The following is a 57,671-nucleotide window of genomic DNA, read 5'->3' as shown; positions in this document are numbered from 1 at the left end:
TGACAAAGGCCTTTATTTTTGGTAGAATTTGAACTTGGTTGTTTCGATCATTAATAATGAATGAAGTACCAAATTTGCACTTCTAAATCCTCATTAAATTTTGATAGATTTGGAAATTCCCATACATCAAGCTTTTAGAACGAGTTACATTTTTTGCTAAAAGAATTTAAGCTAAACAACTTGACTCAGGACTATAAACCCTATATATTGTGTTCATAAGATAAATCACAACTACATGTGGCATATTTAGGGGGATAATAATGGTAACTGTATATACAAAACCAAATTGCATGCAATGCAATTTCACAAAAAAATATTTAACTGAAAAAGAAATCGAATTTCAAACAATCGATATTACAGAATCAGAAGAAGCATTAGCTGAAGTTAAAGGCATGGGCTTCCAATCTGTACCTGTAATCGTTGCTGAAAACGAAGAAGCTTTCTACGGTTTCCAACCAGACCGTTTAGCAAAATTAGTTTAATCAAATTAAATGAAACGACTGAAGGATAAGCTTCAGTCATTTTTATAAAAAAAAGCGTCACGCCCTTTTCCTCATCATCATGATTAAGGATTTGGACTGTGACGCTTTTATTTGGTTAAATAGAACTTTCTTGTTCTTGATAGTCTGATTCAGCCAAGTCAGCCATGATTTGGTATAAATCACCTGCTGTTAACTGGTCTTTTTCTTCTTTACTAAAATCTTTAATGATTTTACCGTGGTGTAAAAGAATCATCCGGTTACCATATAGTAAGGCATCTTGTAGGTTATGAGTAATCATTAAGGCTGTTAGGTTATGGTCTTTTACTTGGTCAGATGAAATTTCTAGAATACGTTTAGATGTCTTTGCGTCTAAAGCTGCTGTATGTTCATCTAATAGTAAAATTTCTGGTTTAGTGATAGTTGCCATCAATAAGGCAATCGCTTGTCTTTGCCCTCCGGATAATAAGCCGATTTCAGCATCCAATCGATTTTCTAAGCCTAAATGCAATTGGCTTAATGCCTCTTGGAATTGTTTGCGGTTGTCCTCTTTAATAGCTAAACCTAGACCTCGTTTTTGACCGCGTTTCAAAGCTAATGATAAGTTTTCTTCAACGGTCATACGTGGTGCTGTCCCCATTGACGGGTTTTGGAATACACGGGAAACAAATTTAGCCCGGTCCTCTTCAGCAAGACGACTAATATCTTTATCGTTTAAAGTGATGGCACCGGAGTCTAACAGGAAGGTGCCGGCAATGGCGTTCAATAGGGTTGATTTCCCTGCCCCGTTACCCCCAACAATGGTAATGAAGTCGCCCTTCTCTACTGTTAATGATAAGTCATCTAGGGCTGCAAAGGCATCCGGTGTTCGTTTGTTAAATACTTTTCTCGCTTGGTTAATTTCTAATAAGGTCGTCATTATTTAGCCACCTTTCTGTATTCACGGTAGTCAGCCACTTTATTTTGAATGGTTGGAACTGCCAGACATAAAGCAACGATAATTGCTGAGAATAGACGGAAGTCATTCGCTTCAAAGTTCATCATTAAGACAATCGTTAATAGTAAACGGTAAATAATTGAACCAACTAGGATTGTGATAAAACGAACCCCTAATTTCACATTGCGGAATAGGACTTCCCCGATAATAATAGAAGCTAAACCGATAACAACAGTACCAACACCCATTTGAATATCAGCATAGCCGTTATCACTAGAGACAATATAACCTGACACAGCAATCAATCCATTGGCTAGCATGTAACCAAGCATAGTCATTTCTGACGTTTCAATCCCTAGTGATTTAGCCATTTGCATGTTATCACCTGTTGCAATCAAAGCTTGCCCCATTTCTGTTTTAAAGAAGTAAGTTAACAGGAAAATAATAGCTGCCACAACGATTAAACCAATCACAATGGTATCTACATTACGTGGCAAGGATGAACCAGCAATCGCGTTTTTTAAAGTCGTCACCGTTGATAATGACATGTTGGCCTTACCCATGATTTTCAAGTTGATTGAGTAAATCCCTGTCATGGTAATAATCCCTGCTAATAACGGATTAATTTTCAAGCGGGTTACTAAAAACCCTGTAATAGCACCTGCAGCCATACCTGCTAAAAATGAAATCAACAATGTCGTAAAAGGATCAATATTAAAGTAAAGCATTTGGGCACCAATGGCACCACCCAATACAAACGACCCTTCAGTTGTCATATCCGGTGCATTTAAAATTCTAAAAGTAATATAGATTCCAAGACCCATTACAGCCCAGATTGTCCCTTGAGAAAAAGCACTAATTATCATGTCCATATGGTCCCCTCCTTATTCGCCAACTAATTCAGCGTATTCGTCACTGTTAACATCAATTGCCGCATCAATCAATTCTTCTGGTAGTTCAAAGCCCAATTCTTCAGCTTTAGGTGTATTGATGTAGGTATCTGTTTTGTCATTATAGATAATTGGATAAGTTGCTGTATCTGCGCCTTCAATGACATCTGCTACTACTGTCGCTGTATCTAAACCGAATTGATATTGGTTGATACCAACTGTCGCTAACCCACCGTCAGCAACCATAGCGTCTACTACTGGAATAACTGGAATGCCGTTTGCATCTGTTACTTGAATTAAGGTATCCATAGCACTAGCAATTGTATTGTCATTTGGTACCCAGATAACATCCACTTGGCCAGCCAATTGTTCAGCAACTGATGCTAGGTCATTTGTTGAAGTAATGGTAGATTCTACTACGTTCAATCCTCTTGATTCAGCTTCAGCCTTGGCTTCACTAACCGTTTTGGTTACATTCGATTCTGAAGAATTGTAAATAATGCCGACATTTTCCATATCTGGTAAAATTTCTTGCATTAAATCAAATTGTTCTGCAACTGGTGCCATATCTGTAACCCCTGTTACATTAGCCCCTGGTTTTTCATCAGAAGCGATAAAACCGTTGTTAGCTGGGTCTGATACCGCAGATAAGATTACCGGACGATCGCCGTTAGCAGCATTGGCTAAAGCTTGAGCAGCTGGCGTTGCGATGCCGACTAAAATATCTGCATTTTCAGCAAGAAAAGCATTCGCAATCATGGCTAAATCAGATTGGTTTCCTTGGCCATTTTGGTAGTCAATTGTGATGTTTTCACCATCTACATAGCCACGCTCAGCCATGCCATCATAGAAACCATCTTTAATTTGGTCTAATGAAGGATGTTGGATAAATTGTAATAAACCGATAGTGATGTCTTCTTCTGTTTCCACTAATTGAGATTTATCCACCTCTTGACCTGTAGCTTCTAGCCCTTCTCGTTTTGCAATAAGGGTTGGCATTGCTAGATATAATGCAAAAAGGGCAAGCACTAATACCGCACCCATACTTGAAATTTTCTTCATGTCTTTCCTCCTAATTTTGACAATAAAAAACGCCCCACTCTAAACTGTAGGACGCTGGGTCCCACATAGTTGATTGATAAATCATTACTATCATGTCTATGTGGGGGTTATTTTGAAAGGCTCAAATTTTGTCTCCACATAAATACAGTCCAGAAAACTGAAGTTGTATCTATGCGCACTCGTGCAGATACAACTAATTCATGTGGCTTTGCCAGTATTTCATTGTTTGCACAGCAGTTAACATTTGAGTGGCTCCCTTCGTCTTTGATATCTCATTAAACAAATATTAACAAATCATGAGAAAAATGACAAGCATAATATCTGGAATATGAGCATTTTTGCCTAGAAAAAATCTTGTCAGCGAAAAATCGCAACTTTTGCTAAAATCGCCAATATCCCTTATAATGAAACGCTAGGAAGGTGGTGCTTACATGTCATTTGACGGTATGTTTACCCATGCACTGATTAAAGAATTAAACACAACATTTGCGGGCGGACGCATTCATAAAATCCAACAGCCATACGATATGGAGTTGGTCTTAACAATTCGCGCAAATCGCAAAAACCACAAATTATTGATTTCAGCCCATCCAAGTTTTGGGCGTATCCAAGTCACAGAACAAGCTTATAATAACCCAGAAACCCCACCAAACTTTACTATGGTATTGCGTAAGTATGTTGAAGGGAACATTATTGATAGCATTGAACAGTACGACAATGATCGGATTATCCTCTTCAATTTAACTAGACGAGATGAATTAGGCGACGCTAGCCAGCAACAATTGATTGTTGAAATTATGGGTCGTCATTCAAATATCTTTTTATTAGATAAGGATAAAAAGATTATCGATGCCATCAAACATGTGCCCATGTACCAAAATACTTTTAGAACGATCCTACCTGGGGCGACTTACCAACTGCCCCCAATCCAAAACCAGGTTAATCCCTTTAAGGTTGGCGAAAACTTTGAATCCGACAAGTCCTTAATGACAGCTAAATTCTTACAGAGTCAACTTATGGGATTAGGTCGTGATTCAGCAATTGAATTGGCAAGCTTAATTGAAAAAGATAGTCGTAAACCTTATCAAGTGATTCAAGACTTCTGTGCGGACTTTGAAAATCCAAATCCAACCTTAGTGGTCCAAGATGATAAGCAACATTTCTTAGTCTTCCCTTACACAACAATTTCAGGGGAAGAAAGTCATTATGACGATTTGAGCGCCCTATTAACGGCTTATTATGCAGAGAAGAGTAAGCATGATTATGTCCGTCAAGTCGGTAATGCCATTATTCAAGTCGTTGAGAAGAATCTGACTCATCAACACAAACGGTTGGCTAATTTAAACCAGGATATGGAGAAATCATCTAAGGCCGACATTTTCCAGTTAAAAGGTGAATTATTGACAACCTTCCTTTACCAAATTGAAAAAGGCCAAACTGAAGTAACTTTAGCCAACTACTACGACAATGATCAACCCATTACGATTAGCTTAGACCCTGCCTTAACACCGTCACAAAATGCGCAGAAATACTACCATAAGTATAATAAACTACGGAATGCCATCAATCATATCGAAAAACAAAAAGTCGTTGCTGAAGCTGAGATCCAGTATTTAGAATCCATCCAAACCCAATTGAACTTCGCCGAACCAAATGAATTGGCGGATATACGGGATGAATTAATTGACCAGGGTTATCTTAAAAAACAAAAACAAGATAAGAAAAAACGGTCAAATAATGGCTCAGCTAAACCGCGTGAATATAAAACAGTGGAAGGTAACCGGATTTTAGTTGGTCGAAACAACAAACAAAACGACCAATTAACCATGCGCCAGGCCAATAAAAACCACTTTTGGTTCCATACCAAGGATATTCCTGGTTCACATGTTATTTTAGAAACCGATGAACCTAGTGAAGCTGAAATCATCCAAGCAGCTGAATTAGCCGCAGCCTTTTCAAAATATAGCCAATCCAATAATGTGCCCGTTGATTACACGCAAGTAAAACACGTGAAAAAACCAAACGGAAGTAAACCTGGATTCGTGAATTACTTTGAACAAAAAACGATCTTTGTCACACCAACAAAAATCGTTTAAGTGTCGATATTAAAAACTCATCACTGAATATACAAAAAGACCGATTGGCAGATTGCTCCCCCTAGCTCGCTCGCAAGGGTAGTCATCAAACCAGTCGGTCTTTTTACTACATATATTTTCTAAATAATCCGTTTATAAGCGTGTTTCTTCACCTGACAGGTAAATATTGGTAATTGATAAATTTCCCCATCACAGTTCAGGACCATCGGGCTGCCATCCTTACTGGCATAAACTACTTCATCACATATTACATTATCTAGCTCTGCCAAATCTTCGTGCTTTCCAGCGAAAAACTTGTATAAGACAGCCAATATTTTATGCTTAGGCATAGTTTGTACATAAACCAATTCTAGAAGGCCGTCATTCACTTGACCATCAGGGTTGATCTGAAAACCTCCACCATACATAACCCCATTGCACAATGCGGCAAGAATATATGGCCCATCCATCAGCATCAACTCTGCCCCTTCTTTTCTGGCTGTTAGGCGAATATCGAATGCCGTACCTGCTTGTAAGGCCTTTGGAATTGAAGCCATGTAGGCGTATTTTTGCAAGAATTTATGCTTTTCTTTAAAGTCATTGGCTTGAAAAACAACATTCGCATCGGCGCCAACACTCAAAATATTCATAGCATATAAGTCTAATTCAGGAATATAAATGGCATCCGTTTCGCTCGTTTTACCCTTAAAAATATGGTCAATCTGGTCTTTAACCGAACGGTTGCCATATAAGCCCGTATATAAGTCATTCCCAGTACCTAAGGGCAAGATAGCAAAAGTAAGCGCAGTATTTATCATCAAATTCCCGATTGAATGGACAGTTCCATCGCCACCACAGGCAACAACTACCCCATCTCGATATTTTTCTGAAAAACGGTCAATCAAAAATTGGCTAGACGCCTTTGATGTCGAATACACTAAAAAGATATCGTCTTTATTCAATCCTGCTTTTGAAGCCCGGTCTAATACCAATGCATTTATATCGGCCTTCTTCTTTTTCCCAGCAGCTTGGTTAAAAATAAATAAGAAACCCTTATTTCCCATGTTTGACACCTCTTTTATCTTATTACGTGTATGATTATGCCCTCTATTATACCAAACACTAGGCTATCAGAGGAATATTGGTCAGTATTTTCACATTCATCGAATGTACGTTTGTATTGACCGAACGTATGTGCTATACTGATTATAAATAAAACGTGAATAGTTAGAACTCATAACCCACAAAAAAGGAGTACAGCTAATGAAAGAACGTCATCTACAAATTCTAAAATGTATCTATTCAAACATTCAAAGTCAAGGGTTCCCCCCAACAGTAAGGGAAATCTGTGAAGCCGTGAACCTATCTTCAACTTCTACAGTCCATGGCCACCTTTCTCAATTAGAAAAGCAAGGTTATCTACTTCGGAATGCGACTAAACCGCGTGCTATGGAAATCACAGAAAAAGGCTTGGAATTACTAGGTGTATCTAGTCAAGGTATCCCAATGATTGGTACGGTAACTGCCGGTCAACCAATTACTGCCGTTGAAGATATTGAAGATTATTTCCCTATTCCGCCTACTTTGAAAAACCAATCAGAATCCCTATTTATGCTGAAAATCCGTGGTGATTCAATGATTGAAGCAGGTATTTTAGACGGAGACTTCGTTATCGTTCGTCAAGAATTGTCTGCCCAAAATGGTGATATTGTAATCGCCATGACAGACGAAGGTGAAGCTACTTGTAAACGATTCTTTAAAGAGGATGGGTATATTCGCCTACAACCAGAAAACCATAGCTTAGAGCCTATTATTTTACCAGACGTACAAATTTTAGGACGCGTAATCAGTTTATTTAGAGAACATACTTATTAATTCCTTATACCATGGTGGCATCCATTATCCGATGATCATCATGGTTTTTTTTCACTCAAATTAACCATGTCGATGCCTATACGACAATCACCTATTTACATTTTTGAAATATCCACTAAATTAATCGCAAGAGATATTCCATATTGCAGGCGTAAAGTATATGAAGCAATATATCGTCGATGCATTTGTAGAACAATTACTTGAAGCTAATCCTGCTTCTGTATTTTAGAAAAGTGGTTACCAGAAAACTTGATAATTAACATCACAAAGGAAAATATCCTGTCAGAAACAGCCTTCGCGGTTAAAGAAGCTGGCAACTACCATTTACGTTGGTTTACCCTCGACGGTAAATTGACCTTCGTGGACCTGCGACAGCTTTCGTCATCATGAACTATATCGATTCAAGTATCTTTTGATACACTTAGTGGTCAATTAACAGTAACTTGTGATGGTGATCAATATGTCATGGCCTTCCCGTCTTATGAGCTGTACCTGAATTGAATATTACCGCCTAATAATGATTGCTCGACCAATATGCTATTATTTATGCAAAAAAACATGACCAAATTTCGCCCTATAGGGATTTGGTCATGTTTTCTGTTATTTTACTACTTCATACTAGTAGTGCATCAATGAGAATACGTCAGTACCAGCGATTTTTTCTCTGGCTTTGAATTCATCTAATTCTACTAAGAAGGCTGCACCGACAACTTCGCCACCTAATTTTTCAATTAATGATACACAAGCTTCGATGGTACCACCAGTTGCCAATAAGTCATCTGCAATTAAGACTTTATCGCCTGGTTTAATCGCATCTTTATGGATTTGTAGGGTTGATTGACCGTACTCCAAACCGTAATCGATTGACTCGATTTCACGAGGCAATTTACCTTTTTTACGTGCGGGAACGAAGCCAATATTTAATGCATAAGCAACTGGACAACCAACGATAAATCCGCGGGCTTCTGGTCCAACAACCACATCTACATCTTTCTCACGTGCAAATTCCACGATTTCATTAATTGCTTCGTGGAAGGCTGGACCATTCCCCATCAAAGGCGTGATATCTCTAAATAAAATATCTTTCTCTGGGAAGTCCTGTACGTCTGCAACATATTGTTTAAAATCCATTATTTTCCTCCTGAATAGAAATAATCTTTAATCATCGTAACATCATTATACCGTAAGAGTCGTTCATTATTGATTTGGGTTTCCCAATCGGCCATGGTTTGAGTAGCCAATAAGTCTACCTTTTCATTTACCGGTAAGGTCACTAAATCAGTATTATGCCATTTAACCAATTCCGCTTCTTCTAAGACTTTCACCATTAAATCAAGTTTCACTTTAGAAATTTTGAAGAAGTCTGCCAATGCCTGTTCCTTACCCGCCAGTGGAACTGTTCCGTGGCCTTGTAAGTATTTATATAATTGGCCGAATTCTTGCCGGGTTGGCTTTCCAACCATGTAGGCATTGACCGCAGAATAAGCATAGATATAAATATTATCAATTGCCGCCTGGTTTATCAGGTTTTTAATTGCTGATAAGTCCTTTGGAATATCAAAAATAACTAAGCTATTCTTACTAGCAAATGCTGATCCTTTTTCAAGTATTTGATCAATCTCACTGGTCATGATGGCTTCACTTGTGAAAGGGATTTCGTCTTTATAAGCCTTGAAAAACGGCGCATTTTCAAAGACATAAGTGGCATTTTCAATTGACATGATTTGATCACGCTCACGCATATTTCGCAAGTCAAAAATACTTTTACTAGACTGGCGAATATCCTTGATTTGAGCTTGCGGTGATTGGTTTCCGTTCCATGCGTTGATGGACAAGGTAACCACCACATCGATTGGTTCGTTCGCTACTAATTGTTTGGCTAAGGCACCAGATTTAAAAGCAATCATACTTGTTTTGACATCTGCATCTGCTACTGTCAGTTTTAAAGTATTTTTGTCCTTCCCAATCAATTGGATTTGTGATAATTGGACGTCCTTTATTAAAAACAAGGGCTGTTGATTATCGGTACCAAAGGGTTTAATTGGGTCAAGGGCTTTGATATTTTCAAGAGTGATATCTGTAATCCCGATGATCCCATCAATTTTCAGCGGTGTTTGCTGAGTATATACCGCTGAAAATTCAGCCATACGATCTAATAAGGCTGTTTTCCAAGCTTCAAACTGGTCAATAGCTACAGTCATCCCGGCGGCCATTTCATGACCACCAAATTTGTCCGCATAGTCTTTACCGGCTTGTAATACTTGGAAAAGGTCAATCCCTTCTATCGAACGGCCAGAGCCTTTATAGCTGCCATTTTCAGTATTCTTACTTAGTAGAATGGTTGGTCGGTGGTATTTTTCAACCAAACGGCTGGCTACAATTCCAAGGACTCCTTCATGCCAACCTTCTTGGCCCAAGATAATCATTTGCGGTAATTGACTTTCACCGTCAACTAAAGCTTCCGCTTCAGTCACCATCTCATCAACGATGGCTTTACGGGCGTTATTTTCTGAGTCCAGTAACTCAACCAGTTCACCAACTTCTTGGTCATCAAAAGAGGTTAAGAACCGCACACCAGGGTTTGGATCGCCTAAACGACCTAAAGCATTTAATCTTGGTCCCAGAATAAAACCAATCGTTTGCTCATCGATTTGGTCTGGCTGGATGCTTTCTTTTTCAAGGAACATCTGTAAGCCTAACCGCTCGGTATGCTTCATTTGGTCTAAACCAGATGCCACAATAACTCGGTTTTCGTCAGTTAATGATACCAAGTCAGCAACAGTGCCAATAGCGGCAACATCCAGTAAATCACTTGGCGTTTCACCAAGTAAGGCTGTAGCCAATTTCAAGGCGACTCCAGCACCTGCTAAATCACCAAAAGGATATTGGCCTTCTGGGTGGCGTGGATGGACGATGGCATAGGCATCCGGCAAGCTGTCTCCAATTTCATGGTGGTCCGTGATAATCACGTCAACATCTTGGTCTTTGGCGTAAGCTACGGCTTCGTGTCCTGCTACCCCATTATCACAAGTCAGGATTAGTTGGGTCCCTTTCTTGATGTAATAAGCATAGACATCCTTGTTTGGTCCGTACCCATCTTCAAACCGGTTAGGTAAGTAGAAGGATACATTGGCCCCAAGCATTTCTAGGGTTTCATACAAAATAGTCGTTGAAGTGATCCCATCTGCGTCATAATCCCCGTAGATTAAAATCTCTTCATAATCTTCAACCGCTTGTTGTAGTCTTGAAACGGCCTTTTCCATATCTTTTAATAAGAATGGATCATGAAATACGGGTTCTTTAGCGATAAAAGCTTGAATCGCTTCAGGTGTTTGGTAGCCCTTATCATAAATGACCTGTACGACCATCTTTGGTAAGGATAGGTCTTCAGCTAGCTGCTGGATAAAGGCTGCAGCTGTATCATCTGCATTGCCTAAGTATTCAGGTTCTATCCATTCATAAACTGATTGCAACAAAATTTGTCCTCATTTCTAAGTTTCGTAGAAAATTAGTCTCTAAATTGGCCTTTTTCATAGCTCATATGAATCAAGCGATAGGCTAGGCTTGGCGCCAATCTCATTAGACGGTTCATAATGTCGTAGTAAAATGGCACGACTACCTCAAACTTGCCACGTTCAATCGCGGTTGCCATTTTGTCAGCAACAATCTCTGGTGTGGTGGCAAAAGATTGGACATTTTTAAAGTATGACCCATCTTTATCCGCGATATCAAAGAAGGCAGTGTCAACTGGACCAGGCAAGATACAAGTCACTTTAATCTTGGTTGACCATAAATCTTGTCTTAAGCCGTTAGCAAAGGCATGAACGCCCGCTTTACTGGCTGCGTAGACAGCTGATTTAGGCGTTTGAATTAAGCCAGCAACTGACGCAATTAAGGTGATGTTATTGGCTTTCGTATCTTGGTGTAACATCCCAGCAGCAAAGCGTTTTGAAAGAAACATGGTTAATAATAAATTTGTATGGGTCAGTTTTGCGATTTGCGTATAAGCTTGGTCACTAATTGTTGAAAAATCACCGAAGCCTAAACAATGGACAAAATTTTCGATTTGTCCTTTGTCAAAGCAATATTGGGCGAATTTCTCAGCTTCATCACCAGTCACTAAGTCGGCTGTATAAGCTAAAACTTGTCCAGCACCTAATTCTTTGGCCTGTTTCTTTGTTTCGTCCAACCGCTTTTTATTCCGACCGTTGATGATGATATTTCTACCTTCGCTGGCCATTTTATAAGCAAAAGCTTGACCGATTCCAGAAGATGCACCTGTAATGACTGTGTATGTTTGAGACATTTTCATCACTCCTATAAATGTGGCTACTTATCCGAGACTGATTGAATCAAAATCTTTTACAATTTGGCTATTGACAAACACTTTTTTGGCATCTGCCTCCAGTTGTTGTGAGGCTTTTCCTACATATCTAGCTGAGATATGGGTTAGTAATAATTTCTTGACATTGGCTTCCTTAGCCACCTGACCAGCTTGTTTAGCGGTTGAATGGTAGTAATTACGTGCCATTCGTTCCTCGCCAGCAGCAAAGGTCGCTTCATGCACTAAAAAGTCCGCATCTTTAGCAAGAGCTACCGCATTTGGGTTATAACGGGTATCACCTAGGACGGTTACAATATGGCCCTTTTTGTCAGGTCCAATAAAGTCACGACCATCTAACTGGGTACCGTCTTCTAAAGTAATGGACTTACCTTGTTTTAATTGACCTAGTAAAGGCCCATTTGGTACGCCCGCTTCCCTAGCCTTATCAATCAACAACTCCCCTACTTGGTCTGCCTCAATGACTCTAAAGCCATAAGACTGAACGGCGTGGTCTAAAGTCTTATAGATGACCTGGTATTGGTCATTTTGAAAGACCATTCCTTCATCGGCTAACTCCTGAATGATTAGATCATATCCTAAGGTCGTACGGGTAACTTTAAGAAAGTTATCAATATAAGCTTTAATCCCTTTAGGTCCATAAATGGTCACCGGAGCTTCCCCGCCTTGATGGCTTCTTGAAGATAAGAATCCTGGCAAGCCAAAAATGTGATCTCCGTGTAAATGCGTGATAAAAATTTTAGTAACTTTACGCGGTTTCAATGTGGTTTTCATAATTTGATGTTGCGTTGCTTCCCCACAATCAAACATCCACATTTCATTACTTTCGTCTAATAATTTTAACATGATGCTTGTCACATTACGACTTCTACTCGGAACGCCAGCACCTGTTCCCAAAAAAGTTATCTCCACTTTTTTTCGCTCATTTCTATTATATATATTCGTAAAAAATCAAGAGCGCACATTAAATCCAAGTCTCCCTGTTCAATGTGCGCTCGTCTTTCGATGGGTTTGAGACTGAAGTGTCACCCTCCCACCAACAATCCTCATGATATCAGGCGCCCAAAGTCAGAATTATCCGCTGCTTCCCAAAATACGCCAATTACTTTTATAGTAATTGTTCGGCTTTTGATCCGGCCCGTCAATTCTAAACGACTTTTGTCGCACCTACTATTCTTGGAATTCAAACTCGTAATCTAAAATACGGATAATATCCCCTTGTTTCGCACCACGTGCAGCCAAGGCTTTATCAACACCCATATTCTTCAACTGACGAGCAAATCGTAATGCCGACTCATCATATTCCAAGTTCGCCATCTTGAATGTTTTCTCAATCTTGTCACCGTATAGGTAGAAGGTACCATCAGATTCACGGCCTACATAGAATGGTGGCTCTTCGTCTTCAGGAATTTCATAAACCACTGTTTCAGTAGACGCTTGTTTACCTTCTTCAGCAATGCGCTCTTCTTCTAAACGGATCAATTCAGCCGTATGGTCCATTAAAGGATCTAAGCCTTCTCTAGTATAAGCTGAAATTGGGAAAATTTCTGGCAATTCTAAGTCTGGATAGTTCTCTGCAAAATAACTTGCAAGTTTTTCCTTGAATTCTTCAATATATAATTCTGCTTCAGGAATGTCCATTTTATTGGCTACGATAATCGTTGGTCTAGACATCAAATTATCATCATAATTATCTAATTCTTTGTTGATAGCTACATAGTCGTCAAATGGGTCGCGGTTTTCAGAACCACCCATATCAATTACATGTAAAATCACCTTAGTACGCTCAACGTGGCGTAAGAATTGGAACCCTAAACCAATACCGTCAGCAGCCCCTTCGATTAACCCTGGTAAATCGGCTAATACAAAAGATTCATGTGAACGGGTATTTACCACACCCAAGTTCGGTGTAATTGTTGTAAAGTGGTAATCACCAATTTTAGGTGTTGCCGCTGTAACAACAGATAGTAAGGTTGATTTACCAACTGATGGGAAACCGACTAATCCAGCATCCGCGATCAATTTCAATTCTAGTTGTAGGGTAATTTCATCACCTGGTTCACCATTTTCAGCGATTTCTGGTGCCGGGTTGTTGTGGGTCGCAAATTTCATGTTCCCACGGCCACCACGACCACCATGTGCAACGATGAGCTCTTCACCGTTCTCCACTAAATCACCAATAATTTGACCAGTGTCAAAGTTTTTGACAACAGTTCCAGGGGGTACAGCGACATACATATCCTCTGCACCACGACCGTACATACCTTTTGGCATCCCATTTTCACCTGGTTTCGCCTTAAAGTGTCGGTTGTAACGGAAATCCATCAAGGTTCTTAACCCTTCGTCAACTTTGAAGATGATGTCGCCTCCGCGACCGCCATCTCCTCCAGCTGGACCTCCGTCTGGACGATATTTTTCTCGTAAAAAGGCAACCATACCGTCGCCACCCTTACCTGCTTTTACCCAGATCTTGGCATAATCAAAAAATGTTGACATATGTTACCCCTCCTTTCAATTTCTTTTATTTTTGCTTTTATTTCGTGTTAATACGGCTTGTATCAGCAAGCGTTAAAATGGCTTGCGCAATCATGCTTAAGATGGCTAACCGGTTGTTTTGTACTGTTTGATCTTCAGCAAATACCATGTTGTTATCAAAGAATTCAGTGATAACTGGTGTTAAAGCCTCAAGTTGATTATAGTTGTCCTGCATGTCATTTGTCATCTCTAAGCCTTTGGCGGCATTGAATAATGCAGCTTCTGAATCAGATTCAAAACGACTTTCTTCTATTGTAACATCTTGGACATTTAATTCACGGGCTTTCGCACCCAAGTTCAAAATACGGTTCCATGCTTCAAGCGTTTCTTTAAATGACGCTTTTTCACTAGCTGCTTGTAAGACTTTACTTGCCGCTAGTTTTCTTAAGATATCCGCTGAACGGCTTTGCAAAACAGCATCCGCAATATCATAACGAATTTCTTGGTCATTTAAGATAGCTTTCAAGCGGTCATTTACAAATTGGCTTAAAGCCGTTTGTAATTCAACTAGGCGCTCTTGGTCTTCAATTCCATAAACAGTCTGCAAGATACTAATGATATCAGTTTTCCAGTCAAAAGTTAACTCATTTTCGATTAGAATACGCACAATTCCTGATGTTTGTCGACGTAAAGCAAACGGATCGTTTGAACCAGAAGGAATTCGGTCAATATTAAAGAATGAAATCACTGAATCTAGTTTATCTGACACAGCAAACAATTTACCCAATTGGCTAGCAGGTAATTCACCTTCAGCAGAAATTGGCATGTAGTGTTCGCGAATAGCAGTAGCAACTGCAGGTGCTTCACCAAAGGCTAAGGCATATTTTTCACCCATAATCCCTTGTAATTCTGAGAATTCATCCACAATACCGGTCATTAAATCGAACTTGTAGATCTCACCAGTACGAGTGATGTCTCCGGTTTGGACGTCAGCTAACTGACCAGACCATTTTTCGGCTAGATATTTGGCGATTTGACCAGTACGGGCCATTTTTTCCTGTAAGGAACCAATTTCAGCATGGAAAGTTACCTTAGCTAAACGGTCTTGGAAGTCTTGAATTGTTTTGGTTTTATCTTCATTGACGAAGAAGAAACCATCTTCCAAACGTGCAGTCAGGACTTTTTGATTACCCTTACGGACATTATCTAAGTGTTCAGCGTTACCGTTACGAACAGCTAAGAATAATGGCAACAATTTGCCTGCTTGGTCTTTAACATAGAAGTAACGTTGGTGGTTCTTCATTGAAGTGATCAATACTTCATCCGGTAACGCTAAGTATTTGTCGTCGAAGTTGCCGATAAAGGCAGTTGGGTATTCAACAATTTGGGTAACTTCTTCAAGTAAGTCAGCATCGATATCGATTTGATATTTGTTTTCACTCGCTAATTGTTCGATTTGTTGTTCGATTAATGCTTTTCGTTCGTCTTGGTTTACAATAACAAATTCATCTGCCAAGGCTGCTTCATAAGCATTAGCGTCCGCAATCACAACCTCTTGAGAACCTAGGTAACGGTGTCCGCGAGAGATATTTGAAGCTGTTAGATTCAAGAATGTTAACGGTAAGACTTGGTCATCTAATAAGGCAACCATCCAGTGGATTGGACGGATGTATTTAACGTCATAAGACGCCCAGTGCATTGAAACAGGGAATGACATTTGGTCGATAACTGAAACCACATCTTGTAAAATGTCGGCCGCTTGGCTACCTGGTTCCGAAATATTAATGAAAACATACTCTTCACCTTTAACTTCTTCAAAGTAAATATCCTCAACAGAGGCACCTTTACCGCGAGCGAAACCTTGGGCAGCTTTGGTCCAATTACCCTCTTCATCTTGGGCAATACGTTTAGCAGGTCCCTTAGCTACTTCAGAAAAGTCTGTTTGCTTGTCGGCTAAACCATTAACACGTACAGTCAAACGGCGAGGTGTCGCAAATGTTTCGACATTGTCAAAAGTCAAACGGTTGTCTGATAAAAAGTTTTCTACTAGTGATTTTAATTGGTTCACGGCATTACGTACGTATTGAGCAGGTACTTCTTCCAAACCAATTTCAAATAAAAATGTATGTTGGCTCATTATTTTTCCTCCTTCAATAACGCTTCTGCTGTTTCACGGTCTAACAATGGGTAACCCAAGTCAGCACGTTTCTTCACAAACATTTTAGCTACACGGCGGGCCATGTTACGGATACGAGCAAGGTAAGCTGCACGGTCAGTAACAGAAATCACACCACGAGCATCTAGTAAGTTAAATGCATGTGAACATTTCAAAATGTAGTCATAAGCTGGGTGGACTAATTCGTTGTCGATTTGTTTCAAGGCTTCAGCTTCATACTTATTGAAGGCAGAGAATAACATATCTACATCCGATTCTTCAAATGAGTAAACTGAATGCTCGTATTCTGCTTGACCAAAAATTTCACCGTATTTAACGCCTTCAACCCATTCAATATCGTAAACTGAATCTACTTCTTGGATGTAAGAAGCTAAACGTTCTAAACCATATGTTAATTCCGATGTAACAGGTTTACATTCTAAACCACCAACTTGTTGGAAATAAGTAAATTGAGTGACTTCCATCCCATCTAACCAAACTTCCCAACCTAAACCAGCACAGCCAAGTGATGGGTTTTCCCAGTTGTCTTCTACAAAACGAATATCATGTTTTAATGGGTCAATTCCTAATTGTTTCAAGCTTTCAATGTATAATTCTTGAATGTTATCTGGGTTTGGTTTCATCACCACTTGGAATTGGTGATGTTGGTATAAACGGTTAGGGTTCTCACCGTAACGACCATCTGCTGGACGACGAGATGGTTCTACGTAACAAGCGTTCCATGGTTCAGGACCAATTGCACGCAAGAAAGTATAAGGTGACATGGTACCCGCACCTTTTTCTGTGTCATAAGCGTTTAAAACTAAACAACCTTGTTCAGCCCAGTAGTTTTGTAAAGTTAAAATTATATCTTGAAATGTTTTTTGATTCGTTGCCAAGATGTTCACTTCCTCATTTTTTATTCTATTATGATAGTGGTCAAATACATCAGAAGACACAAAAAAACCCCTATGTATTTGAAAAAAACAAACACATAGGGACGATTATCTCGCGGTTCCACCCTACTTCTAACGGATAAAATCCATCAGCGCTTTATTGTTAAGTGCTCCAATATGCCTTCACAAGGTTTCAATCCAGCCGCTCCCACTATCCGGCTTCGCTTTGGAATCTACATCTTCTTACTTAGTATTTTCACTGCACTTCTTTTATTCAGCTATTATCATACTTTTTTTCTCTTTTGTCGTCAAGCGGATTGACGAAAGTTTCCATCTGGCTGATAAAATGCTTACTTTTTAAGTGGATCCCTACATACTCTTCGTAAAGATCATCCAAGGCTTGCCGAATTTCAGTTTTTGTTGTCGCCTGTAAGTCCACTTGACCTAGTTTGTCATATGGTATTTGACTAAACAGTCGAATAAAATGACTTGCCCGTGGTGACCAATGGAGACGCCTATCATCCATGTGAAAATGTTGTTCGCATAAAACGCCAGCATATTGCATGGAATAGTCAAAACGGCCTTGATCACGGCCACAAATAGCACATGACCTAAAGTTAGGGCCCACCCCGAATTTCGGCAGCAACTGAATTTCAAATATATTGGCCACGACTGACGGATCGACACCGGCTTCTATTTTGCCTAGACCTTGCCAGAGCAGGTTAAACACCTTGTCTTCTTCAATGAAGTCTTCAAAGGCGGCATCGGTCAACCCTGTCATGTAGGCTGCATAGGCATTGGCCTGTATATTTGAGATCGTTGCCTTTGGAAATAGAACATCGTCCGTATCATTAAGAAAGGAAAAACCTTTATCGTTGATGGTTCCCACAAAAGAGGCTCGCATATAGGGAAAGGCAATTTCCCTTAAACCATTATTCTGCCGTTGAATATTCTTAATGAAGAACATCCGCTTACCAAATTCCTTGGTGAATATTTTAATTAGCAGGTCTTTTTCCTTGTATTTCCGCGTAAAAAGGACAATCCCATCGAAACGCGCGTAATGGTCTTTTCGCATGGTCTCGTCCCCTTTCGTTTTGCATGTCAATATGATGCCATTTTGTTAGCGATGCGTTTATTAACCCTTATAGTTTTTATGGTTGTAGCCAAGGTCACCTAGGTTAGCCTTGTTGTTACGCCAGTTTTTGATGATTTTCACCCAAAGTTCTAAATAGATTTTAGACCCAAGTAAATTTTCGATTTCCTTGCGGGCTTCAACACCAATTTTCTTGATCATCTTACCGCCCTTACCAATGATAATCCCCTTTTGACTCTTTTGGTCGACGATAATGGTTGCATACACATGCACGCGGTCCAGTTCATCTTTTTGCATGGAGTCTACTTGAACAGCAACTGAATGTGGGATTTCTTCATACGTATTTAATAAAATTTGTTCACGGATTAATTCAGAAACCACAAAGTATTCTGGATGGTCTGTGATAAATTCAGATGGATAGTATTGTGGTCCAGTCGGCAATAAACCAACTAGGGTATCGATCAAGGTCTCCACATTATTGCCGTTTAAAGCAGATAGTGGGATAATCCCGTCAAAAGATTCTGGGCTTGGAATAGTTTGCATAAAGTCCGCTAAGGCTTCAGGGGATACCTTATCAATTTTATTGACACCCAAGAACTTACGAGTCTTATAGTTTTTAATCTTTTCAAAGACAAATTTGTCACCTGGACCAATAGGTTCTTCCGCATTCACCAACATTAAGATAGCATCTACTTCTTCAAGTGATTGGTAGGCAGATTTATTCATAAATTCGCCCAACTCATTATGGGGTTTATGAATACCTGGTGTGTCAATGAAAACAATTTGCGCCTCATCTGTTGTATAAACCGCTTGGATTTTGTTACGCGTCGTTTGCGCCTTGTCAGACATAATGGCTACTTTTTGCCCCACAACGCGGTTTAAAAAGGTTGATTTCCCAACATTAGGACGGCCAACGATGGCTACAAATCCTGACTTATAACCATCAAAGTCATCTTCAGCTTGGTCTCCGTCATCCTCTAGTAATTTTTCTAAATCCTCAATGTTATCAAAATCATTTATATTAAAATCTTCTATATTCAAGAATAGTCTCCCTTATTTTTATGTTAAATTGAAAAAAAGTAAAATCTCAGGTACAAAAATTAGCAAGCCAACAATTACAGCCATTGTAGATGAAATCAGTACGCCGCCAGCCGCTACATCCTTCACATTTTTTGCAATGGGATGGTATTGGTTGTCGGTCACTAAATCAATAATCCACTCAGCTATGGTATTGGTAATTTCCATACAAATCACAATAGCACAGGTTAAAATTAAAATTAACCACTTTTCAATGGGCAAAGCAAAAAACCAAGCGGCTGACATGACTAAAATCAACCCCAAAATTTGGTAACGAATGTTTCGCTCATGGATAAAGGCAAATTTTATCCCACTTAAGGCATACCCCATTGATTCAAAAAAATTATGGTTCTTATCCACTTTTGGTGGTTTTGGTACTTGTTTACGCTCTTTTAAGTCCATAAGCATCTAAAATCTCTTTCTGTAGGCCAAACATTTCCTTTTCATCTGCTTCATTCAAATGGTCGTAACCATTCAAATGCAAGAATCCATGGACAGCTAAAAAACCTAGTTCACGTTCAAAAGAATGGCCATAATCAGCTGCTTGTTCGCGTGTTTTATCAATCGAGATAAAAAGATCGCCCAATTCACGTGGCATATCCTCTGGCAAGCCCATAACTGCTAATTCATCTTCACCTAAATCTTCAATCGCAAAAGAAATCACGTCAGTTGGACGGTCAATGTTGCGATAAGTTTTATTGATTTCATGAATTTCTGCATCGTTCACGATGGTCAAAGATAAGTCAATTTCTCCAGTAAGTTTCAAATAATCTGCTGCAAAACCCAACAATTCATGCAACATCTCTTTATCTTTACTAGAAAGCCCATTCGTCCTATCTTCAAAAATTAAATCTAACACTTTTTCACCTTTTTTCTTTTTGCCTTGTCTATCGTTAATTACCCTTATCTTCATTGGCATAGGCATTGATGATTGCTGACACCACTGGGTGACGAACAACATCAGTCGCTGTAAAGTGCACAAAGTCGATATCTTTAATCTCCTGCAAGTGTCTTTCCGCATCGATTAACCCGGATTTAGCACCTCTAGGTAAATCAATTTGTGTCTTGTCTCCATTGACAATCATCTTAGACCCGAAACCAAGACGTGTTAAGAACATCTTCATTTGGGCAACCGTTGTATTTTGTGCTTCATCAAGAATGACGAAAGCATCTTCCAAAGTCCGACCACGCATATAAGCAAGTGGTGCCACTTCAATCACGCCACGTTCCAGTAAGCGTTCAGTATGCTCCCGGCCATAAATAGTATATAGGGCATCATATATTGGTCGTAAGTACGGATCAACCTTCTCTTTCAAGTCACCAGGTAGGAAACCTAAGCTTTCCCCTGCTTCAACTGCTGGACGCGTTAGGACAATCCGTTTTACCCGTCCTTGTTTTAAAGCCTGAACGGCCATCATCACTGCTAAGAAAGTTTTCCCGGTACCAGCTGGTCCAATCCCAAAAGTAATGGCATGTTTATTGACAGCGTGTAAATATTGACGTTGACCTACAGTTTTTGTTCGAATAGCTTTCCCTTCAAAGGTCCGGCCAATTTCCTCTTCATATAAACTTACAAAGTGTTTAATAGTCCCATTCTTTGCCATTTTAATCGCAGTAACCACATCACGTTCACCGATTGTGATACCTGATTGTAGAATAACTTGTAATTCTGTCAGTAAATCAATCGCTTGGGCAACATTCGCTTCTTGTCCGGTTACTTCAATTTGCTCATCTCTGGCAAATATTTGCACCTCAAAAGCTTGTTCAATCAAAGAAAGATTACGGTCCTCAGTACCAAATAGTTGTACGGCTAATGCTGGATTCATCAAGGCTACACTTTTACTGATTGCAGATTCTGTCAAATGAAAACTTCCCCCTTTTCGTATTAAATAAATTATAGCAAAAATCTGGCATAAATACGAATCACAGGCCGTGAATTTTCGAATGCTTAGCCCTTTTACCGAAAAAAAGTGTTTGTTTTCGCAAGTCAACCAATCAATGATACAATAGAGAAAACGCTTTAGGGAGGCACACACTATGCAAAAAATATTAGCCATCGCAAACCTTGTAAAGGATTGGCAAATCGATGATATCAAAGACTTAGCAAGTGATTATCAGGTGAAAATGGCGGACGAGTTGACCGACGCAGACTTCCCCAATATTGAAATTCAATATGGCTGGGATGCTGATTTAGCTGAAAAATATGCAGCAAATGGTTATAACAGCCTTCGCTGGATCCAAGTCCAATTCGCTGGCATCAATCAACTACCTAAAGAAATCATCGCTGATGAAAAGATTCAAATCACCAACATGAGTGGGATTCATGCGATACCAATCGCAGAGACCGTTTTTGGTTACATCTTGAACTACTACCGGAGTTTACATATTTATAAGGCGCGTGAAGAAAAACAACATTGGGAATATGCCCAACACATGTCTTTGCCTGAAAAGAAAATGGTCGTGTTTGGTGCCGGTAATGTAGGAAAAGAAATCGCCCGTATCGGCCAAGCATTCGGTTTAAAAACTGTTGGTGTGAATACGTCAGGCAGCGATGTAGACTACTTTAATCAAACGGTGAAAACAGCGGACGGCTTTCAACAAGTGACTGATGCCAATATCATCGTCAACGTCCTACCAGAAACAGACGCCACACAAAACGTCTTTGATGCTACATATTTCGGTCGTCAAGAAAAACAACCCTTATTTATTAATGTGGGACGTGGGTCAGCCATTGTAGACCAGGACTTAATTGAAGCTATTGATCAAGGTGTCATTGCCTATGCATCCCTTGATGTCTTTAGAGAAGAACCGTTGCCAGCAGACCATCCTTTCTGGGCCCATGACAAGATTGATGTGACGCCACATATGACTGGTCAAGTAGAACACTTTGCAAATGAAACTTACAAGATATTCCAAGCTAACTTAACAGCTTACACAAAAGATGGCGCATTATCAGTCAATGTCGTTTCAAAAGAAAAAGGCTATTAAATCACAATAAGTCAAATAGACAATAAAAGCATTTGCTTTCCTAAATCTCGGAATAGCAAATGCTTTTTTGATTTTATTTTGCCTTTATTTAGCGTTTAGCGTAACTGGAGGTAGACCTTCAAATTGGCCAACATAAACGCCTGGTTTAATAACTTTCGGCATATTAACGGCACCTGAAGCCACAAACATGCCCGGCTCAATAGCTTTGCCTGTTTCAGCCAATTTCTGTGCCAACCATTGGACTGAATAAGCTGGGTGACCCATCACCTCTTTTGAAGAACCTTGGGTATATGGTTGACCATCTACTGTTACTGTCCCCATCACGTCATCAATTTCTTGATAAGTCCGTTTGACGTATTCACCAGCTACTACACCTGCATTGGCTGCCCCATCGGCAATCAATTCAAATTTTGAAATGTTCCCGTACCAATCGTCATACCGGCAATCAGGGATTTCATATCCTGTCGCCACCTTGCATTTAGACATAATGGTTTCCACTGAATCGTCAGACGAAATCCTTTCTTCAGCCTTGAATATGATTTCAAATTCTAACAAAGGACCCATAAATTTGCTCAGGTCCATATCCGAACCCCAGACGCCTTTGTCCGTCATGACGCCGTATAAAGGCGTTGTGGTCTTAAAAAATGATTGCTGAATTTTTGCTGACAAGGAAATTTTATAACCTGCAACTTTTTCACCAGCCTCTTTTCTTAAATCTAACACAGCTTGTTGCACTCGGTAGCCGTCTTCTTCATTGACAATTCCAAATTTCCCGTATTGTACCGGCACTTTTTCATTATCTGCTTGATATAGTGTCTTACTAGCGTGAATAATTTCTTGATCCATCATAAGCTTTTTTCTCCTTAGAATTACATAGCGTCTGATGCGCCACCATCAATATTGACAGCTGCACCACTCACATATGAGGCGGCATCTGAAGCAAGGAAGCTAATCACTTTAGCAGCTTCTGTTGTTTCACCAACACGGCCCATTGGCGTATGCGTATCTTTTGCTTTTTGTTTTGAAAACTCTTCCCAAGTTGGATTTTCTGGGTCATTTTGCCACATCTTTTCAACCTGTTCACTTCGGATATAACCAATACATACCGCATTTGCACGAATATTGTATTCACCGTACTCCTTACTCAATTCTTTAATGACAGCTAAACCAGCTGAACGAGCTGGTGAAGTTGGTACAGACTTTGGACCTGGCGTCTTACCAGAATTTGAAACCACGCTAATAATTGAACCTGAAGCTTGTTTACGCATATAAGGCAATACTTCACGGGTAAAATTGGCCACACCAATAATTTTAATTTCCAGGTCGAATCGCCATGTGTCATTATCTACTTGTTCAAATGAGCCCGCTCTGTGGCCACCCGCATTATTGACTAAGATATCGATAGTCCCGTATTTGGATGCCGTGTCCGTGATCGCCTTTTGGACAGCGGGTAAATCTGTGACATCAGCTACTGCGTAATCCACTTCAACCCCTGTCGCTTCTTTAATGGCTGTTTGTGCCTCAATTAATCGGTCTTCGTGGCGAGCTGTAATCACAACTTGTGCACCCTCTTCAGCTAGTGTTTTCGCTGTTTCAAATCCGATACCTCTACTTGCCCCGGTAATGACTGCTACTTTACCTTTTAATCCTAAATCCATCAAAATCGCTCCTTTATCTTTTAAGATCTTATTGATTTGAAAAAAGGCTCCACTCAACTTCCAGACTTTTACTATTATTCACGACTTTGCCCTCAGCTAATAAAAAAACGACGACCGTCAACAGGCCGCCGTTTCATTAGCTAGAGCCCGTTTCACGTGGAAAAGGACTCTCCTAGAGAAGAATCCTACTTAGCTAATAATAATAAATCTTGTTTTGAATTAAATGGAGACGCAACAAATACGCCAGCATGCATGATATATTTGGAAGATATTCTAAATTGACGCATTGTTGTCACTCCTTTCAAATTGCTAACTACAATTTATCAAAAACAGGATGTGATTGCAAGTTGTTTTTAATTTATTTTTAATTATTTTCTCATTTAAAATGTGAGAACCGATTTTTTGCCCAACAAAAAAGGAAGCCCGAAGACTTCCCTCTCAGATCCAGATTCATTAACCTAAATATTTTTTTGCTACTGTTTGGATTGCATTACCATCCGCTTGACCTTTAAATTTGGCCACAGCAGTTTGCATGACTTTACCAAAATCCTTCATAGATGTAGCGCCAACTTCGTCAATAACTTGTTTGACACCCTCGTCTAATTCAGCTTCTGATAATTGTGCAGGCAAGTATTCTTCGATAATCGCAATTTCAGCAACTGCGTTATCTGCTAATTCTACATGGTCTGCTTGACGGAACTCTGCTTCCGACTCTTTTCGTTGCTTCAACTCGCGAGCCAAAAGTTCAATTTCTTCATCTTCAGACAATGCACTTCCCTTGTTAATTTCAGCATTTTGAACTGCTGCTTTTAACATACGGATAACAGATAACTTAAATTTATCTTTAGCTTTCATGGCTACCTTCATATCGGTATTTAGTTGGTCTAATAACGCCATGATCCGCCTCCTTTATCGCAAGGTAAACGATTAGAATTTACGTTTACGAGCCGCTTCAGATTTTTTCTTACGTTTTACTGAAGGTTTTTCGTAGAATTCACGTTTACGTGCTTCTTGTATTGTGCCAGATTTTGAAACTGAACGTTTGAAGCGACGAAGAGCGTCGTCAAGTGATTCGTTTTTACGAACTACAGTTTTTGACATGACATTTCCCTCCCCTCGTTACTACAAATCGTTCTTTCATACTTGAAAAAACGTTCTAGTGAATTATACGCCATTATATTTATAAAGTCAATTATCCTAAGGTAAATTTGTTGAGAATTGTATTATTCACAAGTGAATATGTCTTAAGTATATATAAGGGAAAATGTCCGCCTTCTTTACCAGACAAGGGCTAGCCAAATTAGCTGCGATTTCACTTATAAAAAAAGAGCTAGAAATAGTCTCTAGCTCCTTTTCCGAAAGATTTACCTTACTGACATTCGCTACAAAGTCCTTGTAATTCAATGGTATGGCTGACAATTTCACAACCTGGTAATTGATCAGCAAAGAATGTCATGTGGCAAGAATTGATTGGAATCGTCTTGCCACAATTTGTACAGATAAAATGATGGTGGTGTCCTAAATGTGGATCACAATGCTTTCTAAAGACCATCTCCCCGTTGACTTCAGAGGTTTCAAGGAAGTGGTGGTCTTCGAATAATTTTAGGTTCCGGTAAATGGTATCGAATGAGATACCTGGATATAAGTTTTCTAATCGTTGCTGCACTTCTTTGGCGCTCAGGAAATAGGCCCCTTCTTCATCAAAGACGTTTAACATGTCAGCACGTTTCTTGGTATATTTAAAACCAGCTTCGTGTAGGACTTGCATGGACTCATCTACAAAATTCATAGTTATCACTCCAGTTCCTACCTATTCTAACACGGATTGATTACGATTTGAAGCCATAATCATTGGGCTGTGTTGTATCAAATTGACGGATTTGCGACTCAATATGCGCACGGTTTTCTTCCAAGAATGGCGGTAATGATAATGATTCACCTAACGTTTCATATGGTTCATCACCCATAAAACCTGGTCCATCAGTTGAGATTTCAATCAAGATGTCACCGATACGTGCGTATAGGGCTTCAAAGAAGAAACGATCGACTAAACCTGAACTCGGTAGACCGATTTGTTGATACTTGTTGACCCAATTTTGGATGGCATCGTGGTCAGCGACACGAAATGATACGTGGTGAACTTCACCGTATCCTTGTAATCCAGGTGGTGTCACTAGGTCTTTACGTAAGATAACTTGACCACCGTTACCACCCTCGCCTACTTCATATAGGGCTTCTTGGCCATCGTCTGACAATTGTTTCATGCCATAGATTTGTTCGAGAATTTTTCCAAAGTCTTCATAGTAAGATACTGAAATTTCGATTGGTCCTAATCCGTAAATCGCTTTGTCTTCTGGGACTGGCCCATTTTTCCAAGGTTTACCAGGTGCAACACCCTCGTTTTTTTCATCTGAGAAGATTTGTAGGCGTTGACCGTCAAAATCTTCAAAACGTAAAACTTTCTTTCCGTAAACTTCTTTAATTTCTTCAGTCTTCACATCAAATGCTTTCAACCGTTCTTCGTAGTAAGCTAAGGCTGCATCATTTGGCACACGTAAACCGATACGTGAAATTGAGTTTGTTCCATAGTACCCACTTGGCACGTCCGGAAAGTCAAAGAATGTTAAATCTGTACCCGCGGTTCCTTCATCATCCGAGAAGAAGGTATGGTAAGTATGAATATCATCTTGGTTAACTGTTTTCTTAACCAAACGCATGCCCAAAACACCTGCATAAAATTGATAATTCTTTTCCGCGCTTGAAGTAATAGCCGTTACGTGGTGAATACCTAATAAATCTGTTGACATAATTATTGCTCCCTTTTAATGAAATATCTTTTAAGTTCTTATATTTCGAATTCGTATTAATAATATATCATTTTTTTGTTTCGAATTCAAATTGTTTTGTCTTCGATTTTTCTGACACATTATATATGATAGAATAAACTTAATATATAGATTATTGGAGGCAAAAAGATGAGCCAAGACACACCACAAAAGCCAAAATATTTCCTGATTTCGGATGCAGTTGGGTCGCTAGTGAATGATATTTTCCAAAGCGTGTCCGTTCAATTTCCATCCGTTGAATTTGATATCACTAATTACCCTTTCATACAACACGATGACATGCTGCTACCTATTTTAAAACAGGCAAAAATTGAAAAAGCATCCATCGTTGCTTCTTTCATCAATAAAGACCTTAATAAAATTGCGGAAGATTATTGTGAAATGGCGGGGATTTTCTACTTGAATGTCCTTGACAAATTAATGGATCAGATTGTGAGTCAAACAAATGTGAAACCGTCCGGAAAACCGGGTATTCGCCACCAACTTGACGATGAATACTATAAACGAATTGAGGCCTTAGAGTTTGCGGTCAATAACGATGACGGTCAACAACCCAAACGCTTTATCGATGCGGATATCGTCTTATTAGGGATTTCTAGAACGTCTAAAACCCCATTAAGTATGTATCTTGCGAATATGGGTTATAAAGTGGCCAACCTGCCGCTGGTCCCAGAATCTAGAATCCCAGATATTATTTATGAAATTGAGCGGTCAAAAATTATTGGTTTGACCAATGACGTCAATGTTTTAAATAAATTCCGTCGCGAACGTATGCGGTCATATGGGATTGAAAATGCCAGTCTGTATACAGATGATGCCCGCATTGAAAAAGAATTGGCCTACGCCAACAAACTATACGAAGAGTTGAATTGTCCAGTCATCAACGTCGCTGACCGGTCAATCGAAGAAACAGCCACCTTAATCATCATGTTCTTCAACTCAAGAAACACCCCAGGGTGAGAGAGCCAACGTTCAGACAGGAACATTGGAAGTTTAAGGCAGTAGATGTGCAAAGTCAGTTACAAATTAAACTGAAATGCAGTCCTGTCTTGAGGCTCAAACCCGACTACCCAGGGTGAGAGAGCCGACGTTCAGACAGGAACATTGGAAGTTTAAGGCAGTAGATGGGCAAAGTCAGCTACAACTTAAACTGAAATGCAGTCCTGTCTTGAGGCTCAAACCCGACTACCCAGGGTGAGAGCGAAACCACTCAGCTTAAAATAACACTATAAAATAAAAAAACAGCGCCATGATTGTCATGAGCGCTGTTTTTCAAGTATTTATTGTTTGATCATCATTTTCATTTCTTGGACTAATTTTTCAATAGATTCAATATTCAATTCATCCATACGTGCTGGCAAGCCTTCGATGATTTCCTTACAAACCATTGGGTTCGCGTAGTTAGCTGACCCAACTTGGACTGCTGTTGCGCCCGCAATAATCATTTCTAAAACATCGTCGATACTTTCAATCCCACCTACTCCAATAATTGGAATATCCACCACTTGGGCTACTTGACGAACCATTCGTAGGGCCACATATTTCACTGAAGAGCCTGATAAACCGCCTGTCACGCCACCTAAAATAGGTTGTCTTGTTTCCAAGTCAAATGTTTGACCAGTAATCGTATTAATCATGACGATAGCATCTGCACCTGCACCTTCTACCGCTTTGGCAATTGCTGTAATGTCCGTAACGTTTGGCGTTAATTTTACATATACAGGTAAGTCTGTTGCTGCTTTGACTTGTTTTGTTAAATCGGCGGCTACTTCTGGATCTGTCCCGAATTGTAGACCACCTAACTTAACATTCGGGCAAGATATATTTAACTCTATTGCTTTAACATTTTCAGGCTGTGATAAGGCTCTTGTAGCTTCTACATAGTCTTCTACGTTTTTACCTGCCACACTTTGGATAATAGGCACATCAAATTGGGCTAAATATGGTAATTTTTCTGCTAGGACGCCTTCAACACCTGGGTTTTTTAAGCCAACTGAATTTAAAATACGTTCGCCAGAGTGGAAGTAGCGTGGATCTGGATTCCCTTTTCGCACTTCAACAGTTGTCGATTTGTCCACTAAAGCCCCTAAGATACTTAAGTCATATTTGTCCGCGAACCCTTCACCGTAGCCGAAACAGCCTGATGCCGGCATAATAGGGTTCTTCAATTCTAAACCTGGTAATTTCACACTTAAACGTGACATAATAGCCTCCTTCAATAAGTTTTACTTGGATTATTTTTGCTCGTAAACAACTTCCCCATGGAATACGGTCAATGTGCACATACCGTACACTTCTTCACCGTTGAATGGTGTCACTTGTGATTTTGACAAGTAGTCAGCAGGATCAATTGTATATGCTTGATCTAGATCAAAAACTGCAATATTGGCTGGGCTGTCAACTGCAACCGTTGCAGGTGTTAAGCCGAAAACTTCAGTCGGCGCAGTTGCCATTTTTTCTAATAAAAATGCTAGCGACATTATGCCAGTTTTTACAAAATTTGTGTACATCACTGCGAAGGCCGTTTCAATACCCACAATCCCAAATGGTGAATGCATAAAACCGTTCGCCTTTTCAGCTAAGGTATGGGGTGCGTGGTCAGTTGCGACCATATCTAAAGTCCCGTCTAAAAGCCCTTCTAATAAAGCTGCTTGGTCTACTTCTCCGCGTAAAGGTGGGTTCATCTTGTAAGTTGCATCATCTGAAGGAATATCAAGTTCATTTAAGATTAAGTGGTGAGGTGCCACTTCAGCTGTCACATGCACACCGCGTGCTTTACCGTCTCGAATGGCAGCAACAGAGGCTTTTGTTGACACATGACAAACGTGGTAATGAACGCCTGTTTCTTCCGCTAAATGAATATCCCGGGCGATTTGGCTTGACTCGGTTGCATTCAAGATACCAGGTAACCCTAATTCCTTGTTTTTAATACCTTCATGGATCACGCCACCGAACAACAGACTTTCGTCTTCCGTATGGGCAACGATTGGTTTACCTACGCGTGCTGCTTCTTTCATAGCCAGATACATAGTGCCTGCAGTTTGAACCCCAAACCCGTCATTGGTAAAAGCAAAGGCTTCTGGCATATGTTCCATGTCGACTAAGTTGTCTGATTTTAGGTTACCTGTAATTGGCGCATATTGTAAGACTTCAATGACTGCATCTTGATCAATCAATTCTTGAATCGCTGTTAATTTTTCCGGTGTATCAGGTGCAGGATTCAAATTAGGCATGGCTGCCACTCGGGTAAAACCACCACGTGCTGCTGCTTGACTACCAGTTAAAATCGTTTCTTTATCTTCAAAACCGGGTTGGCGGAAGTGAACATGCACATCTGTCAATCCTGTAGTGACTAATTTCCCAGCCACATCAATAACTTGGTCATTATCCGCAATGTCGAAATCTAATTGCTCGCTAAGTGCGACAATCTTTTTGCCGTCAATTTTTAAATGAACATCTACTAGTTGATTATCTTTTGTAACCTGTTTACCATTTGTGATTATTAAGCTCATCATATCTTCCTTTCAATACCCATTCCAAAATTGCAATACGTGCATAAACCCCGTTGAACATTTGTGACACAATCCGACTCTTCTCGCACTCGATCAATTCATCCGCAATCTCAACGTCCCGGTTAACTGGTGCTGGGTGCATGATAATGGCGTGGTCTTTCATGGTTTGGAATCGTTCTCGCGTTAAACCGAATTGTTCATGGTAGTCTGCCTTTTCAAAAGGCTTGTCCCCGTTTGGATGGCGTTCCAATTGAACTCTCAGCATCATCACGACATCGGCCGTTTTCACAGCGTCGTCAACTGACATCCACTCACCATATTTTTCATAGCGCTTATCAAAGTATTGGTTTGGCCCAGCAAAAATGACATTCGCCCCTAATTGATTTAGCATCATCATATTGGAAACGGCTACCCTTGAATACATGATATCACCAATAATGGCGATATCTAAGTCTCTAAAGTCACCGAATTCTTCGTAAATGGTCATGATATCAAGTAAAGATTGGGAGGGATGTTGACCTGCTCCTGAACCCGCGTTTACCACCTGCACATCAAGGTTAACCAGTTGGTCAGGATAGTTAGCGTCAGGATGGCGGATAACCACAACGTCGGCACCGATTGCTTGCATGGTCAAGACTGAGTCGTATAGAGACTCCCCTTTATTAACGGATGACGTTGTCAGGTCAAAGTTCATCCGATGCATGCCAATTTTGTGTTCAGCCATCTCAAAACTCATTTTGGTTCGCGTTGAATTTTCAAAGAACATGTTCACGATCGTTCGGTCGCTCTTAAAACTGTCTCGTCCATGTTTAAAGTCAGACGCTCTCCTCACTAACCTCATAAATTCTTCATTGGTAAATTGTTCTACGGATAAGAAATGTCGCATTCATATACCTACTTTCATCGAAAAAAGTGCTTGTAGATCCATGTCTACAAGCACTTCGCTAGGTGAATACACTGGTTCTACATAAACCAGTTCACATAGAAAAATCACTTGTAGCCTCTCGGACCCACTTAAAGTAATACACTACGTCTATTTAATTAAAACCTCGTCTTTATCATCTACTTCATTTAAAGCCACAACTACATCTTCTTCACGAGCAGTTGGGATATTTTTTCCGACAAAATCTGCACGGATTGGGAATTCTCTATGTCCACGATCAACTAAAACTGCTAAGGCAATCTCAGCTGGACGACCTAGGTCAACACAAGCATCTAAAGCAGCGCGTGTTGTCCGGCCAGTATATAAAACATCATCTACCAAGATGACCTTTTTACCCGTTAAATCTGTCCCTTTTTTTGCCACTTGAATAGCTTCTTCTGCGTCATCACGGTAACCATCGATATTGATTTTTTCGACAGGAACAACTCCTTCAATTTCTTCAATTTTAGCAGCTAGACGTTCAGCTAAAGGAACACCTCTCGTTTCAATCCCAACAAGCACCAAATTATCAATACCCTTGTATCGTTCGATAATTTCATGAGACAAACGTGTTAAAGCGCGGCCAATTTCTTTTTCATTCATAATCACTTTTACCATGGTATGACCTCCATTATTTGCTTAAGTAAGAAAAAAAGACTACTTCCCTACTTGCGTGCGCAAAAAGAAGTAGTCTTTCCCCATTCGGTTAAAACTAGACGTGTCATGCCTTCTTCGTCTCTCTGGACGCAAGTTAAAGGTTTTCATTTATTTCTCATTATTATAACGCACCTAACAAAAAAATCAAGAGTTATTCAATGGGTGCGAGAAGCGGCACAGTTTTCATTAGCCAAAGTACCACAAAAGGTGTAGCGTTTCAGCTACACCTTTTGTCAATTATTAAATCGCATTTTCTTCAAACAACATAGCAAATTGTCCTAATGAAATGACATTTGTATCTGTAAAGTAATCCATGAAATTTTGACGCTTGTTTGAGAAGACAACCATCAAACCTAAAAACGGAATTGTCGTTAAAATCACTTTCCCTAAACCTTCACGAAGTAAACATGTCATAAAGGATAATTTATATTGCTTGTTGGTTACAACTTGAAGGCCTAGTAACCCTTTACCAATCGTTTGGCCATTGGTAAAGAATGTTGACAAGGTAAAGTAGGCAATTAAGACGAATTGATCGACTAGGAAAGTTACTGCAGCAGGTAAGGTGCTATAAGCGCCTTGTGTTACTGCATTTAAGACGCCCGTGACTAGTAAACGTAAGGCGTATACCATCAGTAAATCAATTAAGAAGGCAACTAAACGAATCCAGAAACCGCCATATAGATTACGAGCATATCCTGAAGCAATATCTGCTTCTAGGTTACGGCGATAATTTGAAAAGATTTCTTGTGGTGAAGCTTGCAAAGATTTAATTTTGCGTTCACGACGTTTTTCTTTAAAATCTGTTTCTACTGACCCTTCATAAAGACGTTCATTTAGCTTCGGCAATTCAACACTATCTTGATTATCCTTAGCGTTTTTACGGCGTTTAAACATCTTATTCACCTCCGTACATGTAATAGAATTGAGGTGTTGAGGTATCTTCTAAAACCTCTAAAATTTGCGTCATTTCATCCGCTGTATTGGTTTCTGATTGACTAGTAAATAAGTTTTTCTCAGCTAATAATGACATAAAATCAGTCAGCCATGAAGTAGCAGATGTAGGTGAGTAGTCTACAACGGTAGCTGTTTCCAAGTTGTTATCAGCTCTTAAAGCTGCTAAAGCATCTTCTTCGTAACCAATTTGGTCAGCTAAGCCATTTTCAACGGCTTGTCTTCCTGAATAAATGCGGCCATCAGCTAATTTTTTCACGTCATCAGTTGACAACCCGCGGCCATTCGCTACAATCTCAACAAAACGGTTGTATTTCTCTTGAATGAAAGAATTTAAGACGTCTTTTTCTTCATCAGAAGCACCTCTAAATGATGAACCCATATCTTTCAATGCCCCTGATTTGTAGGTATCCATAGCTAAACCATGCTCTTCCATAAAGCCTGAGAAGTTCGGCACTTGCATGATGACACCAATTGAACCAGTAGTGGTTTCACTATCTGTATAAATTTGATCACCGACCATTGAAATCATATAACCACCAGAAGCAGCCATTTGCCCCATTGAAACATAAATTGGGATTTCACGACTTTCTTTTAAGTCAAGTAAGGCATTATATAATTCTGTACTCTCATATACCCCACCACCTGGTGAATTGACGGTTAATAATAATGCTTGAACGTCATCATTTTCTTTAATTTCTTCAATAGAATCTAGGATACCTTGGTAATCCATCCCTTCAGAAAAAGAACCTGACCCAGAGTTGTCTGCAATCGTTCCATTGACTTCTAACACCGCCACCTGACGGTTTGTGTCCCCTACTTCAATAATATTTTGCGCGCTTGAAAACACATTTGATCCCTCAGAAAGCAGATTATTGACATTGGTTTGGCTGGTCAATTGGCTACCAAATGCACCCAGTGCGAGGATAATAACAGCAACAATTGCTAATATCCATGATTTTTTACTCATTAACTTAATCCTCCTCCAAATAAAAAAGTAAATATATATCTAAGTATATTCTACCATACGACATATATTTACTCTTCAAAATTGTTAGATATGACACTTCAAGTTTACGATGATCATTAAAAAAATGGCCCTGAGGCCATTTTTTTATACTTAATCAAAATCAATTGTAGTGACTGATAATGATAATTCTTCTAATTGTTGTTCTGATACTTGGCTTGGTGCTTCTGTTAGTGGGTCAAATGCACGACCATTTTTAGGGAAGGCAATCACTTCACGGATGTTTTCTTCACCAGCTAATAACATTACTAAACGGTCTAGACCTAAAGCTAATCCGCCGTGTGGTGGGAAACCGTAGTCTAAAGCATTTAATAGGAAACCAAATTGAGAAGTTGCAGATTCTTCTGTAAAGCCTAAAGCTTTGAACATTTGCATTTGCATTTCTTTTTGGTAGATACGTAATGATCCACCACCGATTTCATAACCATTTAAAACGATATCGTAAGCTTGTGCGTATACATCTTCTGGGTTTTCAGCTAATTTATCCACGTCTTCCTCGTTAGGCATAGTGAATGGGTGGTGCATTGCGTTGAAGCGTTTTGTATCTTCATCATACTCAAGCAATGGCCAGTTTGTTACCCATAGGAAGTTGAATTGGTTTTTGTCCATTAAGTCTAATTCGCGACCGAATTTCAAACGGATTTCAGATAATGATTGGTTTACAACTGATTCTTTATCTGCAACGAACACTAAGACGTCACCAGTTTCAGCCTGTAAACGGTCCATTAATGGTGCGGGATTGTCTTTAAAGAATTTACCAATTGGACCAGATAAACCTTCGTCAGTGACTTTGATCCAAGCCACACCTTTAGCCCCGTATGTAGATGCAAATGGTGTTAAGTTGTCCAAGTCTTTGCGCGAGTAGTTGTCACCAGCACCTTTGATATTGATAGCTTTAACGATGCCACCTTTTTCAATTGCTTGGTTGAATACTTTGAATTCGTATTGATCAACGATATCAGAAATTTCCACTAATTCTAAACCAAAACGAGTATCTGGCTTGTCGTTACCGTAACGTGCCATTGCATCGTCATAAGTAATGATTGGGAAGTTTTCAGTGATATCAATGTTTTTAGTGCGTTTCACAACTGTTTTCAACATACCTTCAACTAAATCACGAATTTCTTCTTGTGTTAAGAAAGTTGTTTCTAAGTCGATTTGCGTAAATTCTGGTTGACGGTCTCCACGTAAATCTTCATCACGGAAACAACGAACAACTTGGTAGTAACGGTCCATACCGGCAGACATCAACAATTGTTTAAATAATTGTGGAGATTGCGGTAATGCATAGAATTCACCTGGATGTACACGAGATGGTACTAAGTAATCACGCGCACCCTCTGGCGTAGATTTTGTTAAGTAAGGTGTTTCTACTTCGATAAATTCTTGATCATCTAAGTACCGGTGGATTGTTGATACTACTTGATGACGCAATTTCATATTGTTCGCCATTTTTGGTCGACGTAAGTCAACGTAACGGTATTTCATACGAATTTCGTCGTTTACATCAATATCATCTTCAACTGGGAATGGTGGTGTTTTTGAAATGTTTAAGATTGTTAAATCAGAAACCATCACTTCAATGTCACCCGTTTTAATTTTCGGGTTCGCCAATCCTTCACCACGTAACACAACTTCACCAGTTACCTCAATCACGTATTCAGAACGTAAACGTTCAGCTTCAGCAAATTGGTTGCCTAAGTTTTCCACGTTGAATACAGCTTGAACGATACCTTCGCGGTCGCGTAAATCAACAAAGATTACCCCACCTAGGTCACGACGTTTTTGTACCCATCCTTTTAATGTTACAGTTTGTCCAACGAATTCGTTAGACACATTTCCACAATACACACTACGTTGCATTATATGCAGCTCCTTTTATTTTAAATCTCTTTTGTTTAGTATCTCTATTTTAAAAATAACTATTATTGGTTTAATTCTTGGTAAATGCTTGCAAAATCATCCGCAAATTTTTCTAGCGGGTAGGCAGCTTCATTACCAGAGGTCATATGTTTAACCGTGATTTGGTTATTTTCCAATTCAGATTCCCCAATAGTAACAACCAAGTCTGCGCCTAGTTTATTGGCGTCTCTAAATTGTTTTTTAGGTTTAGCACCAAAGAAGTTTCGGTCAGCTGAAAAACCAGCGCGACGCACGTGTTGTAAAACTTTCATCGCTGCTTCATCCGTACCGTCTCCGATATTCACCACATAAACGTCAAGCTCATGCATGTCTGGTACTTGAACTTCTTGCGCCTTCATCAACAAGATCAAACGCTCGATTCCTAAACCAAAACCAAATCCTGGAGCAGATTCTTTACCATCTGAAATCTCTTGAACTAGGCCGTCATAATTACCCCCACCACAAATTGTTGTTTGGGCCCCAAAGACTTTGTCTTCAGACATGATTTCAAAAATAGTATCTTGGTAATAGTCTAAACCACGTACCATATTTGGATCGATTTCAAAATCAATACCTAAGGCTGTCAATAAAGATTGCACATCATTAAAGCGTTTAGTTGATTCTTCAGAAAGGTAATCCAAGATTGACGGCGCATTGGCCACGATTTCGATATCTTTTTTATCTTTTGAATCCAATACACGTAACGGATTTTTATGTAGACGTGTTTTCGAATCTTCAGATAATTCATCCGTAAATGGTGTTAGATAGTCTATTAGAGCTTGGCGGTAAGCAAGACGCGAACTGGTGTCCCCTAATGAATTGATCACTAGCTTGATATGTTGGATATTTAGCGATTTAAATAGATCCATTGCTAAAGCAATCGTTTCTACATCTTTGGCAGCATTTGCTTCACCAAATACTTCAACACCGATTTGATGGAATTGGCGTAAGCGACCACTTTGTGGTCTTTCATAACGGAACATTGGTCCCATATAATAGACTTTATAAGGTTTCACCTGTTCAGGTGCGTATAATTTATTTTCCACATATGCCCGGACAATTGGTGCTGTCCCCTCAGGTTTCAAAGCAATATGACGGTCACCCTTGTCATAAAAATCATACATTTCTTTAGACACTACATCTGTTGTTTCTCCTACACTACGGGAAAATAATTCATAACTTTCAAACATGGGTGTACGAATCTCAAAATAACGATATTGGTCTAGAACTCTTCTGGCAGTTTCTTCTATATAATGCCATAGATTCATATCTTCAGGTAAGATGTCTGCAGTCCCTTTTGGTCGTTGAATCACAATAACCCTCCTTTAAAAATAAAAATAAAAAAACGTCCTTACATTCCAACAATAGGAATATAAGGACGAGTTAACTTCGTGGTACCACCTTAATTTCAACAGCTATGGCTGTTGCTCGACGCGTAACGTGCGTGACGGAATAGCTTTGCACTATTCTCCTCCAGAGTGTTTGCAAATAAATGACATTGAGCATTCTCACCCGTTAGCTCTCTCTAGAAATGTCGACAATTATTCTTACTCTTTCATTGGATCATTCATCCTTTATCTTATATCAAAACAAAAAAAGTGTCAAGATAGTATATTTTCTAGTTGTTCATTTATCACAAGAAAGGTAAACTGAATTATAATAATGCCAAATTTTAGTTAAAATATAAACTTTTTCTACCGGAATTTCCGGTGGACTACTGAGGTGTAAGCGAATTGACAGAACATTTTGAGAACCACTTCCAACAAAATAAAGTAGTCTATCTACTTTACCTTATTTTTGTAACAGGAATCGTTGGTTTCTCCTCATTACAATTGTATCAATACAACAAAGCATCCTATAAAGAACTGTCTACCAATGTTGTCAACCTTCGTGAAGGACCTGGGATAACTTATGATATTAAAGACCAACTTGACGGCAATAATCCTTATCGAATACTCAGACAAGAAAATAATTGGTACTATGTCCTACTCGATAACAATGAAGTAGGTTGGATACCAACTTGGTTAGCTGATAACCAAGATATCGATTCCTCTGATTTCATTGCCACAACCTTAATAGATGATATTCAAATCTACGAAGAAAACTCAGAGGACGCGACGGTCTTAACATCTGCCGAAAAGAATTCAAAATACCAAATCTTACACCAAGCGGATGGTTGGGCCCAAATTCAACTTTCTGGTGAAATTGGTTGGGTGAAACAAACAGAAATCGATGTGACACCAGGAACAATTGCCTACGAGGAAGATACTGAAATTACAGAAGAAGAACAATCAACTTACGATGAATTTCTATCTGATTACGACTTCACTGTCAAAGCAACTGCTGATGGCGTAAATATTCGTAGCGAAGCCAATAAAGATTCTGAAATCTTAGTCAAAGGTGCCTTGAACGAACAGTTTGCCTACCTTGGTCAAGAAAATGAATACTACCATGTACGTTCAGTCGATGGTACAGAGGGTTATATCGTTAACTGGTTATCAGAAACTGATTCAACTGCCATGGTAGATAAGGCACAAGCAGCGGAAGCAACCAGTACATTAGCTGGCCGGACCATTGTATTAGACCCAGGTCACGGTGGTATCGATCCAGGTGCTGTAACAGACGGTCTATATGAAAAAGAAGTCACCTTACAAACTGCCCTAACCGTTAAGGAAAAACTTGAAGCAGCCGGCGTAAATGTGATTTTAACCCGAGATGATGATTCAGATGTTGCTTTAGCTGATATTCCATATACAGCCAACCAAGCAAATGCTGACCTATTGATTTCCTTCCACTATGATGCAATTGAATCAACAGGTGCATCCGGAACAACAGCTTACTACTACGGCGATGATTCCATCCCTGTAGCCCAAGAGATTCAAGCTCAATTAATGGAACAATTACCATTAGAATCTAACGGTGTTAAATTCGGTGACTTCCAAGTCATCCGGGAATTAGCTGGCGAAGGTGTCCTACTAGAACTTGGCTACATGTCAACACCTAGTGACGTGGCCGTATTCAGTCAAGAAGAATACTGGAACCAAGTTGCCGACGCCATTTACAACGCTTTAGTGATTTACTACCAATAATTGATTTTTAGGCATCGATGCCAAAATAAGAAAAATACCGATTGCCGGAAATTCTCTAGCAATCGGTATTTTTTTCTGTTTGATTTAATTAAGCTTTATTCTAAGCTTCATCCGAGTCTAATATGATAGTCACTGGACCGTCATTGACTAGTGATACCTGCATATCGGCACCAAATTCACCTTCAGCAACCTTTAACCCATATTCATTGCGCAATGTTTCATTCAATAATTGATACATTTTTTCGCCGTGGTCTGGTTTGGCAGCATCGATAAATGATGGGCGATTGCCTTTTTTAGTTCTGGCATAAAGAGTAAATTGCGAAATAGATAATATCTCACCTGACACCTGGTCGATGTTTAGGTTCAATTTATCATCCTCGTCAGCGAAAATCCGCATATTAGCGATCTTTCTAGCCATATATGCCACCGTTTCCGGCGTGTCTTCATCATGAACGCCTACTAAAAGCACGAACCCTTTATTAATTTCACCAACAACTTTTTCATCGATGGCAACGTTAGCTTGGCTAACTCTTTGCACGATAATTCGCATCCAAACCCTCCATTAATAGACTTGTTACTATTTTTATTCTTTAGCACGGGCAACCGAATAAACATCCGGTATATTTTTCACTCGGTCGATAACCTTATCCAGTTGGTTGACATTTTGGATGACAAAACGTAGTCTCACTTTGACAGAGTTATCGTCATGGTTCACGTTCCCGTTAATATTAGTGACTGATCCAGCAATCGGCGTGATGATTTGTAAAACTTCATTCAAGAAACCAGATCGGTCCTCACCTTCAACCACAATTTCCACTTCATATTGGTTGTCCACATTCTTGTTGGCATCTTCCCATTCGACTGGAATCAAGCGGTCTTGTTGATCCTCAGGGACTTGCACATTCTTACAGTCTCTACGGTGGACGGAAACCCCTCTCCCCTTAGTAATATAACCCACAATATCGTCTCCTGGTACAGGATTACAACAATGGGCTAGACGGACTAGGAGTGAATCCAAACCTTCAACAATGACACCAGAACTAGATTTAGACGCTTTACGGCGCACATGACTAGATTGCTTTTGAGTCTTGCTGAGTTTCTTCTGTTCGCCTGATTCTTTCAGGGTCTCTTCAACAGATTCCCTGTTCTTCTCAGCTGCACGTAACCGGCGTTCCCGCTCAGTTAAACGGTTAGCGACTGCAGTTGATGATAATTCGCCAAAGCCAATCGCCGCAAACAAGTCTTCTTCAGTCGAGAAGTTGAACCGGTCTAATGTTTTACTGATATCCTCTTTTTTGTAGACATCTTTTAATTTGAAACCTAGATTATCAAGGGTTTCTTCAAGGGCATGTCGACCTTGTTCTACCGCTTGGTCACGGTCCTGCAATTTAAAGAATCGTTTGATACGGTTGCGGGCCCGCGAAGTTTTCACCAAGTTTACCCAGTCACGCGATGGACCTGCCGAATTCGGTGACGTTAGAATTTCCACGATGTCACCATTTTTCAATTGGTAATTCAAAGGTTCAATCTTGCCGTTAACCTTAACTCCAATCGTCTTATTCCCGACTTCTGAGTGAATTGAGTAAGCGAAGTCTAATGGGTAGGAACCCGCTGGTAATTCAGTCACGTCGCCAGTTGGGGTGAATACATAGACATTATCTTGGAAAATGTCCTCTTTCACGCTTTCCATGAAATCGGTGGCATCTTTAGATTCGTCCTGCAACTCTGCAATTTGGTTAAACCAATCTAGCTGGGCGTCTAAAGGTGAAGCCTCCACCTTTTCATGGTTACCCATTTTGTAAGCCCAATGCGCGGCAACCCCGTACTCAGCAACCTCGTGCATTTCGTAGGTTCTAATTTGCACTTCTACTGGACTTGGCTGGTTACCGACAACCGTCGTATGGATTGACTGGTACATGTTGGCTTTTGGCATGGCAATGTAGTCTTTAAATCGGCCTGGCAATGGCTTCCAATTAGTATGGACAATCCCAAGTACTGCATAACAGTCACGTACAGATTCCACTAACACCCGGATAGCTTGCAGATCAAAAATCTGGTCGAATTCTTTGCCTTGGTCTTTCATCTTCCGGTAAATAGAATAAATGTGTTTAGGTCGACCGTAAATTTCAAACTTACCAGTAATAGCTCCCTCTACTTGTGATTCCAATTCGTCAATAGTCGTTTGAATAAATTCTGCCCGCTCGTCGCGTTTTGAATCTACTAATTGAACGATGGAGTAATACGATTCTGGATCCATATAGCGAAGCGCTGTATCTTCTAGTTCCCATTTAATCTGGTTCATACCTAAGCGGTCAGCTAGGGGAGCATAAATTTCTAACGTTTCTGTAGAGATAATCACTTGCTTCTCTGGCTTATGCCATTTTAGCGTCCGCATATTATGCAAACGGTCGGCTAATTTCACCATGATGACCCGTAAATCGTTGGCCATGGCTAACAACATTTTACGGTGGTTCTCAGCTAATTGCTCTTCATGTGATTTATATTTAAATTTCCCTAATTTGGTGACGCCATCTACTAGGGTGGCAATTGTCGGTGAGAAGAAGTAGGCGATATCGTCTAATGAGATACCGGTATCTTCCACAACATCATGCAAGAACCCAGTAATGACTGTATCCGGGTCCATTTTCAATTCGGCTAAAATACCTGCTACTTGAACTGGGTGGACAAAGTAAGGCTCGCCTGATTTTCTGATTTGCTCAATATGTGCGCGTTCAGCAAAGTCTGCTGCCTTTTGGACATAGTCCACCCTCGCTTCAGACATGTAGCTAGCACATAAGGCTAAAACTTCTGCTTTTGTATAATTCTTTTTATTTGGCATGTTACCACCTACTTTCCTTGATATAACTTATATGGTTGGTATCAATATTTAGATTGTATATTTCTCCTATCTTACCATATAAATGGACTAGAAACCCTATCAAACCTTTGTTAGTCACCTAATAATTCTGTTGCAAATGACAGACTTGATAATAAATATAAGGGTGCTGTTTCTGTCCGTAAAATCCGTGGCCCTAACCCGCACAAATGCACATGGTCGAATCCGTCAGTGAATTCAACGATTTCATCTGGATGAATGCCCCCTTCAGGTCCGGTAATGAAGGCAATACGGTCCTTAGCTTTTAGTGATGCATAAGTCTTAGCCAAAAGGGCCGCTTCACCCGACTTGGCAACCTCTTCATAAGCCACGCAAACTTGATCAAATTCGCCCACTCTATTTCTTACCATGCTAACACTATGCAATTCTTCGACGGTTGGGACAAAAGTTCTATGAGATTGCTCAGCAGCTTCCTTGGCAATCTTTTTCAAACGGTCAATTTTTTTGCCCGCTTTCTTTTGGTCCCATTTAGTGACGGAATACCGCATGGCAACTGGCACAATATGACGGGCCCCTAATTCGGTCGCCTTTTGTACGATTAAATCAAGCTTGTCTCCCTTAGGTAGGCCGACAAAGAGTGTGGTGTCGACCGGGATTTCTTTATTTTCTTCCCGCAATTCAACTAGGCGAAGGACTGCCCTTTTCCCTTCATCAGAAACAAGTTCACCGATAAATACTTGTTCAGTTTGGGTGACTAGAATTACCTGGTCCCCAATCTGCATCCGCATAACGTTAATCATATGATGGTAGGCGTCTTTATCCATCTCAATTTGGTCATTTAATTGGGCGGTTTCCTCTTCGATAAAATATCTTTGCATCTTATTCTTTTCCTTTATGGGCTAAAATACCGTACCATTCACCCATGTTCATAACGATTTCAACGGTAAAATCATTGGCGGCAAGTAAGGCCAACATGTCGTCTTTCTTATCATGAAAAATACCTGATAGCACCAATTGCCCATCTGCTTTTAAGTTAGTGTAAGCTTGCGGGATCAGGGGTTCCAGGATTTCAAATAGGATATTGGCTGTGATAATATCCACTTGAGTATCGATGTCGTTTAGGATGTTGTTTTGGGCAACAGAAATAGCGTCTTCTACGTCATTTAAAGCAAAATTATTGCGGGTAATATCTAAAATTGACCCATCATAATCATAAGCAGCGACGTCATTAGCGCCTAATTTCTTCGCAGCGATGGCTAAGACACCAGACCCAGTCCCCACATCAATGACATCTTCCCCGCCAGCCATAGCGATTTCCAGTAAACGTAATGCCAGCTTAGTGGTTTCATGTGAACCGGTCCCAAAGGCCATACCTGGATCTAGGAATAAAGTGGTTTTCTTCGGATCAGCTACTTGATCGTCTTTCTCCCAAATTGGCACAATATCCATAAAGCGCGATACATGGATTGGTTCATAGTAAGCCTGCCAAGCTGTTTCCCAGTCCTTATCTTCTAGGGGACTATAGCGGATGTCATGGATGACAATTTGTTGATCTGCCGCTAATTCCTTATTGTAGTTTGCTTGGTAGGTTTTGATTTCAGAGATGATGTCTTCGATATTTTTATCATCTGAAAAGTAACCTAAAACTACCGGGTTAACTTCATATGACCCTGGTGCCGGCTGGTCATTCTTCACTGAACCAAAGCCGTCATCTGACCAGTCAATATAGTCTTGCTCGTCTTTGATGGACACCCCAGCAGAGTCTAAGCCCCACAAAATTTCGGTTAATAGGTTTTCACTTTTATTGTCTGTTTCAATTATTAACTCATACCAAGTCATTCGTATCATCTCCTAAATATAATAAGCTATCGTCATAGCGCTTAATGGCTCTCCTTGTTGTGATCATTTGGTCCACTTCTTCTGCTTGCCATTTCAAATCAACCGCCATTCTTTCCCCTTTAATTAATTCTTTAATTTGCAAGCGGGCTTCATATAAAAGATGGCTAATTTCTTGCGCTAGAATATCTAAGTGCCCTTTTTGAAAGTGTTCAGTGTCTTTTGGTTGAATGATAAAAATCCCACTCTCTGTTTCATTAACACGGTGGTCAGCTGTAAAAATAAACTTCAATTCTAAGTAATCGATGCCTTCTAAAGGCTGGTTATTTTTGTCTAAAAAAGTGATTTCTTCATTGGCGACCACTGGCAGATATGTTTGCAATACCACCTGTTTGGATACTGATACATAGGATAAACGCCAAGGAATATCAATATGGCTATTCTCTAACGTTTTTTCAAGAAAAGTGTATACGGTTTGCATCTGTTAATTCCCCACTTTCGTCTTTTTTAATTATTATAATATACCCACACGAAAATAACTACCGCGCCAATGTTCTGACGGATTCAATTAGGCTATTACTTGCTGTTGAATTTGATAGAATCTTAAACTATTATTATATTACATTTATTACAAATAATGAAAGCTGTGCTATAATAGAACTTAGAAATATAAATGATGAGGTGTTATTTAAATGGCCGATCGTAATTTGACGACAAAAGATATTTTACAGAAGGAATTTAAACCTGCTCTTCGTGGATTCAACACAGAGGAAGTAGACGAATTCTTAGATTTAATTATTCGTGACTATGAGTCATATGAAAAAGAAATTGCCTCACTTAAGAATGAGTTAGAACGTGCAAAACACTCAACGGGTACAAGTGAAAGTGGACGCCAAGCCACTAACCAACGCTCAAAATCTACAACAGTACCTCAATCAAAAGGTACAACCAACTACGATATTCTACGTCGCTTGTCTAAGTTAGAAAAAGCTGTATTCGGTGGCCAAAACGCCAAAGCCGAAAATACAGTAGATGCTAGCGAAGAGAACGAAGACGATACGAAAGATCATACTATTATTTTTGAAAATAACTAGTCATTTGATCACTTTCGTGTTATCATTAGAAGATGTAAATTTTAGGTAATCGCGGGTATATATTTATACTTGAGGAAAGTCCATGCTCGCACAAGCTGCAACGCTTGTAGTGTTCGTGTTTAGCGAAAAAATAAGCTAAAGCATTAATTTGACGGCAACTGAACCCACTAAGGTCTTTGGACTATGTGCTAGTAAGTTTGAAAGTGCCACAGAGACGAGTCAACTATGAAAGTAGTTGAATGGAACGCGGTAAACCCCTCGAGCGAGCAACCCAAACATTGGTAGGGGCGCTCTTTGACTGGAAACAAACGGAATAAGAGACTAATTATTTAGTAGACAGATGATTACCGAACCGGTATTAAACCTGTAATATCGGGGAACAGAACATGGCTTATCGAAATTTACAAACAGGCAAAAGGTTGGATTCTTTTCCAACCTTTTTTTATTGAGATGAAATCATGGTAAAATAGTCTTAAATATAAGACGAAGCCTTACCACCCAAAAGGAGTACAATATGACAAAATATCCACTTATCGCAACAGCTGCCGCAGGGATTGAAGCCCTAGTCGGTAAAGAATTACGTGACATGGGTTACGAGGTCCAAGTAGAAAATGGCCGTGCCCGCTTTGAAGGAAGTCTTGATGACGTAGCCCACACAAATATTAACTTACGGACTGCGGACCGTATCAAAATCGTCATGGGTGATTTCAAAGCCATCACCTTCGACCAATTGTTTGAATCGACTAAGGCCATCCCTTGGGAAGACATTCTACCAATGGACGCAGAATTCCCAGTATCAGGTAAATCAGTCAATTCAAAATTGCATTCTGTTCCTAACGTGCAAAAAATCGTGAAAAAAGCGATTGTTAACCGTCTGAGCGACCACTACCACCGCCGTGGTATGCTACCTGAAACAGGTGCTAAATACCCTATCGAAGTGAGCATCCACAAGGACGAAGCCTTGATAACTATTGATACGTCTGGCTCTTCCCTATTTAAGCGTGGTTACCGTACTGAAAAAGGTGGCGCACCACTTAAAGAAAACATGGCTGCAGCTCTTGTTAAATTAACTAACTGGTTCCCTGACAAGCCATTTTACGATCCAACATGCGGTTCAGGTACCTTAACCATTGAAGCAGCATTAATCGGGAAAAATATTGCCCCAGGGATTAACCGCGCCTTCATTTCTGAGGAATGGGATATCTTCAATAACCGCGAATATTCAAAAGCCCGCGAAGCGGCTAAAGCGGCTATCCGTCATGACATTCAATTAGATATCATGGGATCAGATATTGATCACCGGATGATTGAAATCGCAAAAGCCAATGCAGAAGCAGCTGGTGTCGGGGATCAAATTGAATTCAAACAAATGCAATTATCTGACTTCACAACAACAAAAGAATACGGCGTGATCGTAGCCAACCCACCATATGGTGAGCGTTTGAATGACGAAGATTACGTGCATAAGTTATACAAACAAATGGGAGATCTTTACCGTCCAATGAAAACTTGGAGTAAATACATCCTGACGTCTGACTTAGCCTTTGAAGAATACTACGGTGAGAAAGCTACTAAGAAACGTAAATTATACAATGGGGCTATCCGTACTGACCTATTCCAATACTGGGGCGCGCGCAAACCGCGTCCTAAAAAAGTAGAGGCAGAATAAGTTATTTACGATCATAATAAATAAACCAGGTAAACGGCTTTATTCGCCTGCTACCTGGTTTTTTTGTGTCTGTTATTCGAATTTAAAATCAGTTTATGCGATTGACGGTCTGCATTTATCCCTTAATTAGTCCTGCTGGTTGCTTATTCTCTTGGCCTGGTGCATGGCTTGACGGGCTAAGTTATCTGCCCCCCTATTGGCTTGGTCCGGCACCCATTTTAAATTAAACATGGGAAAATGGTCTAGTTGATTTAAAATGGCCTTTAACAAACTTTTATAGGGGTCGCGTTTATGGAATCTCTTATTAACGGCATCAAAGACGATTTTGGAGTCTGTTTGACACAAGATCCACTCATTCTTCAGTCCTTCAGCCTGCAATTTTTCTAACAATAATAGCAGGGCATGGAATTCGGCCTCATGGTTGTCCATTTCCCCACTTAAAGGGTATTTCTCTTGTCGCTGTTGCCCGTCATGGACAATGACCATACCAACGCCTGCTGGCCCAAATTGCCCGTCCACTGACCCGTCTATGGCTATTTTTAACATCCACTCACCCTTTAATCATCCATTACATCTTCTTATTCAAAACTCGCAAAGTTCTGCATATACTCATAAAACCAATATTGATAAATATCTTGTACGACTTGATTGTCAATGGCAAGTGGGTCGCCATTTTCCATTAATTGGCCAATGGCTTCTACCATATCTTCTGGGTCAATTTGGTTTAAATCATCGACAAATGGGTACATGACGGTATATATATCATAAATATTCTCCATCAAATAGGCCACTCGATAGGGTTCGTGGATATAAACTTCCTCCACGTAGGAAACCAAATCTAAGAAGTGACTATTGGTTTCAACTTCAAATAAGTCACTGAGTGAAATAGTCGTCGTCTCATCGTAAACATTAGTTAAAGTAATTTCCTGGTCTGCGTGTGGATGGTGGAAAATATAAAGCAAAATATCCGATTGGAAGACAAAATCCCGGTCCCGATTTAAAAGACTTAACAATTTATCGATGGATACCTTGTCGCTCAATTCCAGCAGATGGTTGACCTGCGCCTTCTCAAGGATAGTCAAGGGTTTATCCCTGGCCACTAACTGGTCGAATAACTTTTGTAGGCCTTGTAAGACTTCCACATTACTAGCATCATCATCTGAAGTCGCCTCAAATTGGGCCAACTTTTCCATCATTTCTGGCACAATGATAATTTGCATAATAGGTGTCATTTGACCGTGTTGAGGGAGGTTCAATTTAACTTGTCCTTGAATAGCTTTTTGTACAAATTGGTAGAAAGACTTCCAGTCAATTTCTGCCTCGACATCGATTAAATCAGGATTAGCCATAACCCCTTCGCCATAAAATTCTATCAATAATGAGAAAATATCCACCAAATCATTTTCTAATTCTTCTTCATATAAAACGCCGATGATATAATTTCTAAAATCAACGACACTCTTTCTTTTCTTACGGGCAATCAGCAACAATTTAAGCGATTCACTCATTTCGCCCGCTTTAATACGCTGAATCGCTTCTTCAATATCTAATTTAAATGATCGTTCAAAATCATTATCTTGGTTTCTCATTGTAGGTCCTCTTAAATCTTATTTTCTGTTGGAATGCAGGCTGTAAACGCCCTTCCTTCTAAGCCTATCTTATCACAATATCATATCCATGAAAATTTTTATCCAATAATTAAAAAAATAAGACGCGACCATAGGACACACCTTCCTTCAACAGTAGTTATTTTTTCAAGATGTCAGTTGACTAGAATTGATTAAAGCGTGCTTCTTTGGCAGCAATTAAATCTGCTTTTGACATGGCCAATTGCTGGTCAAATTCTTCCAAGACCATTTCTTTAATCAATTGTGCTTGAACATCGTGGTCTAAAGTCTTTTTCCCGTAATGCTCTGGGATAATTTGGTCGATAACCTTAAAATCCAGCAAGTCAGGCGCCGTGAATTTCATATATTCAGCAGCTTCAGGTACACGACTCGGGTCTTTCCATAAAATTGTTGCAAACCCTTCTGGCGATAAGACTGAATACATGGCATTCTCCATCATCCATACCTTATTTGAAACAGCTAGGGCTAACGCGCCACCAGACCCACCTTCACCCATTAAAATTGTGATAGTTGGTACAGTTAAGCCAGCCATTGTTTGCATAGATTCAGCAATCGCTTGTCCAATCCCCCGGTCTTCTGCTTCAACGTCACAGAAGGCGCCGGAAGTATTAACAATGGTAATCACCGGACGGTTGAATTTTTCAGCTTGTTCAAACAAACGAATGGCTTTACGGTAACCCTCAGCATGAGGCGACCCAAAGTTACGCTTGATATTTTCTTGAACCGAGTGGCCTTTTTCAGTTCCAACAATTGTAACTGCGCGGCCATTAATTTGTCCGACACCACCAACAATCGCGCCGTCATCACCATAACGACGGTCACCATGCATCTCATAAAAGACGTCACAGATTTTCTTAGCCAATTCAGACGTGGTTAATCGGTTGATATCACGTGAAGCTGTTACCACTTCTGCAGGGATTTTTTGCGTAATTTTCGCATTAGGTTGCTCAACGGTTTTTAATAATTGTTTCATACTAACTCTCAAATCGAGCACCTCCTTTAGCGAAACCGTGCATTTGTAATAGCTCAGCAATTACGATTTTTTGGCGCCAACGTTCAACAATCATATCGATAAAACCGTGTTGCAGTTGATGTTCTGCCGTTTGGAAACCTTCAGGCAATTGTTGTCTAATCGTCTGTTCAATTACCCGTTTACCAGCGAAACCGATTAAGGCCCCTGGTTCAGCAATGGTAATATCCCCTTCCATAGCAAACGATGCCGTTACACCACCAGTCGTTGGGTCAGTTAAGACGGGAATATATAATAAACCAGCCTTAGAATGATTTTGAACAGCAATGGAAATCTTAGCCATTTGCATTAATGACAGTGTTCCTTCTTGCATCCGGGCACCACCAGAAGCGGTAAACAGGACGACTGGTAACTGGTGTTCAGTTGCATAGTTGAACAAGTTTTTAATTTTCTCACCTAAACCAGTCCCCATAGACCCCATCATGAAAAATGAGTCCATCACACCAATGGCAGTTCGGTAGCCGAAGATTTCGCCCACACCAGTTACGACAGCTTCGTCTAAACCAGTTGTAGCGCGCGCTTTTTCTTTCTTTTCCAGATACTTTGGAAACCCAAGAGGATCTTCATTGCGGTTATCCCTTAGTTGAAACATTTCAACAAAAGTGCCTTTGTCCACTACGCTTGCTAATCGCTCACTAGATGAAATTCTAAAGTGGTATTGGCAATGTGGACAGATTTTTTCAGCACCCAAGTCATCCGTGAGAATCGTTTGGTGACACTGCGGACATTTTTGCCACATGCCATCTGGCACGAAGGCTTGGTTATTTGGATCTGTAGGCAAGCTCGATTTTGCTTGATCTTCTTCTGGCATAGGAATATATGCTTTTCTGCGTTTTAATGCCATAATTCATCTACTTTCTTTCGTGCTAATTTATGCTTGATGACTCTTCGCCCATTCAGGTAAGAATTTAGCTTCCAGGTAATCATTGGTATAGTTCCCTTTTACAAAGGCCTCATCAAATAGTAGGTCGTATTGGAATTGTTGGTTTGTCGCCACACCCTTAATAGTCATTTCTGAAACCGCACGTAGCATACGGTTGATGGCTTGTGGACGATTATCACCATGCGTAATCAGTTTCGCTACCATAGAATCATAGTAAGGTGGCAACTTGTAGCCAGCATAAATACCAGAATCCACACGAATACCTAAACCACCCGCTGGAAAATGCGCAAAGTCAAACGTACCTGAAGATGGCATAAAGTTTTTCTCTGGCATTTCTGCATTGATCCGGCACTCCAAGGCATGACCAGTAAAGGTAATGTCTTTTTGTTCATAGGCTAAAGGTAAGCCAGAAGCAATCCGTAGCTGTTGAGCTACAATATCAACACCCGTAACCATTTCCGTAATTGGATGTTCAACTTGAATACGCGTATTCATTTCCATGAAATAATAATTTTGATCTGCATCCACTAAAAACTCAATGGTACCAGCAGATTCATAATTTAATTGCTCAGCCGCTCGAACCGCTGCTTGAGTCACTTGTGCCCGCGTCTTTTCAGTAATAAAGGGACTTGGCGTCTCTTCAATCACCTTTTGATGGTTCCGTTGCATTGAACACTCACGTTCACCTAAATGGATGACGTTGCCGAATTTATCCCCTAAGATTTGAACCTCGATATGATGGGCTGGGAAAATAACTTTCTCCATGTATAAACGGTCATCACCAAAAGCATTTTTTGCTTCACGTGATGCCTCATAGTATGCATCTACGAAATGGCTTTCTTCATGTACCATCCGCATCCCTTTACCACCACCACCAGAAGTTGCTTTCAATAAGACTGGATAGCCAACTTTTTTGGCAATCTCAATTCCAGCTCCAGGACTTTCCAAGATACCATCAGAACCAGGGACGGTTTGTACTTTGGCTGCATTCATGGTATCTCTAGCATTTTGCTTGTCCCCCATCAAGTCAATCACTTCTGGGCTTGGCCCGATAAACTCAATATTCATTTCTGCGCATAATTTGGCAAATTTGCTGTTTTCTGCTAGGAAACCAAAACCTGGGTAGATAGCTTGCACGTTCGTGACCACAGCTGCCGAAAGAATGGCTTGCATATTCAAATAAGAATCGACTGATTTTGGCCCTCCGATGCAGACTGCTTCGTCAGCCAATTTCACATGTAGGGCATCCTTATCAGCGGTTGAATACACAGCCACTGTTTCGATTCCCAATTCAATACATGTACGAATAATGCGGACGGCAATTTCGCCCCTATTCGCTATTAATACTTTATTAATCATCAAATACCTCTTATTCTATGCCGTTCGCCCTATTTCAGGTTGGACCAGCAAACTAGTCGACTTTATCTACGTTAGAAATGATAAAGGTCATTTCTGCTTCTGAACAAACCTCGCCGTATTCATTACGGATAGTTCCTTTACCGATACCCATACGTTTCTTCAATTTCACAATTTCAACTGTGATTTCAAGTACGTCACCAGGTACAACGTTTTTACGGAATTTCACGTTGTTTAAACCAGCTAAATAAGCGATTTTATTTTTAAAGTCTGGTTGAGATAATAATGGAATTGAGCCCACTTGTGCCATTGTTTCTACTTGTAAAACACCAGGCATTACAGGGTTTCCTGGGAAGTGACCAACAAAGAATTCTTCGTTGATCGTCACGTTTTTACGGGCAACAACTTTTTCACCTGGGATAATTTCATCCACTCGGTCCACAAATGAGATTGGGAAACGGTTAGGGATGATTTCTTGTACCTGCATAGCTGTTAGAACAGGTTCTTTACGTTCTGCATATTCAGTCATTTTTTAATACTCCTTTAGAATAATTATTCACTAATTTCAAATAATGGTTGGCCGAATTCAACAACTTGTCCGTCTTCAACTAAGATGTTCACGACTGTTCCAGAAATATCAGCTGGAATTTCGTTCATCACTTTCATCGCTTCAACGATACAAACAGTTTCACCAGCTTCAACGCTGTCGCCTACTTTCTTGAAGGCTGGTTGATCAGGGTTCTTAGCTAGATAAACAACACCAACTAAAGGACTGTCAATCGTTTTGCCAGCTAGCGCGGCCGGTGCACTAGGTGTTGCTGCTGCTTCTGTGACAGGCGCTGTGGTTTCTTGACTAGTCGTCTCTTTGGCTGCTGTAGTTGATGTAGCTTCTGCGTTTGTGGTAGCTTGTTGATTAGTGCTTATGTCTGCACTGTTTTCAGTTTGTGTTTGACGTTCTTTAATTTTTGAAATGTATAAAGAATCCGCTTGTGTTTGGAATGAAAACTCTTGAATTGTAGACGAATCAATCTGGCTGATTAAATCTTTAATTTCTTCGTGTTTCAAGCCTTATTCACCAACCTTTTTAAAGGCAATAACTGTGTTGTGTCCACCAAAACCTAAAGTGTTGCTGACAACAACGTTCACTTCTTGCTCGCGTCCAACATTCGGTACGATATCTAAATCACATAATGGATCTGGATTCTTGTAGCCTAATGTAGCTGGAATAAATGAATCTTTGATAGCCATGATACTTGCAATGGCTTCAACAGCACCAGCAGCACCTAGTAAGTGACCAACTGATGATTTTGTAGAAGAAACTGGAATTTTATAAGCCAATTCTTCACCAAATGCACGTTTAATCGCAACTGTTTCAGAAGAATCATTTGCTGGGGTACTTGTACCGTGAGCATTTATGTAAGAAACTTCTTCTTTAGCGATGTTACCTTCTTCTAAAGCGTTTAACATCGCTTTCGCTGCACCAGAACCATCTTCAGATGGCGCAGTTAAGTGGTAAGCGTCTGAAGTAGAACCGTAACCACCGATTTCAGCATAGATGTTTGCGCCACGAGCTTGCGCTGATTCTAAGGATTCTAATACCAAGATACCAGCACCTTCACCCATCACAAAACCATTACGGTCCTTATCGAATGGGATTGAAGCGCGGTTTGGATCAGTTGAATCACTTGTCGCTGTTAGGTTGTCGAAACCACCTAAACCGATTTCGTTAATCGCACCCTCAGCACCACCAGCAATCATGACATCTGCATAACCGTGTTTAATATAACGGAAAGCTTCACCTATAGCATTGTTAGCAGAAGCACAAGCTGTAACCATAGTTAAAGCTGGCCCTTTTAAGCCAAAGTGCATAGAGATATTGGCAGCACCCATATTTGAAATAGAAACAGGCACGAATAAAGGATTCACTCGTTTGATTCCTTTATCTTGCATTTTTAACACACCTTTTTCGATTTCTTGAATACCACCGATACCAGTACCTAAGTAAACCCCGATACGGTCAACGTTAGCATTTTCAACGTCTAGATTCGCGTCCGCAACAGCTTCGATGGCTGCAGCTACTGCGTATTGACTGTATAAGTCCATACGTTTTGCTTCTTTACGGTCCATGAAATCTTTTGGATTGAAGTCTTTTACTTCAGCCACTAATTTCGCATTTAGATCTTTGGCATCAAATTTTGTGATCGGCCCGAAACCGTGCTCGCCGGCTTTTAAATTGGTCCAAAATGTTTTTGCGTCATTTCCGATAGGTGTAATAGCACCCATACCTGTTACGACTACTCTGTTTGTCATATTTATTGCCTCCTAATTCATATACAAGCCACCGTTGACATCAAGCGTTGTACCTGTGATATAGCTTTGGTTAGCTAAGAAGTACACGGCTTCAGCGATATCCGATGGTTGTCCAAGTTTCTGTAAAGGAATATTTTCCAGCATAGCCGTTTTGGCTTTTTCTGGAATTTCATCTGTCATTTCTGTTTCAATGTAGCCTGGTGCAATGGCATTAACTGTGACACCACGCATACCTAATTCACGTGCTGCAGCCTTCGTTAAACCAAGAATCCCAGCTTTTGAAGCTGCATAGTTAGCTTGACCAACGTTACCCATTTGACCAATCACTGATGCAATATTAATAATGGCACCTTGACGTTGCTTCATCATTAGTTTGCTAGCTGCTTGAATGAAATTGAAAGTCCCTTTTAAGTTAATATCGATCACTGCATCGAAATCTGCTTCTTTCATACGCATTAGTAGCGTGTCGCGGGTAATACCAGCATTATTCACTAATACATCGATGGTTTGGAAATTTGCTTTGATGAAAGTCATGATTTCTTTGGCAAAATCGGTATCCGTTACGTCCCCCTTGAAATCCTTCACAACAACATTTTTGCTTTCTAAAGCCTGGATATGGCTTTCAGTAGAACCAGAGCGGGAAACAATGACAATATTGTATCCTTGGTCTGCAAACTTATGAGCGATGCTTGCACCAATACCACGGCTACCGCCTGTGACAAGGGCTGTTTTCTTTAATTCTTGTGTATTCTCAGTCATAGCTTATCCTTTCAATCCTGCGATAGTTGCCTGCAGGGTTACTTCGTCTTCAACTCGGTAAATCTTAATCTCTTTATTGATTTGTTTCATAAATGAAGACAAGGTTTTACCAGGGCCAATTTCAATGACCGTATCTACCCCTTGTTCAATTAAGTATTCAATTGAATCTGACCATTTAACTGGCTTCATCACTTGTTGGATTAACAAGTCTTTTACTTGTCCATCCTGGTGCGCTGTAGCTGTTGTATTTGAAATAACCGGTACTCTTTGTGGCTTAAAATCAAATTTGTCTAAATAATCAGCTAATTGGTCACTTGCTTGTGATAATAGGGCCGTGTGGAAAGGACCAGAAACGTTTAATTCCATCATTTTCTTCACGCCTGCTTGAGTCAACTTAGCGACTGCAGTATCTACTGCCGAAGCGTCACCACCGATTACGATTTGTTTTGGTGTATTGTAGTTTGCTGGTGCAACGTATTGACCAGAAGCTTCGCGCACTTGTTGGCAGATATCTTCTATTAAAGCGCGTTCAGCTTTCATCACGGCTACCATTTTGCCGGCACCTATAGGCGCAGCTGCTTGCATGAAACGACCACGATGGCTCACTAAATCAACCGCATCTTCAAAGGACAATACGCCCGCTTCAACAAGGGCTGTGTACTCGCCTAAGCTTAATCCAACTAGGTAGTCGGCTGTAATGCCTGCCTCCCTTAGAAGGGCTGTAAAGGCTGTTGATACGGTTAAAATAGCGGGTTGTGTGTATTCTGTTTGATTTAATTCTGTATTTTCTTGAAAGCATAGGTCTTTCATTGAATAGCCTAGAACTTCTGAGGCTTTGTCAAAGTAAGTTGCAATCTCAGGATGATGGTTGAGTAAGTCTTGCCCCATCCCTGTATACTGTGCGCCTTGACCAGCGTATAAAAAAGCTATTGCCATGTTCGTCTCCTCTTAATAGAAAAGCAGTGAAATGCACAAACCATCCCACTGCTCACATATGTCAATTTAATTCTCAGCTTTAAAGCCATTCACTTGCTCGAGCAGCAATTGTTTCTTTACATTCCGTCATATATGATTGAATAATTTCTGAAACTGTTTCACGTTTATCCACTAATCCGGCAATTTGGCCGGCCATAAATGAACCCGTGTCTAAATTCCCTTCAACAACAGCACGACGTAAAGCACCTGATCCAAGCGCTTCAAGTCTGTCCCAATCAGGATTAGCCTTACTTGCTTCTTCTTTTTCTACTTTAAGATATTCTTTGGTCAATTTGTTCCGTAATACACGGACTGGATGTCCAGTAGATTCGCCAGTTAATACAGTGTCGATATCTTTTGCCTTAATGATACGCTCTTTAAAGTTATCATGGGCATTTGATTCATCTGCAACAACAAAACGTGTCCCTACTTGAATACCAACCGCACCTAACATAAGTGCTGCTGCCATTCCTCGACCGTCACCAATACCTCCAGCCGCAATGACTGGGATATCCAAATCTTTTGTTACTTGTGGTAATAAAGCCATGGTAGTTTGTCGCCCTACGTGACCACCTGATTCCATCCCCTCAACAATCACCGCATGCACGCCTTCACGTTCCATCCGTTTTGCAAGTCCGACAGAAGCGACCACTGGAATGACTGAAATACCAGCTGCGTTGAATCTATCCATATATTTACCCGGAGTTCCGGCACCAGTTGTAATTGTCTTCACACCAGATTGACAGATGTAATCCACCACTTCCTCGACATGTTCATTTAACAACATGACATTTACAGCGAATGGTTTATCTGTTAATTGTTGCATCTTTTCAACTTTGGCTTGTACTACGTCTACAGGATCATGTCCAGTACCAATTACACCAAGTCCCCCAGCATTGGAAACTGCTGATGCTAAATCCGCATCGGCAACCCAAGCCATAGCACCTTGGATAATTGGGTATTCAACACCTATGCGTTCCCAAAAATCTGTTTTCACTAAAGGACTACTTCCTCTCTTAATCGACTAGTTTGTAGGCAATAATTATTTGTTTGCTTCTACGTAGTCAACTAAATCTTGCACAGTGTTAATTTTTTCTTCGTCTTCAATTTCGATATCGAATTCGTCTTCGATGTCATTGATGATTTGGAATAAGTCTAAAGAGTCAGCGTCAATATCTTCACGAATATTTGTAGTTGCTTTCACTTCGCCAGCCTCTAAGTCTAATTGTTCAGTGATTAATTCTTGGATTTTTTCAAAAGTTGTCATTATTTTATATTCCTCCATAATTTGCGTAATCATATATTAGGTCGCCTATCCCTATAAAAAGGATATCGATTTATGAATACGATAAAGTTTAATTTTGTTTGACATGTAATAAAGTCAATAACGAGATATTAAATTATATATATAACTTTGTCAACTAGTTATTGAAACTAGTAAGTTCATTTTTAAGAAACAAATTCGTTGTAAGCGTTACAAAACTTGCATTCAAGCCTTTAAGATTATGGCAGGCGCTTAAAAATTTGATTTTTTGTGAAACAAAAATTGTATTTTGACTATTTATTCTAATGATTTGATGGTAATCGGATGGTTGCATGCCCTGGCAAATAAACTGGGATTTTCTTGCTATCATCAGCTTTAAAAATATTGCCATCTTTAAAAGACAGGAAGAAAGAAGAGTTTGTCACGCAAAAGTCTAGGTAACTTTATTAGTAAAGTACTAAATACGCAAAAAAGCCCTAAGACAAGAAAAAGTTTGTCTTAGAGCTTTTAAAATTTCTGCTGTGTTTCAATATTCTCTAGTATACTACTGGTTGTTTTCAAGACCATCATCTAGCATTGTTTAGATGACAAACAAATTACCTATTGCCTCAAAGGGAAAATGGCGGACAAGCTGCACTAGTATGATCATAACCACAAATTTTATTGCGGATTTTTTGCTAATAAGATCTTACTGATAGAATAGATAACCAATATAAAAGCAGTGATGTGCTCACTCGCGAAAGGTTGACCTTGTGAATTGGTTACCCATACAGCTGATAAAATGATAAGCAGGATATAAGGCAATAGCAATAATATAAAATAGATTTTTTCTTTTGCAGTCAAAGCTATTACCATTATCCTCTCGTAAAAGTTTATACGGAATTTTGCTAAATTGCTATTTCTATTAGCAAGTCACCTAACTTATAGAAATATGGATAGCAAGCAAAAAACTTTATATACCCATTGCATCACATATGCGTCATCATTTTAGTGATGGTCATTGGACAAAAAAAAGAAAAAGCCGAGATTTGAAACCCTACCGTTAAACTGAACAAATAAAAAAAGAGAGTTACGCTACCCACAAAAGATGATCCCGATAAGCTGTCGGGGTCATCTTTTTTAA

Annotated in this window: 55 protein-coding genes and 1 other RNA gene; 9 read left to right on the top strand and 47 right to left on the bottom strand. The window is 39.9% G+C overall.

Annotated features, from left to right (window positions below; all coding sequences use genetic code 11):
- Positions 1-260 precede the first annotated feature (260 nt).
- Complete coding sequence (gene nrdH, locus ACUW85_RS00280) at positions 261-482, top strand: glutaredoxin-like protein NrdH (RefSeq protein ID WP_182023016.1); 222 nt, start codon at positions 261-263, stop codon at positions 480-482.
- 115 nt (positions 483-597) lie between these two features.
- Here nrdH and ACUW85_RS00275 read toward each other — a convergent pair whose 3' ends face one another.
- The 3 genes from ACUW85_RS00275 to trpX are packed head-to-tail and all read right to left on the bottom strand — an operon-like array spanning position 598 to position 3,368.
- Entirely contained in the window at positions 598-1,398 is an 801-nt protein-coding gene (locus ACUW85_RS00275) for an ABC transporter ATP-binding protein (RefSeq protein ID WP_016897159.1), read from the bottom strand.
- Positions 1,398-2,288, bottom strand: a complete 891-nt coding sequence (locus ACUW85_RS00270) for an ABC transporter permease (RefSeq protein ID WP_149314618.1) — start codon at positions 2,286-2,288, stop codon at positions 1,398-1,400. The genes ACUW85_RS00275 and ACUW85_RS00270 overlap by 1 nt, the downstream gene beginning before the upstream one ends.
- A 12-nt stretch (positions 2,289-2,300) precedes the next feature.
- Positions 2,301-3,368, bottom strand: a complete 1,068-nt coding sequence (gene trpX, locus ACUW85_RS00265) for a tryptophan ABC transporter substrate-binding protein (protein ID WP_149314619.1) — start codon at positions 3,366-3,368, stop codon at positions 2,301-2,303.
- Positions 3,369-3,799: 431 nt separating this feature from the next.
- Between trpX and ACUW85_RS00260 the strand changes: the two genes are divergently transcribed.
- Complete coding sequence (locus tag ACUW85_RS00260; protein WP_149314620.1) at positions 3,800-5,464, top strand: NFACT RNA binding domain-containing protein; 1,665 nt, start codon at positions 3,800-3,802, stop codon at positions 5,462-5,464.
- A gap of 119 nt (positions 5,465-5,583) precedes the next feature.
- On the opposite strand, the gene ACUW85_RS00255 is transcribed toward ACUW85_RS00260, so the two are convergent.
- Positions 5,584-6,507 (bottom strand): diacylglycerol/lipid kinase family protein, encoded by a 924-nt coding sequence (locus ACUW85_RS00255; protein ID WP_149314621.1) that lies wholly within the window; start codon positions 6,505-6,507, stop codon positions 5,584-5,586.
- 199 nt (positions 6,508-6,706) lie between these two features.
- Between ACUW85_RS00255 and lexA the strand changes: the two genes are divergently transcribed.
- Positions 6,707-7,318, top strand: coding sequence for a transcriptional repressor LexA (gene lexA, locus ACUW85_RS00250; RefSeq protein WP_016897164.1), 612 nt, complete (start codon positions 6,707-6,709; stop codon positions 7,316-7,318).
- A gap of 618 nt (positions 7,319-7,936) precedes the next feature.
- Here lexA and ACUW85_RS00245 read toward each other — a convergent pair.
- The 12 genes from ACUW85_RS00245 to ACUW85_RS00190 form a co-directional block, all read right to left on the bottom strand.
- Positions 7,937-8,449, bottom strand: coding sequence for an adenine phosphoribosyltransferase (locus ACUW85_RS00245; RefSeq protein ID WP_016897377.1), 513 nt, complete (start codon positions 8,447-8,449; stop codon positions 7,937-7,939).
- Positions 8,449-10,794 carry a single-stranded-DNA-specific exonuclease RecJ gene (gene recJ / locus ACUW85_RS00240; RefSeq protein WP_149314622.1) on the bottom strand — a complete coding sequence of 782 codons (2,346 nt, stop codon included), beginning with the start codon at positions 10,792-10,794 and terminating at the stop codon, positions 8,449-8,451. Before recJ ends, ACUW85_RS00245 begins: the two co-directional genes overlap by 1 nt.
- Positions 10,795-10,826: 32 nt before the next feature.
- Positions 10,827-11,624, bottom strand: a complete 798-nt coding sequence (locus tag ACUW85_RS00235; RefSeq protein WP_182023017.1) for an SDR family NAD(P)-dependent oxidoreductase — start codon at positions 11,622-11,624, stop codon at positions 10,827-10,829.
- A gap of 27 nt (positions 11,625-11,651) precedes the next feature.
- Positions 11,652-12,572, bottom strand: a complete 921-nt coding sequence (gene rnz / locus ACUW85_RS00230; protein ID WP_048728135.1) for a ribonuclease Z — start codon at positions 12,570-12,572, stop codon at positions 11,652-11,654.
- A gap of 258 nt (positions 12,573-12,830) precedes the next feature.
- On the bottom strand, positions 12,831-14,156 hold the full coding sequence (obgE, locus tag ACUW85_RS00225; protein ID WP_048728132.1) for a GTPase ObgE: 1,326 nt from the start codon (positions 14,154-14,156) through the stop codon (positions 12,831-12,833).
- A gap of 37 nt (positions 14,157-14,193) precedes the next feature.
- Positions 14,194-16,272, bottom strand: a complete 2,079-nt coding sequence (gene glyS, locus ACUW85_RS00220; protein WP_182023018.1) for a glycine--tRNA ligase subunit beta — start codon at positions 16,270-16,272, stop codon at positions 14,194-14,196.
- The gene (gene glyQ / locus ACUW85_RS00215; protein WP_026466016.1) at positions 16,272-17,198 is read right to left on the bottom strand and encodes a glycine--tRNA ligase subunit alpha; all 927 of its coding nucleotides are present in this window, start codon (positions 17,196-17,198) and stop codon (positions 16,272-16,274) included. Before glyQ ends, glyS begins: the two co-directional genes overlap by 1 nt.
- Before the next feature lie 262 nt (positions 17,199-17,460).
- A complete protein-coding gene (recO, locus tag ACUW85_RS00210; RefSeq protein ID WP_026466015.1) occupies positions 17,461-18,261 on the bottom strand; it encodes a DNA repair protein RecO in 801 nt (266 codons plus the stop codon).
- Positions 18,262-18,321: 60 nt separating this feature from the next.
- Complete coding sequence (gene era, locus ACUW85_RS00205; protein WP_016897385.1) at positions 18,322-19,320, bottom strand: GTPase Era; 999 nt, start codon at positions 19,318-19,320, stop codon at positions 18,322-18,324.
- 18 nt (positions 19,321-19,338) lie between these two features.
- On the bottom strand, positions 19,339-19,764 hold the full coding sequence (locus tag ACUW85_RS00200; protein WP_149314624.1) for a diacylglycerol kinase family protein: 426 nt from the start codon (positions 19,762-19,764) through the stop codon (positions 19,339-19,341).
- The gene (ybeY, locus tag ACUW85_RS00195) at positions 19,739-20,269 is read right to left on the bottom strand and encodes an rRNA maturation RNase YbeY (protein WP_165702985.1); all 531 of its coding nucleotides are present in this window, start codon (positions 20,267-20,269) and stop codon (positions 19,739-19,741) included. Before ybeY ends, ACUW85_RS00200 begins: the two co-directional genes overlap by 26 nt.
- Positions 20,250-21,218 carry a PhoH family protein gene (locus ACUW85_RS00190; RefSeq protein ID WP_149314626.1) on the bottom strand — a complete coding sequence of 323 codons (969 nt, stop codon included), beginning with the start codon at positions 21,216-21,218 and terminating at the stop codon, positions 20,250-20,252. The genes ybeY and ACUW85_RS00190 overlap by 20 nt, the downstream gene beginning before the upstream one ends.
- Before the next feature lie 175 nt (positions 21,219-21,393).
- Here ACUW85_RS00190 and ACUW85_RS00185 point away from each other — a divergent pair, with 175 nt between their 5' ends.
- On the top strand, positions 21,394-22,344 hold the full coding sequence (locus tag ACUW85_RS00185) for a phosphoglycerate dehydrogenase (protein WP_182023019.1): 951 nt from the start codon (positions 21,394-21,396) through the stop codon (positions 22,342-22,344).
- Positions 22,345-22,428: 84 nt separating this feature from the next.
- Here ACUW85_RS00185 and ACUW85_RS00180 read toward each other — a convergent pair whose 3' ends face one another.
- From ACUW85_RS00180 to ACUW85_RS00155, 6 genes are all read right to left on the bottom strand, one after another.
- Positions 22,429-23,193, bottom strand: a complete 765-nt coding sequence (locus ACUW85_RS00180) for a 2-keto-4-pentenoate hydratase (RefSeq protein ID WP_026466012.1) — start codon at positions 23,191-23,193, stop codon at positions 22,429-22,431.
- A 20-nt stretch (positions 23,194-23,213) separates the two neighbouring features.
- The gene (locus tag ACUW85_RS00175) at positions 23,214-24,002 is read right to left on the bottom strand and encodes an SDR family NAD(P)-dependent oxidoreductase (RefSeq protein WP_182023020.1); all 789 of its coding nucleotides are present in this window, start codon (positions 24,000-24,002) and stop codon (positions 23,214-23,216) included.
- Between the two features lie 453 nt (positions 24,003-24,455).
- Entirely contained in the window at positions 24,456-24,899 is a 444-nt protein-coding gene (locus ACUW85_RS00170) for a GatB/YqeY domain-containing protein (RefSeq protein ID WP_016897393.1), read from the bottom strand.
- A gap of 30 nt (positions 24,900-24,929) precedes the next feature.
- Complete coding sequence (gene rpsU, locus ACUW85_RS00165) at positions 24,930-25,103, bottom strand: 30S ribosomal protein S21 (RefSeq protein ID WP_003142732.1); 174 nt, start codon at positions 25,101-25,103, stop codon at positions 24,930-24,932.
- A 268-nt stretch (positions 25,104-25,371) separates the two neighbouring features.
- Complete coding sequence (locus ACUW85_RS00160; RefSeq protein WP_048728115.1) at positions 25,372-25,791, bottom strand: Fur family transcriptional regulator; 420 nt, start codon at positions 25,789-25,791, stop codon at positions 25,372-25,374.
- 40 nt (positions 25,792-25,831) lie between these two features.
- The gene (locus ACUW85_RS00155) at positions 25,832-26,809 is read right to left on the bottom strand and encodes a ring-cleaving dioxygenase (protein ID WP_220456875.1); all 978 of its coding nucleotides are present in this window, start codon (positions 26,807-26,809) and stop codon (positions 25,832-25,834) included.
- 168 nt (positions 26,810-26,977) lie between these two features.
- Between ACUW85_RS00155 and ACUW85_RS00150 the strand changes: the two genes are divergently transcribed.
- Positions 26,978-27,808, top strand: a complete 831-nt coding sequence (locus ACUW85_RS00150; protein WP_048728111.1) for a pyruvate, water dikinase regulatory protein — start codon at positions 26,978-26,980, stop codon at positions 27,806-27,808.
- Between the two features lie 320 nt (positions 27,809-28,128).
- Here ACUW85_RS00150 and ACUW85_RS00145 read toward each other — a convergent pair whose 3' ends face one another.
- The 8 genes from ACUW85_RS00145 to hisS form a co-directional block, all read right to left on the bottom strand.
- Positions 28,129-29,052 carry a dihydroorotate dehydrogenase gene (locus ACUW85_RS00145; RefSeq protein WP_149255607.1) on the bottom strand — a complete coding sequence of 308 codons (924 nt, stop codon included), beginning with the start codon at positions 29,050-29,052 and terminating at the stop codon, positions 28,129-28,131.
- A 30-nt stretch (positions 29,053-29,082) separates the two neighbouring features.
- Positions 29,083-30,360, bottom strand: a complete 1,278-nt coding sequence (locus tag ACUW85_RS00140; RefSeq protein ID WP_182023021.1) for a dihydroorotase — start codon at positions 30,358-30,360, stop codon at positions 29,083-29,085.
- The gene (locus ACUW85_RS00135; protein WP_182023022.1) at positions 30,335-31,246 is read right to left on the bottom strand and encodes an aspartate carbamoyltransferase catalytic subunit; all 912 of its coding nucleotides are present in this window, start codon (positions 31,244-31,246) and stop codon (positions 30,335-30,337) included. Before ACUW85_RS00135 ends, ACUW85_RS00140 begins: the two co-directional genes overlap by 26 nt.
- 147 nt (positions 31,247-31,393) lie before the next feature.
- The gene (gene pyrR, locus ACUW85_RS00130) at positions 31,394-31,900 is read right to left on the bottom strand and encodes a bifunctional pyr operon transcriptional regulator/uracil phosphoribosyltransferase PyrR (protein ID WP_003142739.1); all 507 of its coding nucleotides are present in this window, start codon (positions 31,898-31,900) and stop codon (positions 31,394-31,396) included.
- A gap of 279 nt (positions 31,901-32,179) precedes the next feature.
- A complete protein-coding gene (locus ACUW85_RS00125) occupies positions 32,180-32,833 on the bottom strand; it encodes an RDD family protein (protein WP_182023023.1) in 654 nt (217 codons plus the stop codon).
- A 1-nt stretch (position 32,834) separates the two neighbouring features.
- Positions 32,835-33,860 (bottom strand): signal peptide peptidase SppA, encoded by a 1,026-nt coding sequence (gene sppA / locus ACUW85_RS00120; RefSeq protein ID WP_048728099.1) that lies wholly within the window; start codon positions 33,858-33,860, stop codon positions 32,835-32,837.
- Positions 33,861-34,010: 150 nt separating this feature from the next.
- Positions 34,011-35,783: an aspartate--tRNA ligase gene (gene aspS / locus ACUW85_RS00115; RefSeq protein ID WP_026466002.1), complete on the bottom strand. Its 1,773-nt coding sequence runs from the start codon at positions 35,781-35,783 to the stop codon at positions 34,011-34,013.
- Between the two features lie 59 nt (positions 35,784-35,842).
- On the bottom strand, positions 35,843-37,135 hold the full coding sequence (hisS, locus tag ACUW85_RS00110) for a histidine--tRNA ligase (protein WP_182023036.1): 1,293 nt from the start codon (positions 37,133-37,135) through the stop codon (positions 35,843-35,845).
- A 417-nt stretch (positions 37,136-37,552) separates the two neighbouring features.
- Here hisS and ACUW85_RS00105 point away from each other — a divergent pair, with 417 nt between their 5' ends.
- Positions 37,553-38,908, top strand: coding sequence for an N-acetylmuramoyl-L-alanine amidase (locus ACUW85_RS00105; protein ID WP_149314638.1), 1,356 nt, complete (start codon positions 37,553-37,555; stop codon positions 38,906-38,908).
- 100 nt (positions 38,909-39,008) lie between these two features.
- On the opposite strand, the gene dtd is transcribed toward ACUW85_RS00105, so the two are convergent.
- From dtd to ACUW85_RS00080, 5 genes are all read right to left on the bottom strand, one after another.
- Positions 39,009-39,458 (bottom strand): D-aminoacyl-tRNA deacylase, encoded by a 450-nt coding sequence (gene dtd, locus ACUW85_RS00100; RefSeq protein ID WP_182023024.1) that lies wholly within the window; start codon positions 39,456-39,458, stop codon positions 39,009-39,011.
- 33 nt (positions 39,459-39,491) lie between these two features.
- Positions 39,492-41,747 carry a RelA/SpoT family protein gene (locus ACUW85_RS00095; protein WP_182023025.1) on the bottom strand — a complete coding sequence of 752 codons (2,256 nt, stop codon included), beginning with the start codon at positions 41,745-41,747 and terminating at the stop codon, positions 39,492-39,494.
- A gap of 110 nt (positions 41,748-41,857) precedes the next feature.
- Entirely contained in the window at positions 41,858-42,622 is a 765-nt protein-coding gene (locus ACUW85_RS00090) for a 16S rRNA (uracil(1498)-N(3))-methyltransferase (protein WP_182023026.1), read from the bottom strand.
- A 1-nt stretch (position 42,623) separates the two neighbouring features.
- Positions 42,624-43,583, bottom strand: a complete 960-nt coding sequence (prmA, locus tag ACUW85_RS00085) for a 50S ribosomal protein L11 methyltransferase (RefSeq protein ID WP_059348920.1) — start codon at positions 43,581-43,583, stop codon at positions 42,624-42,626.
- On the bottom strand, positions 43,570-44,061 hold the full coding sequence (locus ACUW85_RS00080) for a hypothetical protein (protein WP_182023027.1): 492 nt from the start codon (positions 44,059-44,061) through the stop codon (positions 43,570-43,572). The genes prmA and ACUW85_RS00080 overlap by 14 nt, the downstream gene beginning before the upstream one ends.
- Positions 44,062-44,272: 211 nt before the next feature.
- Between ACUW85_RS00080 and gpsB the strand changes: the two genes are divergently transcribed.
- The 3 genes from gpsB to ACUW85_RS00065 all read left to right on the top strand — a co-directional run bounded on the left by gpsB (position 44,273) and on the right by ACUW85_RS00065 (position 46,343).
- Entirely contained in the window at positions 44,273-44,674 is a 402-nt protein-coding gene (gpsB, locus tag ACUW85_RS00075; RefSeq protein WP_026465994.1) for a cell division regulator GpsB, read from the top strand.
- Between the two features lie 37 nt (positions 44,675-44,711).
- An RNA gene (gene rnpB / locus ACUW85_RS00070) (RNase P RNA component class B) lies at positions 44,712-45,073 on the top strand.
- Positions 45,074-45,188: 115 nt separating this feature from the next.
- On the top strand, positions 45,189-46,343 hold the full coding sequence (locus ACUW85_RS00065) for a THUMP domain-containing class I SAM-dependent RNA methyltransferase (RefSeq protein WP_026465993.1): 1,155 nt from the start codon (positions 45,189-45,191) through the stop codon (positions 46,341-46,343).
- 126 nt (positions 46,344-46,469) lie between these two features.
- On the opposite strand, the gene ACUW85_RS00060 is transcribed toward ACUW85_RS00065, so the two are convergent.
- From ACUW85_RS00060 to ACUW85_RS00005, 12 genes are all read right to left on the bottom strand, one after another.
- Complete coding sequence (locus tag ACUW85_RS00060; protein ID WP_048728073.1) at positions 46,470-46,889, bottom strand: ribonuclease HI family protein; 420 nt, start codon at positions 46,887-46,889, stop codon at positions 46,470-46,472.
- Positions 46,890-46,921: 32 nt separating this feature from the next.
- Positions 46,922-47,932 (bottom strand): hypothetical protein, encoded by a 1,011-nt coding sequence (locus ACUW85_RS00055; RefSeq protein WP_154836898.1) that lies wholly within the window; start codon positions 47,930-47,932, stop codon positions 46,922-46,924.
- Positions 47,933-48,113: 181 nt separating this feature from the next.
- Complete coding sequence (accA, locus tag ACUW85_RS00050; protein WP_396027397.1) at positions 48,114-48,944, bottom strand: carboxyltransferase subunit alpha; 831 nt, start codon at positions 48,942-48,944, stop codon at positions 48,114-48,116.
- A gap of 1 nt (position 48,945) precedes the next feature.
- The gene (gene accD, locus ACUW85_RS00045; protein ID WP_182023029.1) at positions 48,946-49,845 is read right to left on the bottom strand and encodes an acetyl-CoA carboxylase, carboxyltransferase subunit beta; all 900 of its coding nucleotides are present in this window, start codon (positions 49,843-49,845) and stop codon (positions 48,946-48,948) included.
- A 27-nt stretch (positions 49,846-49,872) separates the two neighbouring features.
- Positions 49,873-51,243: an acetyl-CoA carboxylase biotin carboxylase subunit gene (accC, locus tag ACUW85_RS00040; RefSeq protein WP_149256470.1), complete on the bottom strand. Its 1,371-nt coding sequence runs from the start codon at positions 51,241-51,243 to the stop codon at positions 49,873-49,875.
- Between the two features lie 52 nt (positions 51,244-51,295).
- The gene (fabZ, locus tag ACUW85_RS00035; RefSeq protein WP_003142766.1) at positions 51,296-51,769 is read right to left on the bottom strand and encodes a 3-hydroxyacyl-ACP dehydratase FabZ; all 474 of its coding nucleotides are present in this window, start codon (positions 51,767-51,769) and stop codon (positions 51,296-51,298) included.
- Positions 51,770-51,792: 23 nt separating this feature from the next.
- The gene (accB, locus tag ACUW85_RS00030) at positions 51,793-52,305 is read right to left on the bottom strand and encodes an acetyl-CoA carboxylase biotin carboxyl carrier protein (protein ID WP_182023030.1); all 513 of its coding nucleotides are present in this window, start codon (positions 52,303-52,305) and stop codon (positions 51,793-51,795) included.
- Positions 52,306-52,308: 3 nt separating this feature from the next.
- Positions 52,309-53,550, bottom strand: coding sequence for a beta-ketoacyl-ACP synthase II (gene fabF, locus ACUW85_RS00025; protein ID WP_083070095.1), 1,242 nt, complete (start codon positions 53,548-53,550; stop codon positions 52,309-52,311).
- A 12-nt stretch (positions 53,551-53,562) separates the two neighbouring features.
- Entirely contained in the window at positions 53,563-54,309 is a 747-nt protein-coding gene (gene fabG, locus ACUW85_RS00020; RefSeq protein ID WP_182023031.1) for a 3-oxoacyl-[acyl-carrier-protein] reductase, read from the bottom strand.
- A 3-nt stretch (positions 54,310-54,312) separates the two neighbouring features.
- Positions 54,313-55,245 carry an ACP S-malonyltransferase gene (gene fabD / locus ACUW85_RS00015; RefSeq protein ID WP_182023032.1) on the bottom strand — a complete coding sequence of 311 codons (933 nt, stop codon included), beginning with the start codon at positions 55,243-55,245 and terminating at the stop codon, positions 54,313-54,315.
- Positions 55,246-55,324: 79 nt separating this feature from the next.
- Positions 55,325-56,281 (bottom strand): enoyl-[acyl-carrier-protein] reductase FabK, encoded by a 957-nt coding sequence (gene fabK, locus ACUW85_RS00010; RefSeq protein ID WP_182023033.1) that lies wholly within the window; start codon positions 56,279-56,281, stop codon positions 55,325-55,327.
- Positions 56,282-56,326: 45 nt separating this feature from the next.
- Positions 56,327-56,551, bottom strand: coding sequence for an acyl carrier protein (locus tag ACUW85_RS00005; RefSeq protein ID WP_003142776.1), 225 nt, complete (start codon positions 56,549-56,551; stop codon positions 56,327-56,329).
- Between the last annotated feature and the right edge of the window lie 1,120 nt (positions 56,552-57,671).

The organism is Aerococcus sp. 150760013-2, from assembly GCF_053627715.1.
Note: the sequence above shows the minus strand (reverse complement) of the source record. Positions and strands in the feature narration are given on the sequence as shown.

Bases quoted from the DNA above. Each gene is read 5' to 3' on its own strand.
- nrdH (WP_182023016.1), top strand. From the start codon at position 261: ATGGTAACTGTATATACAAAACCAAATTGCATGCAATGCAATTTCACA.
- ACUW85_RS00275 (WP_016897159.1), bottom strand. From the start codon at position 1,398: ATGACGACCTTATTAGAAATTAACCAAGCGAGAAAAGTATTTAACAAA.
- ACUW85_RS00270 (WP_149314618.1), bottom strand. From the start codon at position 2,288: ATGGACATGATAATTAGTGCTTTTTCTCAAGGGACAATCTGGGCTGTA.
- trpX (WP_149314619.1), bottom strand. From the start codon at position 3,368: ATGAAGAAAATTTCAAGTATGGGTGCGGTATTAGTGCTTGCCCTTTTT.
- ACUW85_RS00260 (WP_149314620.1), top strand. From the start codon at position 3,800: ATGTCATTTGACGGTATGTTTACCCATGCACTGATTAAAGAATTAAAC.
- ACUW85_RS00255 (WP_149314621.1), bottom strand. From the start codon at position 6,507: ATGGGAAATAAGGGTTTCTTATTTATTTTTAACCAAGCTGCTGGGAAA.
- lexA (WP_016897164.1), top strand. From the start codon at position 6,707: ATGAAAGAACGTCATCTACAAATTCTAAAATGTATCTATTCAAACATT.
- ACUW85_RS00245 (WP_016897377.1), bottom strand. From the start codon at position 8,449: ATGGATTTTAAACAATATGTTGCAGACGTACAGGACTTCCCAGAGAAA.
- ACUW85_RS00235 (WP_182023017.1), bottom strand. From the start codon at position 11,624: ATGTCTCAAACATACACAGTCATTACAGGTGCATCTTCTGGAATCGGT.
- obgE (WP_048728132.1), bottom strand. From the start codon at position 14,156: ATGTCAACATTTTTTGATTATGCCAAGATCTGGGTAAAAGCAGGTAAG.
- glyS (WP_182023018.1), bottom strand. From the start codon at position 16,272: ATGAGCCAACATACATTTTTATTTGAAATTGGTTTGGAAGAAGTACCT.
- recO (WP_026466015.1), bottom strand. From the start codon at position 18,261: ATGCGAAAAGACCATTACGCGCGTTTCGATGGGATTGTCCTTTTTACG.
- ACUW85_RS00200 (WP_149314624.1), bottom strand. From the start codon at position 19,764: ATGCTTATGGACTTAAAAGAGCGTAAACAAGTACCAAAACCACCAAAA.
- ybeY (WP_165702985.1), bottom strand. From the start codon at position 20,269: ATGAAGATAAGGGTAATTAACGATAGACAAGGCAAAAAGAAAAAAGGT.
- ACUW85_RS00185 (WP_182023019.1), top strand. From the start codon at position 21,394: ATGCAAAAAATATTAGCCATCGCAAACCTTGTAAAGGATTGGCAAATC.
- ACUW85_RS00180 (WP_026466012.1), bottom strand. From the start codon at position 23,193: ATGATGGATCAAGAAATTATTCACGCTAGTAAGACACTATATCAAGCA.
- ACUW85_RS00175 (WP_182023020.1), bottom strand. From the start codon at position 24,002: ATGGATTTAGGATTAAAAGGTAAAGTAGCAGTCATTACCGGGGCAAGT.
- ACUW85_RS00170 (WP_016897393.1), bottom strand. From the start codon at position 24,899: ATGGCGTTATTAGACCAACTAAATACCGATATGAAGGTAGCCATGAAA.
- rpsU (WP_003142732.1), bottom strand. From the start codon at position 25,103: ATGTCAAAAACTGTAGTTCGTAAAAACGAATCACTTGACGACGCTCTT.
- ACUW85_RS00160 (WP_048728115.1), bottom strand. From the start codon at position 25,791: ATGAATTTTGTAGATGAGTCCATGCAAGTCCTACACGAAGCTGGTTTT.
- ACUW85_RS00155 (WP_220456875.1), bottom strand. From the start codon at position 26,809: ATGTCAACAGATTTATTAGGTATTCACCACGTAACGGCTATTACTTCA.
- ACUW85_RS00150 (WP_048728111.1), top strand. From the start codon at position 26,978: ATGAGCCAAGACACACCACAAAAGCCAAAATATTTCCTGATTTCGGAT.
- ACUW85_RS00145 (WP_149255607.1), bottom strand. From the start codon at position 29,052: ATGTCACGTTTAAGTGTGAAATTACCAGGTTTAGAATTGAAGAACCCT.
- ACUW85_RS00140 (WP_182023021.1), bottom strand. From the start codon at position 30,360: ATGAGCTTAATAATCACAAATGGTAAACAGGTTACAAAAGATAATCAA.
- ACUW85_RS00135 (WP_182023022.1), bottom strand. From the start codon at position 31,246: ATGCGACATTTCTTATCCGTAGAACAATTTACCAATGAAGAATTTATG.
- pyrR (WP_003142739.1), bottom strand. From the start codon at position 31,900: ATGGTAAAAGTGATTATGAATGAAAAAGAAATTGGCCGCGCTTTAACA.
- ACUW85_RS00125 (WP_182023023.1), bottom strand. From the start codon at position 32,833: ATGTTTAAACGCCGTAAAAACGCTAAGGATAATCAAGATAGTGTTGAA.
- sppA (WP_048728099.1), bottom strand. From the start codon at position 33,860: ATGAGTAAAAAATCATGGATATTAGCAATTGTTGCTGTTATTATCCTC.
- dtd (WP_182023024.1), bottom strand. From the start codon at position 39,458: ATGCGAATTATCGTGCAAAGAGTTAGCCAAGCTAACGTTGCCATCGAT.
- ACUW85_RS00095 (WP_182023025.1), bottom strand. From the start codon at position 41,747: ATGCCAAATAAAAAGAATTATACAAAAGCAGAAGTTTTAGCCTTATGT.
- ACUW85_RS00090 (WP_182023026.1), bottom strand. From the start codon at position 42,622: ATGCAAAGATATTTTATCGAAGAGGAAACCGCCCAATTAAATGACCAA.
- prmA (WP_059348920.1), bottom strand. From the start codon at position 43,583: ATGACTTGGTATGAGTTAATAATTGAAACAGACAATAAAAGTGAAAAC.
- ACUW85_RS00080 (WP_182023027.1), bottom strand. From the start codon at position 44,061: ATGCAAACCGTATACACTTTTCTTGAAAAAACGTTAGAGAATAGCCAT.
- gpsB (WP_026465994.1), top strand. From the start codon at position 44,273: ATGGCCGATCGTAATTTGACGACAAAAGATATTTTACAGAAGGAATTT.
- ACUW85_RS00065 (WP_026465993.1), top strand. From the start codon at position 45,189: ATGACAAAATATCCACTTATCGCAACAGCTGCCGCAGGGATTGAAGCC.
- ACUW85_RS00060 (WP_048728073.1), bottom strand. From the start codon at position 46,889: ATGTTAAAAATAGCCATAGACGGGTCAGTGGACGGGCAATTTGGGCCA.
- ACUW85_RS00055 (WP_154836898.1), bottom strand. From the start codon at position 47,932: ATGAGAAACCAAGATAATGATTTTGAACGATCATTTAAATTAGATATT.
- accA (WP_396027397.1), bottom strand. From the start codon at position 48,944: ATGAAACAATTATTAAAAACCGTTGAGCAACCTAATGCGAAAATTACG.
- accD (WP_182023029.1), bottom strand. From the start codon at position 49,845: ATGGCATTAAAACGCAGAAAAGCATATATTCCTATGCCAGAAGAAGAT.
- accC (WP_149256470.1), bottom strand. From the start codon at position 51,243: ATGATTAATAAAGTATTAATAGCGAATAGGGGCGAAATTGCCGTCCGC.
- fabZ (WP_003142766.1), bottom strand. From the start codon at position 51,769: ATGACTGAATATGCAGAACGTAAAGAACCTGTTCTAACAGCTATGCAG.
- fabF (WP_083070095.1), bottom strand. From the start codon at position 53,550: ATGACAAACAGAGTAGTCGTAACAGGTATGGGTGCTATTACACCTATC.
- fabG (WP_182023031.1), bottom strand. From the start codon at position 54,309: ATGACTGAGAATACACAAGAATTAAAGAAAACAGCCCTTGTCACAGGC.
- fabD (WP_182023032.1), bottom strand. From the start codon at position 55,245: ATGGCAATAGCTTTTTTATACGCTGGTCAAGGCGCACAGTATACAGGG.
- ACUW85_RS00005 (WP_003142776.1), bottom strand. From the start codon at position 56,551: ATGACAACTTTTGAAAAAATCCAAGAATTAATCACTGAACAATTAGAC.